The organism is Paraburkholderia sp. BCC1885 (assembly GCF_900996235.1).
In the GTDB taxonomy this organism is placed as follows: Bacteria; Pseudomonadota; Gammaproteobacteria; order Burkholderiales; family Burkholderiaceae; genus Paraburkholderia.
On sequence record NZ_CAAJGM010000206.1, the window covers coordinates 1 to 56,674 of the forward strand.

The 56,674-nt window shown below is 60.8% G+C and carries 53 protein-coding genes and 1 tRNA gene (1 of these 54 cut by a window edge); 26 read left to right on the forward strand and 28 right to left on the reverse strand.

All coding sequences use genetic code 11. The features are described from left to right. Window positions 1–94: 94 nt before the first annotated feature. Complete coding sequence (locus tag FQ755_RS37435; protein WP_186308571.1) at window positions 95–232, reverse strand: hypothetical protein; 138 nt, start codon at window positions 230–232, stop codon at window positions 95–97. A 341-nt stretch (window positions 233–573) separates the two neighbouring features. On the opposite strand from FQ755_RS37435, the gene FQ755_RS17675 reads away from it, so the two are divergent. Beyond that, window positions 574–1,713, forward strand: a complete 1,140-nt coding sequence (locus tag FQ755_RS17675) for an IS110 family transposase (protein ID WP_144156133.1) — start codon at window positions 574–576, stop codon at window positions 1,711–1,713. Window positions 1,714–2,106: 393 nt separating this feature from the next. Here FQ755_RS17675 and FQ755_RS17680 read toward each other — a convergent pair whose 3' ends face one another. From FQ755_RS17680 to FQ755_RS17700, 5 genes are all read right to left on the reverse strand, one after another. Then, complete coding sequence (locus FQ755_RS17680; RefSeq protein WP_144156134.1) at window positions 2,107–3,309, reverse strand: phage/plasmid replication protein, II/X family; 1,203 nt, start codon at window positions 3,307–3,309, stop codon at window positions 2,107–2,109. A gap of 357 nt (window positions 3,310–3,666) precedes the next feature. Continuing rightward, window positions 3,667–5,478: a DUF3631 domain-containing protein gene (locus FQ755_RS17685; protein WP_144156135.1), complete on the reverse strand. Its 1,812-nt coding sequence runs from the start codon at window positions 5,476–5,478 to the stop codon at window positions 3,667–3,669. Beyond that, complete coding sequence (locus tag FQ755_RS17690) at window positions 5,475–5,924, reverse strand: hypothetical protein (RefSeq protein WP_144156136.1); 450 nt, start codon at window positions 5,922–5,924, stop codon at window positions 5,475–5,477. Before FQ755_RS17690 ends, FQ755_RS17685 begins: the two co-directional genes overlap by 4 nt. A gap of 217 nt (window positions 5,925–6,141) precedes the next feature. Further along, window positions 6,142–7,272 (reverse strand): hypothetical protein, encoded by a 1,131-nt coding sequence (locus tag FQ755_RS17695; RefSeq protein WP_144156137.1) that lies wholly within the window; start codon window positions 7,270–7,272, stop codon window positions 6,142–6,144. Between the two features lie 15 nt (window positions 7,273–7,287). Continuing rightward, the gene (locus FQ755_RS17700; protein ID WP_144156138.1) at window positions 7,288–8,538 is read right to left on the reverse strand and encodes a tyrosine-type recombinase/integrase; all 1,251 of its coding nucleotides are present in this window, start codon (window positions 8,536–8,538) and stop codon (window positions 7,288–7,290) included. Between the two features lie 139 nt (window positions 8,539–8,677). Between FQ755_RS17700 and FQ755_RS17705 the strand changes: the two genes are divergently transcribed. From FQ755_RS17705 to FQ755_RS17715, 3 genes are all read left to right on the forward strand, one after another. Continuing rightward, window positions 8,678–9,124, forward strand: coding sequence for a helix-turn-helix domain-containing protein (locus tag FQ755_RS17705; protein WP_144156139.1), 447 nt, complete (start codon window positions 8,678–8,680; stop codon window positions 9,122–9,124). 618 nt (window positions 9,125–9,742) lie between these two features. After that, the gene (locus tag FQ755_RS17710; RefSeq protein WP_144156140.1) at window positions 9,743–11,287 is read left to right on the forward strand and encodes a PAS domain-containing methyl-accepting chemotaxis protein; all 1,545 of its coding nucleotides are present in this window, start codon (window positions 9,743–9,745) and stop codon (window positions 11,285–11,287) included. Between the two features lie 183 nt (window positions 11,288–11,470). After that, window positions 11,471–11,767, forward strand: a complete 297-nt coding sequence (locus FQ755_RS17715) for a hypothetical protein (protein ID WP_144156141.1) — start codon at window positions 11,471–11,473, stop codon at window positions 11,765–11,767. 140 nt (window positions 11,768–11,907) lie between these two features. Here FQ755_RS17715 and FQ755_RS17720 read toward each other — a convergent pair whose 3' ends face one another. Continuing rightward, the gene (locus FQ755_RS17720; RefSeq protein WP_144156142.1) at window positions 11,908–12,843 is read right to left on the reverse strand and encodes an AraC family transcriptional regulator; all 936 of its coding nucleotides are present in this window, start codon (window positions 12,841–12,843) and stop codon (window positions 11,908–11,910) included. Window positions 12,844–12,937: 94 nt separating this feature from the next. On the opposite strand from FQ755_RS17720, the gene FQ755_RS17725 reads away from it, so the two are divergent. After that, entirely contained in the window at window positions 12,938–13,816 is an 879-nt protein-coding gene (locus tag FQ755_RS17725) for an NAD(P)H-binding protein (protein ID WP_144156143.1), read from the forward strand. A 267-nt stretch (window positions 13,817–14,083) separates the two neighbouring features. On the opposite strand, the gene FQ755_RS38190 is transcribed toward FQ755_RS17725, so the two are convergent. From FQ755_RS38190 to hemL, 4 genes are all read right to left on the reverse strand, one after another. Further along, entirely contained in the window at window positions 14,084–14,275 is a 192-nt protein-coding gene (locus FQ755_RS38190) for a hypothetical protein (RefSeq protein WP_144156144.1), read from the reverse strand. A 311-nt stretch (window positions 14,276–14,586) separates the two neighbouring features. Further along, a complete protein-coding gene (locus FQ755_RS17735; RefSeq protein WP_144156145.1) occupies window positions 14,587–15,222 on the reverse strand; it encodes a riboflavin synthase in 636 nt (211 codons plus the stop codon). 16 nt (window positions 15,223–15,238) lie between these two features. After that, window positions 15,239–16,372: a bifunctional diaminohydroxyphosphoribosylaminopyrimidine deaminase/5-amino-6-(5-phosphoribosylamino)uracil reductase RibD gene (ribD, locus tag FQ755_RS17740; RefSeq protein WP_144156146.1), complete on the reverse strand. Its 1,134-nt coding sequence runs from the start codon at window positions 16,370–16,372 to the stop codon at window positions 15,239–15,241. 75 nt (window positions 16,373–16,447) lie between these two features. Continuing rightward, complete coding sequence (hemL, locus tag FQ755_RS17745) at window positions 16,448–17,740, reverse strand: glutamate-1-semialdehyde 2,1-aminomutase (RefSeq protein WP_144156147.1); 1,293 nt, start codon at window positions 17,738–17,740, stop codon at window positions 16,448–16,450. Between the two features lie 230 nt (window positions 17,741–17,970). On the opposite strand from hemL, the gene FQ755_RS17750 reads away from it, so the two are divergent. Next, window positions 17,971–18,786 (forward strand): GntR family transcriptional regulator, encoded by an 816-nt coding sequence (locus FQ755_RS17750; RefSeq protein ID WP_144156148.1) that lies wholly within the window; start codon window positions 17,971–17,973, stop codon window positions 18,784–18,786. Between the two features lie 229 nt (window positions 18,787–19,015). Further along, entirely contained in the window at window positions 19,016–20,299 is a 1,284-nt protein-coding gene (gene oxlT, locus FQ755_RS17755) for an oxalate/formate MFS antiporter (RefSeq protein WP_144156149.1), read from the forward strand. Between the two features lie 3 nt (window positions 20,300–20,302). Here oxlT and FQ755_RS17760 read toward each other — a convergent pair whose 3' ends face one another. After that, window positions 20,303–20,845: a hypothetical protein gene (locus FQ755_RS17760; protein WP_144156150.1), complete on the reverse strand. Its 543-nt coding sequence runs from the start codon at window positions 20,843–20,845 to the stop codon at window positions 20,303–20,305. A 216-nt stretch (window positions 20,846–21,061) separates the two neighbouring features. On the opposite strand from FQ755_RS17760, the gene FQ755_RS17765 reads away from it, so the two are divergent. After that, complete coding sequence (locus tag FQ755_RS17765; RefSeq protein WP_144156151.1) at window positions 21,062–22,258, forward strand: Bcr/CflA family multidrug efflux MFS transporter; 1,197 nt, start codon at window positions 21,062–21,064, stop codon at window positions 22,256–22,258. Between the two features lie 690 nt (window positions 22,259–22,948). Here the strand turns inward: FQ755_RS17765 and FQ755_RS17780 are convergent. From FQ755_RS17780 to zwf, 3 genes are all read right to left on the reverse strand, one after another. Then, window positions 22,949–24,865, reverse strand: a complete 1,917-nt coding sequence (locus FQ755_RS17780) for a bifunctional transcriptional regulator/glucokinase (protein WP_144156154.1) — start codon at window positions 24,863–24,865, stop codon at window positions 22,949–22,951. Further along, the gene (gene pgl / locus FQ755_RS17785; protein WP_144156155.1) at window positions 24,843–25,547 is read right to left on the reverse strand and encodes a 6-phosphogluconolactonase; all 705 of its coding nucleotides are present in this window, start codon (window positions 25,545–25,547) and stop codon (window positions 24,843–24,845) included. Before pgl ends, FQ755_RS17780 begins: the two co-directional genes overlap by 23 nt. 189 nt (window positions 25,548–25,736) lie before the next feature. Further along, on the reverse strand, window positions 25,737–27,197 hold the full coding sequence (gene zwf, locus FQ755_RS17790; RefSeq protein WP_144156156.1) for a glucose-6-phosphate dehydrogenase: 1,461 nt from the start codon (window positions 27,195–27,197) through the stop codon (window positions 25,737–25,739). A gap of 506 nt (window positions 27,198–27,703) precedes the next feature. Between zwf and FQ755_RS17795 the strand changes: the two genes are divergently transcribed. The 4 genes from FQ755_RS17795 (at window position 27,704) to FQ755_RS17810 (ending at window position 32,129) form a co-directional block, all read left to right on the forward strand. Further along, the gene (locus FQ755_RS17795) at window positions 27,704–28,951 is read left to right on the forward strand and encodes an ABC transporter substrate-binding protein (protein WP_144156157.1); all 1,248 of its coding nucleotides are present in this window, start codon (window positions 27,704–27,706) and stop codon (window positions 28,949–28,951) included. Between the two features lie 157 nt (window positions 28,952–29,108). Next, window positions 29,109–30,047, forward strand: a complete 939-nt coding sequence (locus FQ755_RS17800; RefSeq protein WP_144156158.1) for a carbohydrate ABC transporter permease — start codon at window positions 29,109–29,111, stop codon at window positions 30,045–30,047. Continuing rightward, complete coding sequence (locus FQ755_RS17805) at window positions 30,037–30,894, forward strand: carbohydrate ABC transporter permease (RefSeq protein ID WP_143787468.1); 858 nt, start codon at window positions 30,037–30,039, stop codon at window positions 30,892–30,894. The genes FQ755_RS17800 and FQ755_RS17805 overlap by 11 nt, the downstream gene beginning before the upstream one ends. A 116-nt stretch (window positions 30,895–31,010) precedes the next feature. Continuing rightward, window positions 31,011–32,129, forward strand: a complete 1,119-nt coding sequence (locus FQ755_RS17810; protein WP_144156159.1) for an ABC transporter ATP-binding protein — start codon at window positions 31,011–31,013, stop codon at window positions 32,127–32,129. Window positions 32,130–32,204: 75 nt separating this feature from the next. On the opposite strand, the gene FQ755_RS17815 is transcribed toward FQ755_RS17810, so the two are convergent. The 6 genes from FQ755_RS17815 to trxB all read right to left on the reverse strand — a co-directional run bounded on the left by FQ755_RS17815 (window position 32,205) and on the right by trxB (window position 40,120). Beyond that, window positions 32,205–33,383 carry a porin gene (locus tag FQ755_RS17815; protein WP_409937523.1) on the reverse strand — a complete coding sequence of 393 codons (1,179 nt, stop codon included), beginning with the start codon at window positions 33,381–33,383 and terminating at the stop codon, window positions 32,205–32,207. Between the two features lie 122 nt (window positions 33,384–33,505). After that, window positions 33,506–35,917, reverse strand: a complete 2,412-nt coding sequence (locus FQ755_RS17820) for a TIM-barrel domain-containing protein (RefSeq protein WP_144156161.1) — start codon at window positions 35,915–35,917, stop codon at window positions 33,506–33,508. A gap of 29 nt (window positions 35,918–35,946) precedes the next feature. Then, the gene (locus FQ755_RS17825) at window positions 35,947–37,230 is read right to left on the reverse strand and encodes an MFS transporter (protein WP_144156162.1); all 1,284 of its coding nucleotides are present in this window, start codon (window positions 37,228–37,230) and stop codon (window positions 35,947–35,949) included. 236 nt (window positions 37,231–37,466) lie between these two features. Continuing rightward, window positions 37,467–38,087, reverse strand: coding sequence for a trimeric intracellular cation channel family protein (locus FQ755_RS17830; protein ID WP_144156163.1), 621 nt, complete (start codon window positions 38,085–38,087; stop codon window positions 37,467–37,469). 13 nt (window positions 38,088–38,100) lie between these two features. Further along, window positions 38,101–38,859 (reverse strand): Smr/MutS family protein, encoded by a 759-nt coding sequence (locus tag FQ755_RS17835; RefSeq protein WP_144156164.1) that lies wholly within the window; start codon window positions 38,857–38,859, stop codon window positions 38,101–38,103. Between the two features lie 259 nt (window positions 38,860–39,118). Beyond that, window positions 39,119–40,120, reverse strand: a complete 1,002-nt coding sequence (gene trxB / locus FQ755_RS17840) for a thioredoxin-disulfide reductase (RefSeq protein ID WP_144156165.1) — start codon at window positions 40,118–40,120, stop codon at window positions 39,119–39,121. A 335-nt stretch (window positions 40,121–40,455) separates the two neighbouring features. Between trxB and FQ755_RS17845 the strand changes: the two genes are divergently transcribed. Continuing rightward, the gene (locus FQ755_RS17845) at window positions 40,456–42,771 is read left to right on the forward strand and encodes a DNA translocase FtsK (protein ID WP_144156166.1); all 2,316 of its coding nucleotides are present in this window, start codon (window positions 40,456–40,458) and stop codon (window positions 42,769–42,771) included. 106 nt (window positions 42,772–42,877) lie between these two features. Beyond that, the gene (gene lolA / locus FQ755_RS17850; protein WP_144156167.1) at window positions 42,878–43,597 is read left to right on the forward strand and encodes an outer membrane lipoprotein chaperone LolA; all 720 of its coding nucleotides are present in this window, start codon (window positions 42,878–42,880) and stop codon (window positions 43,595–43,597) included. 182 nt (window positions 43,598–43,779) lie between these two features. Here the strand turns inward: lolA and FQ755_RS17855 are convergent, their stop codons facing one another. From FQ755_RS17855 to cytX, 3 genes are all read right to left on the reverse strand, one after another. Then, on the reverse strand, window positions 43,780–44,304 hold the full coding sequence (locus tag FQ755_RS17855; RefSeq protein ID WP_144156168.1) for a helix-turn-helix transcriptional regulator: 525 nt from the start codon (window positions 44,302–44,304) through the stop codon (window positions 43,780–43,782). A 3-nt stretch (window positions 44,305–44,307) separates the two neighbouring features. Next, a complete protein-coding gene (locus FQ755_RS38195) occupies window positions 44,308–44,601 on the reverse strand; it encodes a hypothetical protein (protein ID WP_144156169.1) in 294 nt (97 codons plus the stop codon). Window positions 44,602–44,903: 302 nt separating this feature from the next. Then, window positions 44,904–46,220, reverse strand: a complete 1,317-nt coding sequence (gene cytX / locus FQ755_RS17865) for a putative hydroxymethylpyrimidine transporter CytX (protein WP_144156170.1) — start codon at window positions 46,218–46,220, stop codon at window positions 44,904–44,906. 183 nt (window positions 46,221–46,403) lie between these two features. On the opposite strand from cytX, the gene FQ755_RS17870 reads away from it, so the two are divergent. From FQ755_RS17870 to FQ755_RS17895, 8 genes are all read left to right on the forward strand, one after another. Next, a complete protein-coding gene (locus tag FQ755_RS17870; RefSeq protein ID WP_144156171.1) occupies window positions 46,404–47,717 on the forward strand; it encodes a replication-associated recombination protein A in 1,314 nt (437 codons plus the stop codon). A 74-nt stretch (window positions 47,718–47,791) separates the two neighbouring features. Next, the gene (gene serS / locus FQ755_RS17875) at window positions 47,792–49,084 is read left to right on the forward strand and encodes a serine--tRNA ligase (protein ID WP_144156172.1); all 1,293 of its coding nucleotides are present in this window, start codon (window positions 47,792–47,794) and stop codon (window positions 49,082–49,084) included. A 150-nt stretch (window positions 49,085–49,234) separates the two neighbouring features. Then, a tRNA-Ser gene (locus tag FQ755_RS17880) sits at window positions 49,235–49,325 on the forward strand. Between the two features lie 232 nt (window positions 49,326–49,557). Next, window positions 49,558–50,151, forward strand: coding sequence for a hypothetical protein (locus tag FQ755_RS17885; protein WP_144156173.1), 594 nt, complete (start codon window positions 49,558–49,560; stop codon window positions 50,149–50,151). Then, window positions 50,148–50,303, forward strand: a complete 156-nt coding sequence (locus FQ755_RS37440; protein WP_186308572.1) for a hypothetical protein — start codon at window positions 50,148–50,150, stop codon at window positions 50,301–50,303. Before FQ755_RS17885 ends, FQ755_RS37440 begins: the two co-directional genes overlap by 4 nt. 414 nt (window positions 50,304–50,717) lie before the next feature. Continuing rightward, entirely contained in the window at window positions 50,718–51,191 is a 474-nt protein-coding gene (locus FQ755_RS17890; protein WP_144156174.1) for an Hcp family type VI secretion system effector, read from the forward strand. Beyond that, entirely contained in the window at window positions 51,188–51,574 is a 387-nt protein-coding gene (locus FQ755_RS38685; protein WP_409937522.1) for a DUF3592 domain-containing protein, read from the forward strand. The genes FQ755_RS17890 and FQ755_RS38685 overlap by 4 nt, the downstream gene beginning before the upstream one ends. Continuing rightward, window positions 51,571–52,149 (forward strand): hypothetical protein, encoded by a 579-nt coding sequence (locus tag FQ755_RS17895; RefSeq protein WP_144156175.1) that lies wholly within the window; start codon window positions 51,571–51,573, stop codon window positions 52,147–52,149. The genes FQ755_RS38685 and FQ755_RS17895 overlap by 4 nt, the downstream gene beginning before the upstream one ends. A 104-nt stretch (window positions 52,150–52,253) precedes the next feature. On the opposite strand, the gene FQ755_RS17900 is transcribed toward FQ755_RS17895, so the two are convergent. The 3 genes from FQ755_RS17900 to FQ755_RS17910 form a co-directional block, all read right to left on the reverse strand. Then, on the reverse strand, window positions 52,254–52,481 hold the full coding sequence (locus FQ755_RS17900; RefSeq protein ID WP_144156176.1) for a hypothetical protein: 228 nt from the start codon (window positions 52,479–52,481) through the stop codon (window positions 52,254–52,256). A 383-nt stretch (window positions 52,482–52,864) separates the two neighbouring features. Then, a complete protein-coding gene (locus FQ755_RS17905; protein ID WP_144156177.1) occupies window positions 52,865–53,071 on the reverse strand; it encodes a hypothetical protein in 207 nt (68 codons plus the stop codon). Next, window positions 53,068–53,964 carry a LexA family protein gene (locus FQ755_RS17910; RefSeq protein ID WP_144156178.1) on the reverse strand — a complete coding sequence of 299 codons (897 nt, stop codon included), beginning with the start codon at window positions 53,962–53,964 and terminating at the stop codon, window positions 53,068–53,070. The genes FQ755_RS17905 and FQ755_RS17910 overlap by 4 nt, the downstream gene beginning before the upstream one ends. Before the next feature lie 34 nt (window positions 53,965–53,998). On the opposite strand from FQ755_RS17910, the gene FQ755_RS17915 reads away from it, so the two are divergent. From FQ755_RS17915 to FQ755_RS17925, 3 genes are all read left to right on the forward strand, one after another. Further along, the gene (locus FQ755_RS17915) at window positions 53,999–54,304 is read left to right on the forward strand and encodes a hypothetical protein (protein ID WP_144156179.1); all 306 of its coding nucleotides are present in this window, start codon (window positions 53,999–54,001) and stop codon (window positions 54,302–54,304) included. Between the two features lie 10 nt (window positions 54,305–54,314). Then, entirely contained in the window at window positions 54,315–54,524 is a 210-nt protein-coding gene (locus tag FQ755_RS17920) for an Arc family DNA-binding protein (RefSeq protein WP_222105749.1), read from the forward strand. Window positions 54,525–54,658: 134 nt separating this feature from the next. Beyond that, on the forward strand, window positions 54,659–55,042 hold the full coding sequence (locus FQ755_RS17925; protein ID WP_144156181.1) for a hypothetical protein: 384 nt from the start codon (window positions 54,659–54,661) through the stop codon (window positions 55,040–55,042). Between the two features lie 325 nt (window positions 55,043–55,367). Here FQ755_RS17925 and FQ755_RS17930 read toward each other — a convergent pair whose 3' ends face one another. Further along, window positions 55,368–56,066: a hypothetical protein gene (locus FQ755_RS17930; RefSeq protein ID WP_186308573.1), complete on the reverse strand. Its 699-nt coding sequence runs from the start codon at window positions 56,064–56,066 to the stop codon at window positions 55,368–55,370. Window positions 56,067–56,607: 541 nt separating this feature from the next. Here FQ755_RS17930 and FQ755_RS17935 point away from each other — a divergent pair. Further along, a protein-coding gene (locus FQ755_RS17935) for a hypothetical protein (protein ID WP_144156183.1) crosses the window boundary here: on the forward strand, window positions 56,608–56,674 show its 5' end (the start). It continues 182 nt past the right edge of the window; the window shows 67 of its 249 coding nt (coding positions 1–67); the start codon lies at window positions 56,608–56,610; its stop codon lies off the right edge, out of view.

The following is a 56,674-nucleotide window of genomic DNA, read 5'->3' on the forward strand; positions in this document are numbered from 1 at the left end:
ACTCCCGCTTGCGCGTTCGTTTGGTCGTCAAATCCAATCCCAGATTAGCTTGTCTCATGCCCAAATCGTCGCAGTCGACGGCATATTTGGCAACTCAATTCCTGCATGATTTATGCAGACCTTCCCTAAATATCAACGTACCGATTTTCGCTTTCTTTGTGTTCCAGACGGTGATGCCATGATCAACCTTGGTGACTTCTATTTCCGGTACGCCCAGTTTTACGATAGCCATATGTGGTCTCCGTTTGTGAAAACACGGGAGTATCTCACACGTAGGTGACAAGTCGCTTGGGACGGACGGCTGGGAGCCGCTACAGCGCTACGCAGTAGTCGTGGACGCCACGCGAGCCCTATATCGCGATGGTGGGCAGCCGATTGATCGCGTGCTGTGTGGGGCGCGCTGCCGCTGCGACGCCACGCCGCTACGGATCCGTGCGAGCCGATCTAGGCAGTATGACTTCGCGTGAGGTAGGGCTGGCCCACCGTGAGGAATCAAACGCGGGTTAGCATTGCTGCCAGAGCCGCACGGTGTGGGCGGTGCCACACCCGGCGATTTCCCGCGCGGAGGCCAGCATGGAACACGATAGCGCTTTGTACGTCGGCCTGGACGTCCACAAGGACTCGATCACGGTCGCCTACGCGGCCGGCTCGGGCGAGGTCGAACTGTTCGGCAAGATCGGTACGACGCAGGCCGACATCGATCGCCTGTGCAAACGCCTGCAGTCCAAAGCGCGCCAAATACGCGTCGTCTATGAGGCTGGCCCGTGCGGCTATAGTCTCTACCGTCAGCTTGTGCAGAAGGGCTTCGAGTGCATGGTGTGCGCACCGCCACTGATTCCCAGAAAGCCAGGCGAGCGCGTCAAGACCGACCGACGCGACGCCGTGAAGCTGGTCCGGCTGGTCCGTACCGGCGACCTGTCGGCAGTATATGTGCCCACCGTGGAGGATGAAGCGTTCCGCGATCTGGCACGTGCATGGGTAAGCGCCAAAGACGATATGAAGCGTGCGCGTCAATGGCTGAAGGCTTTTCTGCTCTCGCATGGCGTGCGCTATACGGGGCGGCCGGACTGGGGTCCCGCACACCGACGCTGGTTGAGCGCGTTCTCGTTCGGCAATCTTTGGCAGCAACTGGCGTTTGACGAACTTCGGCGCACGATCGAGGACCATCTCGCGCAATGTGGGCGCCTCGAAGCCGCCCTGCGTGAGGCGGTCCTCGACTGGCGCTTCTATCCGGCCGTACTGGGCTTACAGGCCATGCGCGGTGTGCAGTTCACGACCGCCGTGGGCATGCTTGCCGAGCTGGGCGATCTCTCACGCTTCGCGCACCCGCGCCAACTGATGGCCTGGCTTGGCGTTACCCCGTCAGAACATTCCTCCGGCAACAAACGGCGCCTGGGCAGCATCACCAAGACGGGTAACAGCTATGCAAGAAAGTTGTTGGTCGAGTCCGCCTGGAGCTACCGGCATCCGGCACGCGTGAGCCCCGAGATCCAGCGTCGACATGAAGGCATCCCCAAGCCCATCATCGATCGTGCCTGGGACGCGCAGGTGCGACTATGCCGGCGCTATCGCAAGCTGGCTGCGCGTGGCAAGAACGCGAACGTCACGGTGGTTGCCGTGGCCCGCGAACTGGCCGGTTTCATCTGGGATATCAGCCGGCTGGCGATGTCGCTCGCTGTACCGCGCGAGGTGCATGCGCAGTGCAACACCTGACCTTCCCCTAGCCACTGAAGAGTTTCCTGAAGGCGGCGTAGCCCGGGTACGCGAGTAATCCGCGATGGGACTACGCAACGGACAACATCCGATTTGCGACATTAGATAGCGGCAGGCTCGTTGGGCGGACCTCTGTAATGCGGTAGCCAACCCGCGAATATCAGTGTGATCCACCGTCGAGATTTACTGCTACGTCGCCCTCAGGAAATTCACGTAACATGGACTCGAGAGGCTAAAAACCGATCCCCATTGACACGCGAAGTCATATCAGTCCTATGATCGTCATTTCAAGGAGCGGCACCGGATACGTAGAGATGCCGCTACAGCCGCTACAAGAGATGCGGCAAGGGACGCGTAGCAGACCGCGTTGGGCCGCTACGCCGCTACAAAGATTCAGCCGATCCCGAAGTCCGGCATCTGCGGGGTATCCGGTAGGTCGTCCGCATGGGCCTCGTACGGATCAATGAACACATGCCCGATACCGCCAGTTATTCCCAACCGGTCACAAATGCCCCGCCATTCAGTTTTCACGTCGAACGTGTGGAACAGCGCGGGATCGCGGCGAATCGCGTCCGGCACCGGCACGAAGTTCTCCGCGCAAAGAATCTCACCCACGCGCACGGGCATCTCGAGTTCCCTTGGCGGTACGCCGCCGATGTCGATCGAATGATTTTTCTTTAGCAGCATTCGTACGCGAGCCAGCGCGCGCTGATCACCGTCGAAGTGTTGGAGCATGTCATGTCCGTGCTGCCAGAGCATGACGGCGGCTCGATGCTGGCGGGGAATCCCAGCCGCCTGCAATTCCTCGTCGTTCACATGTGCGCGCAAACTGCCCCGAAGATTGTACTTTTCGAGCACGCCCGCGAACATGCGCGCAAGCTCCGAGGGGCCAAAGTCAGCCGGTGCCGGGGGACTCCCATCGAACCGCGATTGAGCGTTGAAATACTTCTGGCGATAGACCGGTTCGATGCGCACAGTTGAACGCGCCAGTTCGAGCAGCAGATCGGCGTTTTCGGTATCGGGCAGCTTCGCCTTCTTTCGCTGCTGATCCATTTGTACATCTTTCAGATACCCTTTCAGTGATACCGACTGCGAGTTCTGGTCGAAGTAGAAGGATTCGTGGTGATACAGCGCCGTATTGATTCCGCAGCGCAGACCGGCGAGCGCGAGACCATTCACAACCGCACCCGAGGTCAGGCCGGCTGGTACGCGAAGCATGGCCGGCGTATCGATCCTCGTGACGACGATATCGCGTCCAAGTGCGAGCGCGTAAGCGTCCCACAGCGGAATGGGAATCTCGTGGGTGTCCTTCACGGCTTTCAGCATGGAAATCACCGTCATCACGAGATCGTTCGAGGCAACGATATTGTGGCCCTGGAAATACGCTGCAGCGCTACCTTCAATGCGGAGGCGATTGTGCTTCTCGACATACCTGACGTCGAACGACTGCTTCCCGGAAGGCGAGTTCATGTGGCCGGTTGACCAGCCAGGCTCCTCGTTTATGGACATGTTCTTGGGCAGCCTGGCATCGATGCCGCCAATGGTGAATCCGACAGTATCGAGCATGATGCATTCTTCGAGGTGACGAAAATTCATGGATATTCCTCAATCAATAAGGTAGGACTACAAATTTAATGGTGGAATCGTGTGGCTATCTTTAATTAACAGTCACAAACCTATGGCTACTCCATACGGTGATCATCCCGCTGCTCTAAACAGCTACCATGTCGACCGTATAACTGTTCTACATTGGCATGCAGACATACAAACTGTTTGCATAGTTACGGTATTACGGCTCGGCAGCCGTCGGCTCGGCCGGTCGGCCGGGCGTGCCGATTGATCTGTCGGCAGCATGCCAGTGGAGCGGCCTGACGGCCGCCACGCCGCTACAGAGGTAGTCTTAACTGATCGAACCTCGGGCAACGTAGCGGCGTAGCGGCTCACGGCCGTTCGTCAGTCGTCATCAGACCGCTCCGGCTTGCGAGGGAGATAGCGCCTGAAGGCATCTTCAAACTGCGCGCGCTCGTATCCCTTGAGGGACGGTACCGACATCTTCTGGCCGTGCGTCGAGCTCTCACGGATGCTTTTGCTTCTGATGCCCAGAGGCGCGAGCATATGTGCGAGGTCACTCGCCGTAATCGGCTTGCCGTGCGAATACTCTGCCCAGGGCCGCTCCGGGTCGGACGAGAGCGCTTTGAGAACATTTGCCGTCGTGATTTTCGGTCCGTGCGTGTCAAATATCAGCTTGAAGTCCGCGAGAAGCTCTTCAAGTCCAGCGACAGGCTGGTGGCCGGCGTTCGTCGAGAGTTGCTCAGCTGCCTGCCGCGCATAGGTCACCCAGTTTTCGCCGAGCAGGCGGGCAACAGCGAACAACGGCTCCCAGTTGTCGGCAGCGCGGTCGTTGCCAAGCCTGAACGGTTTACGGGGTGCGTTTCGCACGGCGGATGCATGTTGATAAGCGAGTCGCGCAAAGCAGGCACGAACGCATGCAAACATGTCATTCTCCGCGTGAGCGTGAATTTCCGCGATCGTGTCGTCGGTCTTTCGTTCGAGGCGGATCACAATCGACCGATCCGCCAGCGTGTCGGGGAGGTGACCAATACCAAAAACCGCCTTCATGAAGAAGGTATTGAAAGATACGGTGCGGCCCTTGTCCACGCGCAGGACAGATGCAGCGTCACGCGTGTGCCCGGAGTTGATGATGCCGGTCAGTTCCTTCGACCCGAAATGCGTATCGACCTCGTCAACCAGCAGTGTCAGCATACGATCCGTGAGCATCCGGTACAACGTGGCCGGCGTCAGGTTGGATGCTGCATAGGGACGAAAAACAAGGCTCTTGAGAAGCCCGAGCGCGGTCGTCTTCCCGCAGCGCCTGACGGGCGAAAGGAACGCGAGAAGAGGGGCGACACGGATATCGTTGACGAAATAGGTCGTCAGTGCCCACAGCACGATAGTGATGGCGACGTGAACGTCAACGACCAGATGGCGCATGATCATCATCACGGCATGTTGGGCCATGATGTTTGCATTCACGTTGCTGGGCCAGCGCGTGGCAGCCGGCAGGATCATGGGATCACCGTCTTCGGGAATCGAGATCTGCCGACTCTCCGCTGCCTTGAGACTGTGGCTGACTCCCTCGGCGCCGGACGCATTGAAGCAGGCAGCGAACGTGCCACCCGATTGGGCCACGGCGAGTTTCGCGTTGTTCCAGGCCGCCGCCGAAGCACAGGCCTGGCGACTGGGGCCCTCGCTGGTTCCGGCGCAGACAATGATGTCCATGTCGGGGTAGCGGGCACGAAGTCCGGCAGTGACTTCGCCGACGTTACTGGTATAGAGCGCGCAGGCAACTGGCGATCCGGTTGTACGCCAGATTGCAATTGCGCTGGGCAGATCAATGGCGACGTAAATCGCGGAGCCTTCCATTTCGCCGAACCGGACAAATCCCCCATTGAAAGAGGCGCCCGGGACGAACGTCTCCTCGATGGTACCGTCGCCAGCATCCGAAACAAGGAATACGTTCAGGAGCGTTCCGGACGCGTCCCTGACAGGAAACGCGAGCGGATCGGCGATGTGGATGCCGCTGATAACCACAGTCGAGTTGCATTCGAAGCCGATGGGCTCCGTGCAGTCCATCATCTTTGCGACAGGATGCGCGGTCGTGCAGCTCTGGAGGTTATCGTGAACCTCGCTGACCTTCTGGTGAATTTCGTCACGAATACGCGGCCATCCGTTCGCATCAGGCGGAAAGATATTGATCGTGCTCATGCCTGCACCTCCAGCGAGGCACTGATGGGAGCGCTCAGCGCGGCAACGAACGCGCGCGCGTTAAGCGTGAAGCCGTTACGCGTGGCGAGAGCTTGAGCCGCGAGCATCATGTCCAGATCGATTTCGCGATAGGCAGTAACACGACCGTCGCGGTAGGCTGCCTGCGGCAGTTCCCCGGCCGCAACCTTCTTCGAAAACGTGGAAGCGCCAATAGCAAAGCGTGGGTAGGCTTGGGCTTTGCGGACCATGGGACTGCTGATGCAAGCCGTTGCACGTTCGGCTAGGGCACGGATTTTTTCATCGAGGGCTTGTACCTCGACTTCATTGAGTACCTGATTAGAACGGCAATGCGTACCCTCGATGAGAGGGAGCATCAGGAAGCGAGCAAGAAACTGTTTTTTCACGATGATCTCCAGTAATAGCCAGTGCTGTTCAGTGGACAGCACGGAAGATTCTGGGTGGATCAACCTGATTTATTAGGAGGGTAGCGGTGGCTTTGAATGGCTACCCTTCGAGGCAAAACGAATCTCTCCGGCTTGCAAAATTTATCGTATTGTGCTCGCTGGTTTTCTTGTGGCGGGTGCGGGCCGGCTACCGGGTGGCAGCTGGCCCATCGACCGGGAGGGAGTCGGGTGTGGCGTGTGAGTGACCGCGGCGAGAATGTCAGCGGGTGCTGAATGTGGTCTCGGTATGCCCGAGCCATCTATAGAGCCCGTTCTTGAGCGCGCGGGCTAGAGGCAGGTGCTGCGTCAGTATTTCTCCCTGAAAATGTTCTGCCCAGGCTGGGTGAGCGATACCCTTAGGGTACAAGTCTATTTTTTCAACAAGGTCACCGACGGTGGGCAGCTTGCCGCTCGAATTTATTTCGTCGGCATTCGTTGCGACTTTTAGCAGGGCCATCAGCATGCTGCTACCGTCCGGCGCTCTATTCCCATTGGGAGACGGCGGAACTCGATGAGGAAAACGTTCGGGCCATGCGGTTTCGAAGAGTTTTTCGTCTCGAATTTCCTGATAGACCGCACGGAGTTTCTTCCGGCAGTCGGCGATCTGGTTGCCAATCGCTCCTAGCGTGTCGATGCAGACTACTCGCCATAGATGGGCCGTACTGTATTTCGTGGCGCCTACGGAACGTGCCCACTTGAAATGCATGCGCGAGAACGCGAAGTCGCTACCGCTATCTACCTCTTCGACTACGACATCAACGTCGTGGGTCGTTTTCATACCGTCGTCCATCCAGTATTTGCGATGTTTGTTCGCCAGAATTTCCAACACTGAAATCTGTCCGTCCGGTGGAACGCTGCAATCGATGGCGACGCAGACAGGGCGGGATGAATAACGTCTATCAGGACCAATACGCCGGACGCGTCCATAACCGAAAGGGGTTTCATCGGCAAGGAGCATGGGGAAGTTTATTCCTCCCGGGGTGACAACGAATTCGAGGGGTAAGCCATCCACAATCCTGAGTCGCCTATCCTCCTGCACTGGCCGTTTCAGTGAAAAAAACCAAGAGTCATCCTCGTTCTTTAGGCGAGGCAGCGTTTTGTGCGCGGGGTCAAGCCAAGCGGCAAGCCCGAATCTTTGCCGGCAGCTTGCATCTTGGGCGTATTCAATGTGCGCATCATCGTCGAGATGTGCATGAATTGCTTCGAGCATATCCAGATTGTTAGGTATTCCGCTAACGACCTGAAATGCTTTACGGTACTCGTCGGAAACGCGGACGAATTGCCACATGGCCTCGTCGGGGCCGGCTTTCCGTTCATCGTCAGTGAGTGCGAAGGGTATAGTCGTCGTCATAAGTGCCCCGGTTGGTTAATTTTCGACTTCTTCGGTTTGTTGCCGCGGGAGCGGCACGGTGAGTGTGCTGCCAGACGTTGCCTGATCGGGCAGCACGAAATCCGCCCACATCTGCATCATGGCGATGCGTTCGGGCATATAGTCGGCGCGGTTATAGGCCGCCCGTACGCGGTTACGCTCCACGTGTGCGAGCTGGCGTTCGATCACGTCGGCGCGCACGCCACGGTTGTTCAGCCAGGTACTCGCCGTCGCGCGGATGCCGTGCGGCGTGAATCGCCCGCCGTAGCCCATGCGTTCGAACACGACGTTTGGCGTCGCAAGGCTCATCGGTTTGTGAACACTGCTGAGGCTAGGGAACAGGTAGTCGGAGGCGAACGAAAGCGGCTTGAGCTGTTCCAGCGCCGCGAGTGCTTGCCTGCTGAGCGGCACGACATGCGCATCACGCATCTTCATTCGCGCCGCAGGGATCACCCATGCGGCGTTGTCGAGGTCGAATTCATCCCAGCGGGCCTGCACAATCTCGTTCTTGCGCACGAACGTGAGCAGCATGAGCAGAATGCAGAGCTTCGTCGCGGTCGATCCCGTATCGGCGTCAAGGTGCTCAACGAACTCACCAATCTCGTTCTCGCGAAGCGGTTCGTGGCTTACGTGATCCGGAATGTCGGCCCACCCCTGCAACACGCGGGCGGGATTGGCCTGAACCTTGAGCTTGCGGATGGCGTGGTCAAAGACCTGCACCGCGGTCTGCCTGACGCGCTCGGCCGTCTTGACGCCGCGCTCGCGGCGAACCGCTTCGAGCACATTCAGCAGCGCGCGTGCGTCGATCTGCTCAAGCGGCACGTTGCCGATGTTCGGATTCAGGTCACGCCGCAAATACAGGTTGTGTGCTTCCCGCCAGGGTTTCGAGCGCAATTCGTTCTTGCTGTCATACCAGTGTTTTGCGGTGTCCTTGAATGTATCGTCGAAGGCCGCGTTCAGAGCGAGTTTTCCAAGGCGTTTGTGTGTCGCAGGATCGATGCCGCTGGAGAGTAACTGCTTGGCCTCGCGGTGCCGCTCACGGGCTTTGGATGCAACTATTTCGGGATATTGGCCGTATACCACGGTACCTCTCTTGCCACCGATCCGATAGTCGAACCGCCATGACTTCGAAGTCGGCGTCACGTACAGGTAAAGGCCGTTTCCGTCGGGCAGCTTGAAGGGCTTGTCATCTGTTGCAGCATGGGCAATCTCGATTGTTGTTAGAGGCATTTTTCGGTCGTTCAACATGGAAGTTTTCGATGTTGAAACGATACAGATTTGCGTTGAGGTACGGTTGTGAAAATAACTTTGTCAAAAACGCGACCAGACATTAATTGAGTGACAATCTGATACCTTGAGTGACCCACCTAATGGAGATCGACAGGGCATGGTGAGCGAGAAAACGAAGGAGTTCGTGGCTCTTCGGCGCAAGGGCATGCGAATGCTTCAGCGCGGGGTATCGCAGGCAGAGGTCACGCGCACACTTGGGGTTAGTCGGCAGACTGCCTCAAGGTGGGCCGCGCTCCTCGCCGAGGATTCGGGCTCATTGCGCGAGAGGAAACGCGGTCGGCCGTCTGCACTCACTGACAAGCAGATGCGGCGACTGGGCGTGCTCGTGTGCCGTGGTCCGAAGGCGAACGGATTTGCCACTTATGCCTGGTCAGTCGGTGTGGTCGTTGAGTTGATCGAGCGCGAGTTCGATACACCATACAAGGCGGCGAACGTTCGAAGAATTTTAAAAGGGATGGGGCTTTACAAGCAGCGTCGGGTAAAAGTTGAGAAGTCTAGGAGGCTTGAAAAGTGGCCGATGCCTCCGCCTTTTCCCTATCGTTAATGATTGCGTGATCGCGCGAGCTAAAGGACGTGCGCCGAACGGAACTCGACACGAATTGAACGAGTATTGTCGACCCACGTCTGCCCTTCGGCCAGTTTCTGCGAATGTCTCCGCCACGCTCAAATGCGGCCGTTCCAGCTCGACCATGCGAGCCTGACGTAGCTGTAGTCGATCAATGAGCGGTTCCGCTCATACTCACGAGAAACGATTCCGTTTCAGGGCGTACCGATTGCAAGGTCCATCTGCACCTCTAGCTGCCCGATGACGTTCAAAGAGCCCACGTCCAGACAGGAGTGATGCCGAACACTGAGCGTTCGCGAGCCTCCGACGAAAGATGCTCAGGCAAGTCAACCTTTCACCTCCATCCATAGACGTTTCGATGAAATGGTGGATGAGGACAAGGCGCAACCTGTCTGAAGACATCTCCAGATTACGCCCCGGCTAACTCCGCTCCCGAATGAGTGTGCTCCACGCATGTTTACCCTAATGGCACTAGAGTTTTCCCACTATTTGCCGTTATCGCACGAAGACTGCCGCGACGCCAAATCGAATCTCCGACGTGTGGGCCGTTCACAAAACCAGCATCGGACATCCGATCCGCCTTCCGAGGGCCACAATATGCGTAACAACCAACCCGTCACCCAGCAGGAATTCGAGTTTCCTGACAATGCGACGCTGATGTCGACCACAGACACAAAGAGTAACGTCACGTATGCCAACGCCGCGTTCATGCAGGTCAGCGGCTTTTCCCACGAAGAAATCCAGGGGCAGCCTCACAACGTCGTGAGGCATCCGGATATGCCGAAAGAGGCGTTTGCCGACATGTGGTCGACGCTCAAAGGAGGCGAGCCATGGACCGCCCTGGTCAAGAACCGGCGCAAGAATGGCGATCACTACTGGGTCCGTGCCAACGCGACGCCGGTGGTGCGCAACGGACAGCCGGCGGGCTATATGTCAGTGCGAACCAAGGCGTCACGCGAGGAGATTGCAGCGGCGGAGGCGCTTTACCGGGATTTCCGCGAAGGCAAGGCTGGCAACCGCCGTTTCCACAAGGGGCTGATTGTCCGGACTGGACTCATGGGCTGGACCTCAGTGTTTCAGACGATGCCGGTGCGCTGGAGAATCCGTTCGGCTTTGCTCGCGCTTGCACCGGTGGTCGTTCTGGCTGCGTGGCTGATGGGACTGGGAGGTGCCGCAGCCGCGGGCTTCGCGGGAGTGAGCGCCGTGGTTTCGGTGCTCGCCTCGTTGTGGCTGGAAGCGCAGATTTCGCGCCCGCTCGAGCAGGTGCTCGAACAGGCCCTGCGTGTAGCGTCGGGTGAAAGCCAGAAGGCGGTCCACATGAATCGTGTTGACGAGATCGGTATGACCTTGCGCACGATCAGTCAGCTTGGACTGATGTTTCGCTGGCTGATCGACGACGTCAGCGGACAGGTGATCAATGTACAGACGGCAAGCAACGAGATCGCGCAGGGCAACCACGACTTGAGCGTTCGCACCGAGCAGGCCGCATCGAGTGTGCAGCAGACAGCTGCATCGATGACCCAGATGACTGCCACCGTCAAGAGCAACGCGAAGACGGCGGTCCAGGCTAATCAGCTCTCAGGTACGGCGCGCGACGCAGCCGCCGAGGGTGGGAAGGCCGTATCGGAAGTCATCGGCACGATGAATGAGATCACGGAGAGTTCGAGAAAGATCGCCGACATCATCGGCGTGATCGACGGAATCGCCTTTCAGACAAACATTCTCGCGCTCAACGCGGCCGTTGAGGCTGCGCGCGCAGGCGATCAGGGTCGCGGCTTTGCCGTTGTTGCTGGTGAGGTACGAGCGCTCGCGCAGCGTAGCGCCAACGCGGCCAAGGAGATCAAGAATCTGATCGGCGCGAGCGTCGAGAAGGTCGAGTCCGGCTCAAGATTGGTCGATGACGCAGGGAAGACGATGGACGACATCGTGGCGCAGGTGAAGCGGGTATCGGACCTGATCGCTGAGATCAGTTCGGCAACTGAAGAACAGAGTAGCGGCGTGACACAGGTCGATCAGGCTGTCGGTGAGCTCGACCACATCACGCAACAGAACGCGGCCCTGGTCGAGCAGAGTACGGCGGCTTCGGAGAGCCTGAAGCAGCAGGCGACCCGCCTGGTGGAGGCAGTGAGCGTTTTCCGCTGACCCGCCAGAGGGCGGGACGTCGCCACCAATGGTCTCATGTCTGTTCGGGAGCGGGCAGTCGTCCTTGCATTGGGCGGGACTGTCGCTTCCTGGCCGCTCCGCGCCGATGACGTGCCGCCACCTGTCACCGGTCCCGGATATGCTTGATACTATCTTCTATCTCGTTTAGAGGGAGTGGCTGCGATGAGTGATTATCCGACCGGGCCGAATAGCTCCGGCGAGCCCGACGATCGCGCCGCCGACGCGCTTGACGCGCTGCGGCAGCTTACGATCACGCTCAGCTTTGATCGTGACAACCCGGCCAGCATCGAGGCTGCGATCCGCGAACTCGATACGCGTATCGATGCGACGGTCACACCGTTTCGCGGCAACGCATTCATTGAAGAGGCTGCGCGGCAAATCAAGCGTGAATGCCGCGACCACCTCCTGCTGCACATCGCCAAGCGCGACGCGGACGATCCGGGCCGTATGCTGCACTGACACGACTGGCTCAGCCCGACCCGCTAGAGACATTCGACTTTCTCCAGTGCGGTCATTCAATTACGGTGGCGCGCCGAGCGCGATTAGGCAATTCGATGCAGCACGGCTCGCCGCCTCAACGACGTCAACTTCGAGAGCGATCAATTTTCAGGGGTAGTGAAACCGTTTGTTTCGGCACGAGCGTAACGACGTGGCGAACAGCCAGTGACGCGTTTGAACGCCGTGTTGAAGGCGCTCTCGGATTCATAGCCGACCGCGTTGGCGATCGTTCCAAGGGTTTCCCGGCCGCCCTCTAACCTGTCTTTGGCCAGCATCATGCGCCATTGAGTTAGATAGTCGATCGGCGTTTCCCCAACCCGCTCACGGAAACGTTGCGCGAAGATTGACCGCGACAACCCGGCTTGGGCTGCCAACTCGGCGAGCGTCCAGCGATGTGCCGGGTCGATGTGAATGGCCTCGATGGCTTTTCCAAGGTGCGGATCGGCGAGCGCATACAGCAGGCCTACTCGATCGTCAGCCTGTCGCGACAGATGAAGCCTGAATGCCTGGAGCAGCATCAAGTGCGCCAGATGCCGGGCCGCAAGCGCACCTCCTGGCCTTCTGCTTTTCATCTCAGCCATCATCTGCTGGATACACCAGCGCATTGCTGCTCGATCCTCGGCCTGATGCAGGTGAATGAGCGGCGGCAGCGTTCCGAGAAGCGCTCCCGCCTTGCGCGTGTCTACCTCAAAGCGGGTGCCGACAAATGCGAAATCACCGCCGCCCTGATGGACAACCATGTCGCCCGGCCGAGAGCGGCCGAGCACGTCTTGCGCCTCAGCCGGATGCAGCGTCAGGTCACTCGCGAGAACGAAGGGCCGGCCGCTGGGCAAGATGAGGCAGTCGCCTGCCGTAAGCCGCACCGCTTCGTCCATGCCATCTACCGCTAGCCAGCAGGCGCCCGTCGTCATCGCATGGCACTTGATCGTGCCGGGACGATTTCCAAACCGGATTGCCCATGCACCCCCCGCGTCAAGGCCGGCGGTAAGGTAACTCTCGGGTTTGAGGATCGAAAGGATTTCGGAAAGTGGGTCCACGACTCCCCCGGACGATGGCAAAGGAAAAAGCGACGTTTAACTATATATCGTATGCCGGGCGAACATGTAATCTTCGATTTTAATTGGAGCGACCATGATCGTTGTCACCACACCCACCGGTAATATCGGTCGTCACGTCGTTCGGCTTCTGCTCGATGCGAACCAGCCGCTGCGCCTTGTTGTGCGTGATTCAAACAAGGTGCCGCCGGCGCTACGCGATCGCGTGGAGATAGTGGAAGGATCGCACGGCGATGCTGCCGTCGTCGATCGCGCGTTCCGGGGAGCGGATGCGGTTTTCTGGCTGTGCCCGCCCACGCCCTCGGCAACGCCCGCTGCCGCGACGGTCGATTTCGCTCGTCCAGGAGCAGACGCAATACGCCGGCACCGCGTCTCGCATATCGTCGCGGTAACCACGCTCGGCCGCGACACACCGTGGCAGGACCGAGCCGGCAATGCGACAGGCTCAATTCGAATGGTCGATCTCATGCGCGAGACGGGTGCCGTTGTGTGCGGGCTCGCTTTGCCAGCATTCATGGACAATGCGTTGCGGCAGGTCGACGCCATCCGTCAAGGGAAGATGGTCGGTCCGATCGATCCGGAAAAGAAGCTGCCGCACACCGCCGCGCGCGACATCGCTGCAGCCGCTGCAGGACTATTGATCGATCGCTCGTGGGCAGGAGAGCGGGACGTTCCGGTGCTGGGTCCCGAAGAGCTGTCCTACCGCGATCTGGCGGCTATCGTGTCAGAAGTACTTGGTCGGAAGGTGTGCTACGCGCATCAATCCTACGAAGCCTATAAGGAGGCCGCGATAGCACGCGGGCTAACCGATGCTTTTGCGCAAGGCTTTGTCGACATGTTGCGGGCGAAAGAGGAAGGTATGGATAACGTGGCATCGCGTGACACTGCCATCATTGGACCGACCAGTTTTCGCCAGTGGGTCGAGCACGAGTTGAAGCCGGCCATTGTGGATTGAAGATCGGCGGTACCTTTCGCGTCGGCATTCATCCATCTTGGCCCGTTAGTCCAGCATCAACTCGAGATTCCACTCGCTAACGAAGCATTGACCGCGTCGCATAAATCATCGAGAAATGTTACTGCCAAGCCACGCGATTCACCGGCATTGCGCTAGATTGCCGACGATCTTGGGGCCGGTGTCGAGTGTCGCTTCCTGGCCGGCTTGAGTCCGACGCGTATTTCTCCGTTGCGACTGTTCCGCCTGTTCGCTGGAGGCTCGTCGCGTTTAGAGAATCCGAAGATTCCGGATTTTCCCCATGGTTGGCGACCGGCTCAGTATGTGGTCTGTGATGTACTCGGGCAGGAGTGCTCGCGGGATGTTGCCAGGAATTCCGTCTACGAGTTGTGATGGAACCTGAAAGATGAACGCGCCAGGATCGCTCTTCAGGCTGTGTTCGTAACTGACTCGGTAGTCCATATGGGTTGGGCGCGGCCGGTGGGTGACGGATAGCTGAGGTGGCGTTCGACCTGCAACTTTTCGAATGTTGAGCGGCGTCCGCGGAAACCGGTGAAAAACCCGCTAATCCTCTGCTTCGCTGTATCTCGCCGATCCCAATGCTGGCGCGGCAGACAGCCGCTTGGGTGAATCGGGGAGGCGTTTTCCCGGAGGCGTGACGGTATACTTAAGCCAGAAAACGACGGTATACCGTCAAGTATACCGTCACAATGCTGTAGATCTGGCTGGATTTGGCGAGACGACGGTAGATAGTCGTTTAGCCCAAAACCGAATTACTTCAATGGCTTATAGCCGTCTTGAGACGCACCGAGCATCCGCTCCACGTACCGTGCAATCAAATCAATCTCCAGATTAACCTTCGACCCCTCGCGCAGATGCTTCAGCGCCGTCACCTCAACCGTGTGCGGGATCAGATTGATCGAGAATTCGCAACCGTCATCGCGGTCCGTAACAGAATTCACTGTCAGACTCACGCCATTGACCGTCACCGATCCTTTGAACGCCAGAAAACGCCCGATCTCGCGCGGTGCCAGCACACGCAATTCGTGTGATTCGCCCACCGGCGCGAAATGCGTCACCGTCCCGAGTCCATCCACGTGACCCGACACGATATGACCGCCCAGCCGGTCATGGGCGCGCAGCGCCTTCTCGAGATTGACCTCGCCCGGTTCACCCAACCCGGCCGTGCAGTTCAGACTCTCGCGCGAGACATCTACCTCGAACGAATTCGAGGTCTTCGCCACCACCGTCATGCAGGCGCCCTGGATCGTGATGCTGTCGCCAAGCTGGACGTCCTCGAGGTCGAGGCCACCTGCGTTGACATTCAGACGCACGCCCGCATCCCCATCGCTGCCGAGGGGTTTGACTGTTTCGATGCGGCCGACCGCCGCGACGATTCCGGTAAACATCGTGCTGGTTCCTTGATTAATCTGCAGTAGGGTGTGGCGCCGGTTGAGGCGCGAAACGCGCCAGAATCCGCACGTCGTCGCCGATCTTGTCGACGCTGTGAAAGTTCAGGCGCACCCGGTCTTCGAGTGCCTGCGGTGCGAACAGATTGAACATGCCCATCGAGTCGTTGCCGAGCAGGCTCGGCGCCAGATAGACCAGCAGTTCGTCGACGCAGCCTTCGCGCAGCAGCGAGCCGTTCAGCTTGTAGCCGGCCTCGACATGTAGTTCGTTCACCTGACGTTCGCCGAGCACCTTCAGCATGGCCGCCAAATCCACCTTGCCGGCCGGGTTGGCCATTTGCACGATCTCCGCACCGCGATCGCGCAATGCGCTGGCGCGTTCGGTGTGACGCTCGTCCAGGTTGCCGCAGAAAATCAGCGTCGGCGCGCCGGCAAGAATTTGCGCGGTGGGTGGCACGTCGAGTTGCGCGTCGATCAAGATCCGTTGCGGTTGGCGCGGCGTATCCACGGCACGCACCGTCATGCGCGGATCGTCTCCGCGCACCGTGCCGATGCCCGTCAGGATCGCCGACGCCCGCGCACGCCATGCATGACCGTCGGCGCGCGCCGCTTCGCCGGTGATCCATTGGCTTTCGCCGGATGGCAGGCCAGTGCGGCCGTCGAGCGAGGCCGCCACTTTCATGCGCACCCACGGCCGGCCGCGCGTCATACGCGACACGAAACCAATGTTCAGTTCAGCCGCTTCGTTGGCGAGCAGGCCGCAACGCACTTCGATGCCCGCATCGCGCAGCATTTTCAGGCCGCGTCCGGACACCTGCGGATTCGGATCTTCCATTGCCGCGACCACGCGTTCCACCTGCGCCTCGATCAGCGCATTGGCGCACGGCGGCGTGCGTCCGAAGTGGCTGCACGGTTCGAGCGTGACGTAAGCGGTGGCGCCGCGCAGATCGTGGCCGCGCGAACGCGCATCCTTCAGCGCGCGCACCTCGGCATGGTCCTGGCCGGCCGGCTGGGTGAAACCTTCACCGATCACCGCGCCGTTCTTTACCAGCACGCAGCCGACGCGCGGGTTCGGATCGGTCGTGTACATGCCGCGCTTCGCGAGAGCGAGCGCGCGTTCCATATGGACGAAATCGGTTTGCGAGAACATCGGCGTCCGTTGAGTGCTGTGGCGTGTTCTGTCGTGAGTGATGTCTGGCTGTCTGCTTCAGGCGCCTCAGGCGCTTCAGGCGGCCAGTTCGGCGAAGGCGCCGCGTGCGGCGTCGATGGTCGCGTCAATGATGGCGTCGTCATGCGCAATCGAAACAAAACCTGCCTCGTAAGCCGACGGCGCGAAGTACACGCCCGCGTCGAGCATCTTGTGGAAGAAGGCGTTGAAGCGCGGCACGTCGCTCGTCGTGACTTCGGCGAAGCTCGCCGGAATCTTGTCCGCGAAATAGAGGCCGAACATGCCGCCGAGCGCGTCCGCCGCGAACGGCACGTTCGCTTCGCGTGCGGCCTGGCTGAGTCCTTGCGCGAGACGCGTGGTGCGCGCGGTGAGCATGTCGTAGAAGCCCGGCGCCTGGATCAGTTGCAGCGTCTTCAGACCGGCTGCCACGGCGATCGGGTTGCCCGACAGCGTGCCCGCCTGGTAGACGCCGCCGAGCGGCGCGAGGTGGGCCATGATGTCGCGCCGGCCGCCGAAGGCCGCCGCCGGCATGCCGCCGCCGATCACCTTGCCGAGGCACGTGAGGTCCGGCGTGATGCCGTAGACCTGCTGCGCGCCGCCGAGCGCGACACGGAAACCGCACATCACTTCGTCGAAGATCAGCACGGTGCCGTATTCGGTGCACAGGCGCCGCAGGGCGTTCAGGAACGCCGGCGTGGCGCGCACGAGATTCATGTTGCCCGCCACCGGCTCGACGATCACCGAGGCGATCTCGTTGCCGAATGCCTTGAACGCCTCTTCGAGCGCGGCGACGTTGTTGTATTCGAGGACGGTGGTGTGCTTGGCGATATCCACCGGCACACCGGCCGAGGTCGGGTTGCCGAACGTCAGCAGGCCGGAGCCCGCCTTGACCAGCAGGCTGTCCGCGTGGCCGTGATAGCAGCCTTCGAACTTGACGATGCGGCTGCGGTTGGTGAAACCGCGCGCGAGACGCAGCGCGCTCATGGTGGCTTCCGTGCCGCTCGACACCATGCGCACCTGTTCGATGGACGGCACCAGCTTGCAGATTTCCTCGGCGATCTCGACTTCGGACTCGGTCGGCGCGCCGAACGAGAAACCGTCGACGAGCACCTTCTGCACGGCTTCGAGCACCTCGGGGTGGACGTGGCCGAGGATCATTGGACCCCAGGAGCCGATGTAGTCGATATAACGCTGGCCGTCCGCATCCCAGAAGTAAGCGCCCTGCGCGCGTTCGATGAAGCGCGGCGTGCCGCCGACCGAGCGGAAGGCGCGCACGGGCGAGTTGACTCCACCGGGGATGGTGCGCTGGGCGCGTTCGAAAAGAGCTTCGTTGCGGGAATGGCTGGACATGGGCGTTGGACCTGTCTGAAAGGATGCACAGAGGCGCGCGGGGGAGACGGGCGGCTGACGGTTGCCCCGTTTCGCGGCGGCTGAATGGTTAGGCGAAATTGTACCGGAGTCGCGCCAGGTCGGCGGATGGCGGAGGCAGCGAGCGAGCTTGGCATTTGCCCACTCTGGCACATGCATTCGGACGAGGCGGCGTTTCGAGTGGCCGGGTTTATTGGTATCCTCGACGCATCATGCGTGACATCCTGATTAGCGCGCCCGCCGAGGCCGCCGACCCCTTGACTCAACCGGCCGCCCCGGCGCTTGCGTCCCCGCCCGCCCTCGGCGCTTCCCGCGCGAACTACGTGTATGCGCAGTTGCGCGACGACATCTTCGAACTGCGGCTTCTGCCTGGAGACCGGCTGACCGAAGGCGCCATTGCCGAGCGTTTCAACGTCTCGCGCACGCCGGCGCGCGAGGCCCTGCAACGCCTGCAGGGCGACGGCCTGATGCAAGGCTACGTGCGCGGCGGCTGGGAAGTCGTGCCGATCGATTTCAAACGTTTCGACGATCTGTACGAAATGCGCGAACTGATCGAAACCTTCGCGGTCCGCCGGCTGTGTCAGCGCGACGGGCCGCTGTCCGCTGAGTTGAGCGGCCTGCTCGACCAGCTCGACGCAATCTGGCTGGCGCCGCCGGGCGCGCGCCTCACCGACGGCCGCGAAGTGGCGATGCTCGACGAAGCGTTTCATCTGGCGCTCGTATCGGCCACCGATAACGACGAACTGGCCGCCGCCCTGCAGCGCGTCACCGACCGTATCCGCGTCGTGCGGCGCCTCGACCTCGTGTACGGCGATTGCATCGACGAAACCTATGCCGAGCATGCGGTCATCCTCGCGGCGATTCGTGCGGGCGACACCGATCAGGCGCTCGCCTGCATCACGCAGCACATCCACGGCAGCCAGGCCGAAGTACGCAAGCTGACCGTGCATCGCCTCCATAGCGTGCGCACCAAGGCGGAACGCGCCGCCGTGTCGGGCGCACCGCCGAAGGGCCGCGGCACCATCTAGATTCATCTTCTGCCTCGTCGGCGGCGCCGCCGGTTGCCCGGCCGGTGTCGAAGAATCGGCCCGAAAGCCCCGTCCTACAAGGATTCTCTCCAGATCGCATGCGCTCGACCATTCAACCGGCATGCTTCTCGCTAATGTCGACGAGCTTGTATACATATGGCGTCGACCGCAGTCCAAGTGAATCCGGGGTGATTCGAGCGGCTCGCGCCATTCGCAACGGAGAGTTCCAATGAATAGCCGCACGCATGCATTGAACGGCGCAGCCACGCCTGTCGCGCCGTCACTTGCACGCACCCGCTGGTTTCAGCTCGCGCTCGGCCTCGTCTGCATGATGACGATCTCGAGTCCGCAATATGTCTGGACCTTGATGACCAAGCCGCTGGCCGCCAAGCTCGGCATCGCCCTGCCGGAGTTGCAGGTCACCTTCTCGATTCTGGTGCTGTTGCAGGCTTTCTTCTCGCCGTTTCAGGGCGCGCTGATCGACCGTTTCGGCCCGCGTCTGCTGATCTCGATCGGCACGCTGCTGGCAGGCGTGAGCTGGGTGCTGGCGTCGTATGCGCAGAGCACGCCGATGCTGTATCTGACCTATGGCGGCGTCGGAGGTTTGGGGACGGGCATCGTCTATGTGGGCGTGGTCGGTTTGATGGTCCGCTGGTTTCCCGATCGACGCGGCTTCGCGGCCGGCGCCGTGGCGGCGGGTTACGGGATGGGCGCGATTGTCACGACCTTTCCGATTGCGGCGTCGCTCGCTTCGCGCGGGGTGGAGTCGACGTTGTGGCTGTTCGGCATCGTCTTTGCCGCGGTGGGTTTCATTGCTTCGCAAGGGCTGCGCGTGCCGCCGGCGGAGCTGGGCGCGAGTTTGCCGGCGGCTCACACGTCCGTCGCCGCGCGCGACTACCGTCCCGCCGAGATGCTCAAGCAGCCCCTGTTCTGGCTGATGTTCGTGATGATGACGATGATGGCCACCTCCGGCCTGATGGTCACCTCGCAGATGGCCACTTTCGCCACCGATTTCGGCGTGAGCAAGGTCATGGTGTTCGGGCTGGCGGCGCTGCCGCTCGCCTTGACGATCGACCGCTTCACGAATGGCCTGACGCGGCCGCTGTTCGGCTGGGTCTCGGATCGCCTGGGCCGCGAAAACACCATGGGATTCGCCTTCGCGCTGGAAGGCATCGCCATGACGCTGTGGCTTTTGACGCGCGATAACGCTGTGCTGTTCGTGCTGCTCTCGGGGCTCGTATTCTTTGGATGGGGAGAAATCTTTTCGCTGTTTCCCTCGACCTTGACCGACACCTTCGGCACGCGTTACGCGACGGCGAACTACGGCTGGCTTTATATCTCGTTCGGTGTCGGCTCGGTGTTCGGCGGCCCGCTCGCGGCGCTGCTGCATCAGCATACCGGCAGCTGGACGCCGGTGTTTGCCTGCGCGATCGCGCTCGATCTCGGCACGGCTGCGCTGGCCATGTTCGTGTTGAAGACGGCGCGCCGCCGTTTCCTGGCAGTGGCGCACTGAGGCTCACGCGGTGCGAGGCCCACGCCGCTTGGCTGCCGCGTGGGCCGCGACTTTGCTGGAACGCGGCGGCTCTGCCGGACCCGGCTGCGCCACGAGCTTCGGCGGTTTGCGCTTGCCGGTCAGCTCGGCCCAGCGCTTCTCGAGCGCGCCTTCGGCAACCGGCTTGATCGAGGTACCCGAGGCTTGCGCATCCCAGGTCTGCACGGAAAAGGGATGCACGCGCAAGGCGTCGCGCGTGACGACCACCTCCTCGTGCGCGTCGACGAGCCAGTCGTAGACGAAGTCGATGCAGAGCCGATAGCCGCGCTTCGAATGCGGATCGGGCACCTCGTAGGGCGCCCGTGTCACGTAGCCCGAGCCGAACACTCCACGAGGCTCCTGACTCACCCGATGGATGAACACGCGGTCGCCGGGCAGGATGCTGCGCGCGACGCCGCAGCCCCAGACGTCGGTCACCGCTTCGCCGGCGGCGACGCGTCTGGCGACATCGGGCAGTTCCGGCCAGGGCCATTTCTTGGGACTCCAGATCAGCAGGAAAGCGGTCATGACGGACTAGGGATGGATGAGTTGGACTGGCCGTTGGGTATTCAGATGTGAGCTTAACCGATCGGCGTGCAGGCGCCCTGGCCTGCCGGCGCGGCGCCCGGTTGATTAACCATCGCGTACAATTGTGGGCTGTCGACGCGGCCGGCTGTGGCCGCAGTCACACTGTTCGCCCATGGTCCGACGCGTAGGTTGGCGGTCCGCTTCCCCTGGATTCCCATGTCTCAAACCACCCGACGCCGGCCCGATGGCCGGCTGATCCTGTTGCTCGGTGCTCTCGCTGCGTGCGGACCGATCTCCATCGACATGTATCTGCCAAGCCTGCCATCGATTGCGCAGGCATTCCTGGTCAGCACGAGCGCCGCGCAGACGACGCTCACGAGTTTCATGCTCGGCTTCTCGGTGGGGATGCTGCTCTATGGACCGCTCTCCGATTCGTATGGACGTCGCCCGGTCCTGCTGGGCGGCATCGTCATGTACGCGCTCGCCAGCATTGCATGCGGCTTTTCGTTTTCGATCGGCTCGCTAGTGACGTTCCGCTTCGTGCAGGCGCTGGGCGCGGGCGCCGCCTCGGTTCTCGCGCGGGCGATTGCGCGCGACGCCCACGAGCCGGCCGATGCGGCGCGCGTGTTGTCGATGCTGGCGATCGTGACGTCGATAGGGCCGCTACTGGCGCCGCTGATTGGCGGCCAGTTATTGCTGCTGGGCGGCTGGCGCGTGGTGTTCGTCGCGCTGACGCTGTTCGGCACGGTGTGCGCGGTGACGGCTTTCCTGAAGGTGCCGGAGACATGGCCGCGCGAGAAGCGCAAGCATTCGGCGCTGCTGCAATCGTTCGCGGCTTACGGGAAGTTGCTACGCGACCCGGTGGCATGGGGTCTCATGTTGTGCGGGGGGATGGCGTTTGCGTCGATGTTTGCGTACATCACGGCAACGCCGTTCGTGTACATCGAATACTTCCACGTTTCCGCGCAGCATTACGGGTTTCTGTTTGGGCTGAATATCATCGGAATCATGTTCGGCAATTTCATGAACACGCGGCTGATCGGGCGACTTGGGTCGTTGCGGATCATTTCGTTTACGTCGGCGGTCAGTTGCGTGGCGTCGCTGTTTGTTTCTTTGGTCTGTTTGACCGGATGGGGCGGCCTGTGGTCGATTGTGGCCGGGTTGTTTTTTGTGGTTGGGGTGGTGGGGTTGTTGTCGGCTAACTGCACGACGGATCTGATGCACCGGTATCCGCAGAATGCAGGGGCAGCCGCGGCGGTTTTTGGGGCGGTTCAGTTGGCGCTAGGCGCGGCTTCCAGTCTGGTGGTGGGGCTCTGGCGAGGGGTTTCGCCTACGGGTATGGGGGTGACTATCGGTGTTGCTGGGGTGCTTTGTTATTGTGGGCGGGGGATGGTCGTGCGGTGGCATAAATAGTGGTTTGGGTTTTTTTGCCTGTGCGGCGCTTGGGTGGTTGGTCTTGCTGTTTTGGCCTTTCCTTGCTGTGTTAGTGGTTTGCTTGCGATGCCCCTGTGCGGGGCGGCACTTACTTTCTTTGCCGCCGCAAAGAAAGTAAGCAAAGAAAGCGGGCTGCAACCGCTAGCCTGTAGTGAGCCATCCCGGTCTACAACCGGGAACGGCCCAACACGAGATGTGCTCTCGCATTTCCTTCGTTAGTGACACAGGGCTCATCCGTTCCAGCGTTGCGCTTCGCGCTCCGCCTGGCGGCATAACTTCCTTCTGCATAGGTCATTGCCTGTAAATGATTAGGAATCCAAATATATTCGCTACTTCGCGAACCTCAAGAATTTCAAGCACTCCACGCGCTTACCCTCAGTGAACCCTTCCGCCGCGCACGCAGTGCGCTGGCGGGATGAATGAGTCCTGTGTCACTACGGTGAGTGGTGCGAGAGACGCCCTCGTCTCGGACCACTCCGGGATCGGTCGAGTGGTGGACACCTACAGGCTAGCGGTTGCAGCCCGCTTTCTTTGCTTACTTTCTTTGCGGCGGCAAAGAAAGTAAGTGCCGCCCCGCGCAGGGGCAACACCAATAGACCACTAACACAGCAAGGAAAGGCCAAAACAGCAAAAAAAACCACCCAAGCGTCGCGAAGACAAAAAAAACAATCAATCCCGCGCCGAAGAAGCGGCCCCATGACTTAGCCAGTCAAGCACCGCGGTAGCATCATCATCCGCTCCGCTCCGGGCCTTGGCGACAGCCTCGGTGACATCTTCATTCGGCACAGCGCGCCGGATCGCCACGCCCACGGCGAGAATGTCGATCATCACCAGATGCAGAATCCGAGAAATCATGGAAAGCTGCGACTCGCGAATCTCAATGTGATCGGTCTCCAGCGCGACAGTAGCCCGCTTGGCCAACGGCGTATTGCTCGACGTAATGGCAATCACCTGCGCCCCGGCCTGCATCGCTACATCCAGCACGCGCAGCAGTTCAGGCGCGCGTCCTGACTTCGACACCGCCACGATCACGTCGCCCTTGCCCAGCAGCGCCGCCGACGCCGCCTGCATGTACAGATCGCCATAAGCGATGGTCGGGATTCCGAAGCGGAAGAACTTGTAGTGCGCATCCTGCGCGACGATGTTCGAATTGCCCAGCCCGTAGAACTCGATGCGTCGTGCGCCGTTCAACAGATCGATCGCCCGCTCGACATGTTCGAAGTTCAAATGCTCGCGCAACTGCAGAATCGCCGAGATGGTGTTGTCGAGCACCTTCGCGCCGAAGTCCGTCGCCGTGTCGCCCAAATGGACCTGGCTGTGGCTGACCGGAATCGTGCCGGTCAGGCCGGTCGCGAGTTTCAGCTTGAAATCGGATAGACCCTGGCAACCCAGCGAGCGGCAAAAGCGGATCACCGTGGGCTGGCTCACGTCGGCCTTGCGCGCGATGTCGACGATCGGGTCGTTGATGATCGAGCGCGGATGGTTCAGCGCCAGGTCGGCGACGCGGCGCTCGGCCGGCGTCAGCGCGTCGCGCATCTGGCGGATGCGTTCGAATACCGCCGACGAACTGCCGCCCGCGCGATTCGACAACTGCTCCGCGAGGATCGCCGAGACGCCCAAAAACGCGGGATATTCCGCCGTGATCACATAAGTGGGCACGTTCTGCAGATATGCCTCGAAGCGGCCCTTTGCCTCGAAGCGCTTGCGAAACGACGAGCGCGCGAAGAATTCGCCCAGCCGCGGCACCACGCCGCCGCCAATATAGATGCCGCCGAGCGCGCCCAGCGTCACCGCAATGTTGCCCGCAAACGTGCCGAGAATGCCGCAGAAGACATCCACCGATTCGGCCGCCAGCGGCTCGCCTTCGAACGCGCGCTTGACCACCTCGGAGGTGTCGAAATTCGCGGCGACACGTTTCTTGTCGCGCGCTGCCAGCGCCCGGTAGATCACTTCGATGCCGGGACCCGCCGCCACGCGTTCGAACGACACGTGCGACCATTTCTTGCGTGCGTACTGCAGCACCAGATCTTCGCGTTCGTCCGCCGGCGCGAAGGTCGCGTGGCCGCCTTCACTGCCCAGCGCGATCCAGCGGTCGTCGGCCGGAATCAGGCCGGAGACGCCCATGCCGGTGCCCGGCCCGAGCAGGCCAATCACGCTGTGCGGCCGGCGCGTGCCGCCGCCCACCTGCACGCGTTGCGCATCTGTCAGGCCCGGCAAGGCCATGGCCAGCGCCGTAAAGTCGTTGACGACCAGCAGCGTGTCGAAGCCCAGCACGCGGCGCGTGGCTTCGATCGAGAAGGTCCAGTCGTGGTTGGTCATGCTGACCTGGTCGCCGTCGACCGGATTGGCAATCGCAATTGCCGCGTGATTCACACGGCCAATTTTGGTGTCTTTCAGGTACTTCCTGATGACGTCGGCCACGCCCGGATAGTCGGCGCAGGGATATACCTGTACCTGACCGATCTCGCCTGGCCCCGTCTCCAGTGCAAAACGCGCATTGGTGCCGCCGATGTCGGCTAACAGCCGCGGTCCGTCGGCGTGCTGGCCCGCGCCCGGGACAGCGTTACTTTTCACACCAGTAGACATCGAGTCTCACTCCCTTGTCGTTTGCCAACTGTGAGATGGCATTTTTTTGTGGCGCAGCGGCGGCCGCATTCAGCACGTCCAGCTTGCGCGGTCCTGCAATCAACAGAAACAGGCGGCCCATCTGCTTTAACGCAGACATGGACCAGCTCACGCGTGCATGCGGCGCGCTGCCGGGATGCACGGAGACGAAATGGTCGGGCGTGGTGATGGAGAAGTCCCACTCCGGCGAGTCGGCGAAAATCGACGCCGTGTGGCCGTCCTCGCCCATGCCGAGCACGGCTACGTCCGGCAGCACGCGGCGCGGGTCGGCGTTGAGCGCGGCGACGTGCGCCTCGAGCGACTGGCTGGTGTCCACCAGCGGCCAGAACGCTGCGTTTTGCGCCGCGTTCTGTAGCAGCGTTTCATGCGCAAAACGCGAATTGCTGTCGCTGTCCGTTTCCGGAACCCAGCGGTCGTCGACCAGCGTCACGGCAATGCGCGCCCAGTCGAACGGTTGCGTGGACAATACCTGCAGGAATGGCCGCGGACTGCTGCCGCCGGACACGGCAAGCGTTGCCTGGCCCGCGCCTTTGGAAGCCGCGGTTGCCTGAGTGGCGAGGGACGCATGTAATGCGTCGCCCACCGCTTTTGCCAGAGCAGCCGATTGAGCGGCCTGGTCGTCGAAAGCGTGAAGCTCGATCACTTCTCCTCCGTACTGCTTTTTGTAGGGTCTGCGGAATTTGCCTTGATGCGGCGCAACGGTTGTCCGGCGGATGCTGTCCGCCGCTGCCGTTGCCACCGCCATCAGGGCGCCACCCCGATCAGTGATGCCTGTGGTCTTGCACGCGGCGCACGCGACGGGCTGGTCTAGCCACGCCGCGTATGCTGCATGTCAGTTTTCTTCTTCAAGCCAATAGGTGCCGTGCTGCGCCAACATCGCGCTCGACGCCGCCGGTCCCCACGTGCCCGCTGCATAGGGCTTGGGCGGCCGGTTCGCGCTCGCCCATTCGTTGAGGATCGGCTCGACCCAGCGCCACGCCGCTTCCTGCTCGTCGCGCCGCACGAACAGCGCGAGCCGGCCGTTGATCACGTCGAGCAGAAGGCGCTGATACGCCTCCATCTGCCCTTCGCGGAAGAACTGGTCGAACGCGAGGTCGAGATGGACGCTTGCAAGGTTCATGCCCTCGCCAGGCTGCTTGGCGAGGCAATACAGGCGAATCGTTTCATTCGGTTGCAGGCGGATTACCAGCCGGTTGGCGCCGGGGCGCAGGGCGGTGGGTCCGAGCGCCGAGTGCGGCACCGCGCGGAAGTTGACCACGATCTCCGCGACGCGGTCCGCGAGACGCTTGCCGGTGCGCAGGAAAAACGGCACGCCGGCCCAACGCCAGTTGTCGATTTCCACCTTCAGCGCGACGAAAGTCTCGGTATTGGTGTTGGTCTTGACGCCCGGTTCGGCGGCATACGCCGGCACCGAGGCGCCGCGGATCACGCCCGAATGATACTGGCCGCGCACGGCGATCTTGCTGATGTCGCGCGGATCGATGGGCTTTAGCGCGCGCAGCACGCGCAGCTTTTCGTCGCGCACGGAATCCGAGTCCATCGAATGAGGCGGTTCCATCGCCACGATCGAGAGCAACTGCAGCAAATGGTTCTGCACCATGTCGCGCAGCGCGCCGGTGTTGTCGTAGAAGTCGCCGCGCGCCTCCACGCCGAGTTCTTCGGCAATCGTGATCTGGATGCTCTCCACCCACTCGCGGCGCCACAGCGGTTCGAACAGCGCATTGCCGAAGCGCAGCGCGAGCAGGTTCTGCACCGGCTCTTTGCCGAGGTAGTGGTCGATGCGGTAGATCTGTTCTTCGGCGAAGATTTCGCCTACGGCGTCGTTGATCGCGTTGGACGACTTCAGGTCGTAGCCGAGCGGCTTTTCCAGCACGATGCGCGAATTCGTATTCAGCCCGACCGCGGCAAGCGCGCGGCAGATCGGCACGAACAGCGACGGGCCGGTGGCGAGGTAAAACACGCGGATACCCGGCAGGCCGTCGATGGCGTCGCGCAGCAGCGCGAAGTCTTCGGCCTTGCCGAGGTCGAGCTTCACATACTGGATGCGCTCGAGGAAACCGGCCCAGGCGTCTTCATCGAGGCCGCCTTTGGAGACGTATGGCTTGACATGCTGGTTGACCCATTCGATGTACCCTGCGCGATCTTCGACATGCCGCGTCACTCCAACGATCTTGCCGCCTTCCGCCAGCATGCCCGCACGGTGCGCTTCATACAGTGCGGGCAGGATCTTGCGCATGGACAGATCGCCGGTCCCGCCGAAGAGAACGAAGGTGAAACTTGAATCGGTAAACATGTGTCTCCGTCGATGTCCAGGAAGCCGCGCCAGGCGACCGTAGTCCGATAAAATTTTTTTTGACACTGAATTGTAGTTTAACTACAATCCAAATCAAGAGGTAGCGCTAAATCGATGAAAAAAGCGTGCGTGCTTAGGCAGGATGCGCGTTTTCCCGAATCGGCCCGCGTCCCCTGCATGTTAATGGACATTGCGTTTTTGCACGTGTTGGCTGCCTCCGGGGCGGCAACCGCAGCGTGAATGTCAGGGTTAACCTGCGAGGAACCTCGAGTCTGCCGCGCGCGACGCGGGCAGGCAAAAATCAAAAGAGGAGACAGTCAAGTTGCATCCCGAACCACTCATCTTCTGAGCTTCCCGCGGCCGAACGTCGGCTCGCCGGCACATGCACGCGCATGCGCCTGACCGAAGCTCGATCGCCCAGTGTTTTGCCTGTTTGAACCAACCACAGCACCCTGGAGAGTCAGGGGCCATTCGTTTTTTGTTCAGGTGTCTGGAGGAGATAAGCAATGAAATTTCGCGCGATCATGGGCGCTTTGTGCGCCGCAGGTCTGATGTGTGGTGTATCCGCAGCGCAAGCTGCCGAGTCGATCGAAGTGCTGCACTGGTGGACCTCGGGCGGCGAATCGAAAGCCGTCGGCGTGTTGAAAGACGACATGCAGAAGCAGGGTTACACCTGGAAGGACTTCGCGGTTGCTGGCGGCGCTGGTGCAGCGGCCATGACGGCACTGAAGACGCAGGTGATCTCGGGCAACGCGCCGAGCGCCGCACAGATCAAGGGTCCGCTGATCCAGGAATGGGCGGAGCAGGGCGTGCTGGTGCCGATCGACTCCGCTACCGGCGACTGGAAGAAGAACCTGCCGCCGCAGATCGACAAGATCATGCATGCAGACGGTCACTACGTGGCGGCGCCGTTCTCGGTGCACCGCGTGAACTGGATCTGGATCAACAAGTCGGCACTCGACAAGGTCGGCGCGAAGCCGCCTACCACGTGGCCGGAATTCTTCGCCGTGGCTGACAAGCTGAAGGCTGCCGGCATCCAGCCGGTCGCTGCCGGCGGTCAACCGTGGCAAGACCTGACGCTGTGGGAAGACGTGGTGCTGTCGCAAGGCAACGACTTCTACAAGAAGGCGATTGTCGACCTCGACCAGAAGACCCTGACCTCGCAGCAGATGGTCGGCGTGTTCGACACGGTCCGCAAGATCGAGTCGTACATGGACACGGGCCGCACGGGCCGTGACTGGAACCTGGCCACGGCCATGGTCATCAACGGCAAGGCCGGCATGCAGTTCATGGGCGACTGGGCGAAGGGCGAGTTCGCGAACGCGAACAAGCAGCCGGGTACGGACTATATCTGCGCACCGGTGCCGGGCACGGCCAAGGGCTACACGTTCAACGTCGACTCGTTCGTGTTCTTCGCACAGAAGGGCGCGAAGGATGCAACGGCTGGTCAGCTCGCACTGGCCAAGACGATCATGAGCCCGGACTTCCAGGAGCAGTTCAGCCTGAACAAGGGTTCGATTCCGGTTCGCCTCGGCGTGAACATGGACAAGTTCGACGCATGCGGCAAGCAGTCGTACGCGGATGAACAAACGGCGATCAAGGCCGGCGGTTATGTTCCGTCGCTGGCACACGGTATGGCTCAGCCGGATGCAACGGCTGGTGCGATCACCGACGTCGTGACCAAGTTCATGAACTCGGACCAGGATTCGAAGAGCGCGGTCGAAGCGCTCGCGAAGGCTGCGAAGACGAAGTAAGCAAGGTAGTATGACGCCCGGTTGCGGCTCCACGCGCAACCGGGCGTTTGCTTCAGGCAGCTTCAGGCATGAAGGTGTACCCAGAGTCACAGCCTTTGCCAGTCCAGTGTCGCGCTTGCCGCGCTGATGCCGGCGGCACAGTTTCAGGAGTCGAGTAGTGACTGCTTCTCTTAGCGGAAACGGGAAATCCACCACCGTGGCCCGCCGCACGTCGCCCATGGCGGCGCTCGCCGACCGCTGGATTCCGAAGCTGGTGCTTTCTCCCAGCATCGTGATCAGCCTGGTCTTCGTTTATGGCTTTATTGCCATTACCGGCTATCTGTCGTTGTCGAATTCGCGACTGATGCCGCGCTATGAATTCGTCGGTTTCGACCGTTATCGCGAGCTGTTCGATAACGATGTCTGGTGGACCTCGGCCGCCAATCTCGGCTGGTTCGGCATTCCGTTCATCGCAATCTGCGTGGCGCTCGGGCTGTTCCTGGCCATTCTGCTGGATCAGCGCATCCGCAACGAAGGTGCTTTGCGGGCCGTGTTCCTGTATCCGATGGCGCTGTCGTTCATCGTGACCGGCACCGCATGGCAATGGATTCTCAACCCCAATCTCGGCATGCAGAAGGTGCTGCAGGACTGGGGCTGGACGAACTTCCAGTTCGACTGGCTCGACAATCCGGACCGCGCGATTTTCTGTATCGTGATCGCGGCCGTCTGGCAATCCACGGGCTTCGTCATGGCGCTGTTCCTCGCCGGCCTGCGTGGCGTGGATGCGGAAATTTTCAAGGCGGCACAGGTGGATGGCGCGACGTTGCCCACCATCTACCGCAAGATCGTGATTCCGAGCATGCGTCCGGTGTTTTTCTCGGTGCTGCTGATTCTCTGCCACATCACGATCAAGACCTTCGACCTCGTCGTTGCATTGACGGCGGGTGGCCCGGGTACGTCATCGTCGCTGCCGGCGATGTTCATGTACACGTTTTCGTTTAACCGCGGGCAACTGGGCGTCGGCGCTGCGTCGTCGATGATGATGCTCGCAACCGTCGTGGCCGTGCTCGTGCCGCTGATGTATATGGAATCGAGGAGCACGCGTAATGCAGCCTAAGATGACGATCAGCCGTGCCGTCATTTATGCGGCGCTGATTTTGTTTGCGTTGTACTTCCTGTTTCCGCTGTATGTGATGCTGTCCACGTCGTTCAAGGACATCGACCAACTGCGTACCGGCAACCTGCTGACGCCGCCGTCGCACCCCACTTTCGCGCCGTGGATCAAGGCATGGAGCCAGGCGTGTACGGGTGTGCGTTGCGACGGCATGGAGCCGTTCTTCATGAACTCGGTGCGCATGGTGATTCCGGCCGTGCTCATCTCGTCGATTATCGGCGCGTTTAACGGCTATGTGCTGACGCACTGGCGCTTCCGTGGCGCGGACATCCTGTTCACCATGCTGCTGGTGGGCTGCTTCATCCCGTTCCAGGCCATCCTGTTGCCGATGGCGCGTTTCGAAGGCTTCATGGGCCTGTCGAATACGGTGGGCGGGCTGGTGCTGGTGCACGTGGTGTACGGCATTGCGTTCACCACGATGTTCTTCCGCAACTTCTACGTCAGCATTCCGGCGGAGCTGGTGAAGGCGGCGCGGATCGACGGTGCGGGCTTCTTCCTCATCTTCTCGAAGATTCTGCTGCCGGTTTCGCTGCCGATTTTCATGGTGTGCCTGATCTGGCAATTCACGCAGATCTGGAATGACTTCCTGTTCGGTATCGTGTTTTCGGGCGTCGATTCGATGCCGATCACGGTGGCGCTGAACAATCTCGTGAATACGTCGACCGGTGTGAAGGAATACAACGTCGACATGGCAGGCGCGATCATCGCGGCGCTGCCTACGTTGCTCGTCTACATCATCGCCGGCCGATATTTCGTGCGCGGCCTGACGGCAGGCGCAGTGAAGGGCTAACCCAAAACGATTGCCGCAGCGCGCCACGTGGCGGCTGCGGTGCGAACCGGCATCCGGTCTGCGCCGCCTGAGTGCGATGCACCTGAAGCTGTACCAGAGACAAGAGGATTCACAGCATGGCAAGCCTTTCCATCCGTGACGTGTACAAGACCTACCCGAACGGGGTGCCGGTCCTGAAGGGTGTCAACATCGACATCGAAGACGGCCAGTTCCTGATTCTGGTGGGCGGCTCGGGCTGCGGTAAGTCGACGCTGCTCAACATGATCGCCGGTCTCGAGACCGTGACGAAGGGCGAAATTCAGATCGACGGCAAGACGGTGAACAACCTGTCGCCGAAGGATCGCGATATCGCGATGGTGTTCCAGTCATACGCGCTGTATCCGTCCATGACGGTGCGCGACAACATTTCGTTCGGCCTCGGTATCCGCAAGGTGCCGAAGCCGGAGCAGGCGCAGATTGTCGAGCGCGTTTCGAGCATGCTGCAGATCCAGCATCTTCTGGACCGCAAGCCGGGGCAATTGTCCGGTGGCCAGCGGCAGCGTGTGGCGATGGGGCGTGCGCTGGCGCGCGATCCGGTGATGTTCCTGTTCGACGAGCCGTTGTCGAACCTGGATGCGAAGCTGCGCATCGAAATGCGCTCCGAGATCAAGCTGCTGCATCAACGCCTGGGCACCACCATCGTTTATGTGACGCACGATCAGATCGAGGCGATGACGCTGGGCGACCGGATTGCGGTGATGAAGGATGGCGTGGTGCAGCAGTTCGGCGCGCCGCAGGATATTTATGATTCGCCTTCGAACCTGTTCGTGGCCGGCTTTATTGGCGCGCCGCCGATGAACTTCATTCAGGGCAAGCTGGTCGAGCAGGGCTCGGGCGTCGGCGTCGAGGTCGATACCGGCATCAAGCGATCTGTGCTGAATCTGCCTTTCACCTCGGCGAAGGTGAAGGCGCATGTGGGCAAGGAAGTTATCCTGGGTCTGCGTCCCGAACGTATCACTGACGCACGCAGCGCACACAACGTTGAAGATGCGCAACTGCAGCCGATCGAAGTGAAAGTCGATGTGATCGAGCCGACCGGGCCGGACACTTTGGTGTTTGCTCAGTTGAACGGCAAGCGCGTGGTCAGCCGCGTGCACCCCGCTTCGAATCCGCAGCCGCTGACTAATATGACGCTGCTGTTCGATGTGTCGAAGGCGGTGTTGTTTGATCCGGCTAATGAAGAGCGGATTGCTTAAGGGTTAGTTGCGGCAGGTTAGACGAAGATGAGAAGGCCCCATGCGTCGGAAGACGTGTGGGGCTTTTTGCTGTGCTCAGAAAAAATGCCGCAACCCCACGCTGCCCACGAACTGCGATCCGCCTGAAGACGGCGTCGTATTCTGCCCATCGCCCACTACCGCGACGGCATCGACAATCGAGGTCCCGTTAGCCGCAATGGCCTTTCCGCTCGCGTGCTGATAACCCTCAAGGAAGTAAATGGCGGTTCTCTTCGTCATTGAGTAACTCTGCTCAAGCGAGAACTGGTTGTAGCGCGCCGAATCCGCGATGCCGTTCGACTCGCTTGCCCGGGTGTAGCTGTACCCAGCCGCCACGTTGATGGCGGGCGTCACCTGATACGTCGAAATCACGCCATACGTATTGAAGACCGCGGTGTCCCGAAACGTCGACCCCGCGCCTGGCCGGTACAGCACGTTCGAATAGTTCGCGCCCACCATGAAATTGCCGGACTTGTACTGAGCCGCAGCCGCAATCATCTGGTTGGTGTGCGCGGTGGCGTAGGCCACGTTGACCGGCGAGTTGTCCGCGACTGTGGCCAGTGCATTGCTGGTCGCCAGATCGGCGAGCCGAACGTAGCCAACCGCGGCCCGGAAATTAGCGACGGCATATGTCAGCGCCGCGCTTAGCGTGTTGCCATGCGTGAAGTTGCCGGCCACGCCACCCAAACCGTACTGCGCGCTGGCCTGCAAGCCGCTGAGAACCGGTGACGTGTAGGTCAGCGAATTGTTGAATCGTAGTGTCGTGTCAAGCGCGTCGAGATCGCCAGGATGCGCGCCCGTGGCACCCGTCAGGTAACCGGTCGGACCCAGGGCGCCGACAAAATTGAAGTAAGGCGTGTACTGACGACCAATCGTCAACGTGCCGAATTGCTGATCGCTCAAACCGACATACGCCTGGCGGTTGAATTCCACGCCGGCCGAACTTTGGGCGCCCGTCAGCGAGTTAAAGCCTGATTCCAGCCGGAAGATGGTTTTCAGGCCACCGCCGAGATCCTCCGAGCCGAGCAAGCCAAATTTGCTCGCGTTCAGTTCGCCCTGGCTCAGATAGAAGTTGTGCTTGCCCTTTTGATTGCTGGTGTAGTTGATCGCGTTATCCACATCTCCATACAAGGTCACCGCGCTTTGAGCGTGGGCTGTCATCGGAGCCGAAGCCGACGCTGCTACCGCGATAAAAATACCGGAGACGATTGCCCGGCTGGCCTTGACTCGTTTCATCCACATCTTGTTGCCTCCTGCTAAGTAATGCTAATTATTTGATAAAGCGGTTTGTTTCCCTTTGAGCTGCCCAGGTACTCACGCGCTAGCCGGGCGGATTCGGCGGATTCCGCCCGGCGGCGTCACGCATCCAGATCGAGCGTGACACGTTGCCACGCCCCTTCCGGCTGGACGTTTGAGATGCGTCCTTGAGCGGCCGTAACGTTTCGCGTTTCGGCCGACGGCAGCAACAGGTCGATCGACGCTGCGCGCCACCTCACATCGCCTTCGAATTCCACTGAGAGCGTGATGGTTTCCGCCGTGCTATGAGCCGCGACATGCCAATGCCCATGCTCGCCGTTGCGCCATGCTTCGGATACGCCGTCGTCTTCCACGCAGCGACCCTGTGCCGAGCCATTGCCGTGAACCGGCGCGATCATAAAGCCGCGCTGGTCCGCGCGCTGGTCGAAAGTCTGGACGGCCAGATTGAGAGGGATTGCGTGTCCTTCGCGAATCAGCATGAAGGGCTGATCCAGCGGCGCCGGCAGTCGAACGGTTTGACCGCCATCGAAACTTTCGCCGCTCCAATAGCTTGTCCAGCGCGAGCCGGCGGGTAGATAAACGGCGCGCTCGGTCTGCCCGGCTTCCACAACTGGCGCGACCAGCAATGCGGAGCCGAGCATCATGTCGTCGTTTTCCTGGTAGCAGTTCGCGTCTTGCGGGAAATCGGCGAAAGTGGGCCGCAGGACGGGCTCGTATCGACTGCTCGACAGCCAAAGCAGATCGTACAAATACGGCATCAGGCGATAGCGCAGCTTGATCAGGTCGGATATATCCCGCGTGACCTCGGGATGCATCCACGGTTCGTTGACCGTGCCGTCGTCATTCCATGAATGGATGCTAAAGCGCGGCATGAAAACGCCGAACTGTACCCAGCGGGCTAGCATCTCAGCCGAAGGCGCGGGTCCTGAGAATCCGCCGATGTCATGGCCGATATTCGACACCCCTGACAATGCCAGCCCGAGCCCCATCTTCAGGTTGTAACGCAGCGTGTCCCACGAGGTGTAGTTGTCACCCGACCAGGTCTGGACGTACCGCTGCATGCCGGCGCCGCCCGAACGCGACACCAGAAACGGCCGCTGTTCCGGCGCGTGCTCGCGCTGCGCATCGCGCGACGCGCGGATCATCAGCATGGTCTGCAAAACTTTGGCTTCATGGGCGGGGAACGTGTTGCCAAAACCATGCGCAACCGCGTCGGGCGTCCAGATTTCGAATTCGTTGTTGTCATTCCAGGTCGCCGCGATGCCGTACCTGAGCAATGTCTGCTTGACCTTGTCTTTCCACCACGCCGTGGTCGCGGGGTTGGTGAAGTCCAGATACGCGCCCACTTCGTCCCAGAACTGCACCCACGCCGGCTCGCCGTTACTTGCGCGAATCAATAACCCCGCGTTGGACACGCTCTCGAACTCCGGGTGATCGCGCAGCAAACACGGCTTGATGTTGGCGCAAAGCCTGACGCCGTTGTCGAGATAGTTTTGGACGAAGCCGTGGACGTCGGGGAATTTGTCCTTGTTCCAGTTGAACACATAGCGTTTTGGGCCGATCGACGTATAACCTGAAGACAGGTGAAACGAATCGCACAGAATGTCGTGCTCGCGGCATCGGTGGATGAATTCGCCCATGCGGCGATGGGCGTCCGGCGCGTCGGTATAGCTCATCGTCGACCCCGAGTACCCTAAGCCCCACTTTGGCATCCACGCCGGGCGGCCTGTCAACCATGTGAAGCGCCTCACCGCGTCGAGCGGCGAATCGGGCGAAGCGATGAAGTAATAGTCGAGATCGCCGTGTTGCGCGACGAAGTAACGGTAGGGACCGTGATAGTTGTCCAGCTCGCGCCCCATGTCGAAACTGCAATCGGACACGGTGTCGTAGAACAGGCCATAGCCGGTCGTCGTCTCTTTCTGCCAGGTGATGTAAAACGGAATGTGCTTGTAAAGCGGATCGGTTTGGATGGCGTTGTAACCCATCGCGTCGATATTGCGCATTTCATAGCGCTGATGCGCGCGGTTCAGGGCGCCCGCACGCTCGCCGAGACCGAAGTACATTTCTCCAGCGTCGCGTCGCACGTAGTGATAGACGCGCGGGTCCCAGTAACCGAAGTTGTACGCCTGCGTGGCGCGATCCGCGAGGACGGCTCGCCACTCGCCTTGTGTTTTGACGAACCGCGAAAGCATGCCGCCGAGGAGCGTCACTTCAAGACGGATCTTTCGGGTTTCAATAGTTAGGACTACATCATTAATCTTTAGATCGAATTCCGGCTTCGAGTAGCCGCTCAGGTCGCGCCGCTCGCGGCCTTCGAGCGGTACATCGGCCTCGCCGGGGGCGATCGACCATGTGCGCGGCGTTTGTAACTGTCCGTTCGGAAGAACGAGCACGCGCACGACGTCGTCTTCCAATACGAAGAGCTCAAGCGTCGCGCCGGAACCGCTGGTGAGACGCAGATGATTGTCCGCATTCGCGACCAGCGCGAAGCGGGGGCTATGCAACAGGGACATACCGCTTTCCTTTTATTCGAACGGGCTGCTTACGCTAATTTGGTGGCTAAAGTCGCATGGGCGAGTTTCAGGTGGCCTCGCACCAGCAGGACCAGCAAGGCCGCGCCGACCAGATCGAAACATCCGAGCAGCGCAAAGAGTGGTCCGTAGCCGACGATATCGGCGAGGGCGCCGACCAGCAAAGAGAAACCCAGGCCGCCAATCCACGCTGCCATTCCTGCAAACCCGGCCACGGTGCCGACGTCGCTCGAATCGAAAAAGTCGGCGCTCAATGTGTTGACGAGGCCAGAAATCATCTGATGCGCAAACCCGCCGACGCAGAACAGCACGATTGCCATATACGGAGAGGCGACGAGGCCGATGCAGGCCGGCGCGATCATCATGAAGGCGCCGAGCACGACGCCGCAGACGCGTGACCAGATGAGCGGCACGCGAAAGTGCCTGGTCAGGAATGGCGACAGATAGCCGCCGAGCACGCCGCCCAGATCAGCGGCGAGAAAGGGCAGCCACGCATAGATGGCGATCTGTTTGAGGTCCATGTGGCGCGCGGTGGACAGGTACAGCGGAATCCAGAAGCTGAAGGTCTGCCAGGCCGGTTCGGCGAAGAACCGCGGCAGCGCGATCGCCCAGAACGTGCGGGTTCCGAGCAACTCGCGCAAGGAGCGCCGCGGACGCGCCGCAGTGGCTGAGAGACATTGCCCGGAAACGATCTTTTTGCGCTCGGCGGAGGACAGATTCTTGTGCTTCCGGGGCGAACGATAAAAGGCATACCACAGGACTGCCCAGAAGAAGCCAAGCGCGCTCGTCGCCACGAACGCCGTTCGCCAGCCGTAGTGCAGCGACACGAGGATTACCAGAGGCGGCGCCGCCAGCGCACCGAGCGAGGTGCCCGCATTGAAGTAACCCACCGCCACGGACTTTTCCTTATCCGGAAACCATTCGGCGACGGCCTTCATGCCCGCGGGAATCGCGGCTGCTTCGGTCAGTCCCATCAGCCCGCGCAGTCCGGCAAGCGAAAACCAGCTACCGATGCCGCCATGCAGACATCCGACCACAGACCACAGCACGGCGAACAGGGCGAAGCCGATGCGCAACCCGATCAGGTCGATGATCAGGCCGCATACCGGCTGCATGAGCGTGTAGCCAATCTGGAACGCACCGACTACATAGGAGTACTGCTGAGTGCTCATGTGCAATTGAGTCTTCAACTCGGGAGCCAATACCCCGAGCGAATTGCGCGAAATGTAGTTGATGATGGTTCCAAGGCACACGAGCGCGATGATCCACCAGCGCAGTCCTTTGATTGCTTTCAATGTCTCCTCCGGATGGCGCCTATTTGCTGCGCTCAGGGCCGGCAGCAAATTTATAGGCAGTCATCCTATGACTCGGAAGAGATAAAAGCAAACAGAATTGCCTCCGAGTTTACCCGCGATATTTTCGAGATAATCCTTATGAAATAAGGATTGGAGCCGGATGAGAATGGGCGGGATGGTGGTACGTGAAAAGAGGAAAATTTCTTGTCATCGTACAACTTGGGGGCTAACGAACGTCAATGTGGCAGGCGCACATCGAACTTAAACGTGGCCAGTCTCGCCAGAAGAATGAACCCGGTAGCAATCAGCACGCTATAGACGCTATCGAAGCTGAAGTAATCGAGCAGCAGATACAGCCAGCACCCAACGAACGCGCAGGTGGCATACGGCCGCGAGTCCTTCAGAATCAGCGGGACCTCATTACACAGGACGTCGCGGATCACGCCGCCGAACACGCCGGCCAGAACCCCGATCATCACCGACGTAAACCGCAGCATCTGCGCATCGAGCGCCATCGAGGTCCCGGAGATGCTGAAGAGCCCCAGCCCCACCGCATCCGCGACCAGCAAAACCCGCTCCGACAATAGCTTCGACGTCATCTTCAACAGCGTCGGCGCGAACAGCGACATCGTAAAGATGACGATCACATAACCCTGATGCTCGACCCAATAAAACGGCCGCCTCTCCAGCAGCACATCACGCAAGGTGCCGCCACCGAAAGCAGTCGCCATTGCCACGAGGAAGGTCCCGACTGCGTCGAGCCGTCGCGTCCTCGCCTCGATAAAACCGGAGATCGCGTAGGCGAAAATCGCCAGCCCTTCCATGATGGTCAGCGCAAGGGTGAGTCGCGGATGCATCAACCAGGCTCCGTCACGATTTGGGATGAACGACTTGCGCGCCCGGCTGCAGCAACACGAGCACGGCGCCCGCGCCGCCGTCGTGGGCTCTCGCCTGGCAGAACGCAATGACCTCTGCTTTCTGCACGAGCCACGCGCGAACCTTGCCCTTCAGCACGGGCTCCTTGCCGACCGACCCCAGCCCTTTGCCGTGAATCACGCGCAGGCAACGATAGCCGCGCTTGACCGACTCGCGGATAAATTCGGCGAGCGCCTCGCGCGCTTCTTCGCGCCGCATGCCGTGCAGATCCAGTTGAGCCTGCACGATCCACGCGCCGCGCCGTAACTTGCGCACCACCTCCTGACTTATGCCAGGCCGGCAATACGAAAGCGTCTCGTCGGTTTCGAGCAAGACCTCCGGGTCGAACTCGTCCGAAATCGCTTCATGCAATACGGCTTCTTCATCGAGCCGGGTCTGCACGGGGACCGGCGAGGGCGGCGTGCGCGCCGGCGGCATCCTTGGCGGCGCCGCGAGTGGCGCCACCGCGCCAATCTCACGCCGGAACAGATCCGCATCCGCCGATGCCTCGCGCTGAGCCTGCGCCGCCACGGCGCGTTCGCGCTCGCGACGTTCGGCGTCGCCCTTCAGCGCGGCACGCAAGGCGCCTAGGCCGGCAAGGCCGGCCGCCGGTTCGATCAGCGGTTTGGATGGCGTGGCCGGCGCCGGCGGCGGCTTCGCAGCCGCTGCACGGGGGCGTTTGGGTTCGCTCGGATGAGGCAGGTTCTTTGCCATAGCGGTGACACGTTGGAAAGTAGAACGCGGTGGCATGAGGCCATCGTCGGCCTTGCAATGCATTGACGGCAGGCCAAAACCGGCGAGCAGCCGGCAGTGACGGTTGGCGCGCAAAGCAAAAGGGCCGCCGGCTTGCCAGCCGCGGCCCTTCAGATGCTGCGTGCGGTAACCGGCAGGCTCGGGCCTCAGGCCCGAGCGCCATTTTACCTGTCCCGCTTCACCAGGCCGCCTTGGTGGCCGGCTCGCTCCGGTTGCCTGCTTAACGCTCGGCTTCGGCGCTCATCGCGTGCTCGCCGGCCATTTCATCAATGGTTTCGAGGTAGCGCTGGGCATCCAGCGCAGCCATACAACCCGTGCCGGCGCTGGTAATGGCTTGACGGTACACGTGATCCTGCACGTCGCCCGCGGCGAACACACCCGGGATGCTCGTGCCGGTTGCGTTGCCCGTCAGGCCGCCATTGGTGATGATGTAGCCGTTCTTCATCTCCAGTTGGCCTTCGAAGATATCCGTGTTCGGCTTGTGGCCGATCGCCACGAACAGGCCTTGCAGCGCGAGGTCCGTCGTTTCGCCGCTCTTCGTATCCTTGATGCGCAGACCTGTCACGCCGGACTGGTCGCCGGTCACTTCGTCGAGCACGTGGTTCCACTTGATGTCGACGATGCCTTCCTTCTGCTTGGCCAGCAGGCGGTCGATCAGGATCGGCTCGGCGCGGAACTTGTCGCGGCGATGGATCACCGTCACCTTCCTGGCGATACCGGAGAGGTAGAGGGCTTCTTCGACTGCGGTGTTGCCGCCACCGATCACCGCCACATGTTGCTGCTTGTAGAAGAAACCGTCGCAGGTTGCGCAGGCCGACACGCCCTTGCCCATGAACGCCTCTTCCGACGGCAGGCCGAGGTACTGCGCCGACGCGCCAGTTGCGATGATCAGCGAGTCGCAGGTGTACTCGCCCGAATCGCCAATCAGGCGGATGGGCTTCTCGTTGAGCTTGGCCGTATGGATGTGGTCGAAAATGATTTCGGTGTTGAAGCGCTCAGCGTGCTCCTGGAAACGCGCCATCAGTTCCGGGCCTTGCACGCCGTTCGCATCGGCCGGCCAGTTTTCGACGTCCGTCGTGGTCATCAGCTGGCCGCCCTGGGCGAGACCCGTGACAAGCACCGGATTCAGGTTGGCGCGCGCCGCGTAGACGGCGGCCGTGTAGCCTGCGGGACCTGAACCGAGAATGAGGACTTTGGCGTGTTTCGTGGTGGATGCGGGCATGATCGGAATCCGTAAAAAGCGCCCGGCTCGCCCATGCGAGGCCGTGCGGCTACAGCTGTTCTTGCACTGGGCTGTAGATGGGTATTAGTCCGCCATTATAAAGGCCGGCCGGCAGGCCTGCTTCATGAAGCTTCCTCATCGCCGCGATAGCCTGCGGCAGCAGTTTGGCCCGAAAACCACGCCGGCCGGACCCAGTTACCGTCATTTACAGCCTTGCGCGCGACACTACGTTTACAATAGCCCGGATCGATCGACCCGGCGGCCGCGACCGGGCGCCCAGCACCGTCTGGGGCCGCGAATTGGGCCGCTGATTGGCCACACCCGCAACAGGATCAATGGCAAAAGCTCCTTATTCCGCGAGCGCGCAGGCATTGCCGCACCGCATGTCGCGCCTCTTCACCGAAATCCGCTGGATCCTGCAGGTCGCGCTCGGCGTCTTTCTGCTGATGGCGCTCGTCAGCTACAGTCGGCACGACCCGAGCTGGACCCACGCCGCCCAGGTGGACCGCATTGCCAACTGGGCCGGCCGGGTCGGCGCCTGGACCTCCGACATCCTGCTGCTGCTATTCGGCCTGTCCGCCTACTGGTGGGTGGTGCTGCTCGGCCGCAGCATCTCGGCCAATTACCGCCGCATCACCCGCCACGAGACGGAGCCCGAGGACAAGCCGCGTGACGTAACCTGGCTCGCCGAGATTTTCGCTTTCGTGCTCGTGTTGCTGGCCAGCGACGGTATCGAGGCGCTGCGCATGTGGTCGCTCAAGGTTCAGTTGCCGCGCGCCCCGGGTGGCGTGATCGGCGAGGCGGTGGCGCGCGGCGTTTCGCACGCGCTCGGCTTCACGGGCGGCACGCTGGCGCTGCTGGTGGCATTGGCTATCGGGTTGTCGCTGTATTTCCGCTTTTCCTGGCTTTCCGTGGCTGAACGGGTCGGCGAATCGATCATTTCCGCCGTTACCTTTGCCCGTCTGCGCCGCGAAGCCGGCCGCGACCGCAAACTCGGCGAGGCCGCCGCCGTCAAGCGTGAAGGCAAGGTGGAGCAGGGCCGCGTGCGTATCGAAGAGCACGAACCGGTCATGATCGTGCCGCCGGTGGTCACGCCGGCCAAGTCCGAGCGCGTCGAGAAAGAACGCCAGGTGCCGCTTTTCACGGATCTGCCGGGCGATTCCACCTTGCCGCCCATCTCGCTGCTCGACGCCGCGCCCGCCGCGCAAGAGACCATTTCGCCCGACACGCTCGAATTTACCTCGCGGCTGATCGAGAAGAAGCTGAAGGATTTCGGCGTCGAAGTGAGCGTGGTCGCGGCTTATCCGGGTCCGGTCGTGACGCGCTACGAAATCGAGCCGGCCACTGGCGTGAAGGGTAGCCAGATTGTCGGGCTGGCCAAGGATCTGGCGCGTTCGTTGTCGCTGGTGTCGATTCGCGTCGTGGAAACCATTCCGGGCAAGAATTTCATGGCGCTGGAGTTGCCGAACCAGCGCCGCCAGACCGTCAGCCTCTCCGAGATTCTCGGCTCGGCCGTCTATGCCGACGCCGCCTCGCCGCTCACCATGGGCCTCGGCAAGGACATCGGCGGCAAACCGGTGTGCGCCGATCTCGCCAAGATGCCGCACCTGCTGGTGGCCGGCACGACCGGCTCGGGCAAATCCGTGGGCATCAACGCGATGATCCTGTCGCTGCTCTACAAGGCGAGCGCCGAACAGGTCCGCATGATCCTGATCGACCCGAAGATGCTCGAAATGAGCGTCTACGAGGGCATCCCGCATCTGCTGTGTCCGGTCGTCACCGATATGCGCCAGGCCGGCCACGCGCTGAACTGGGCGGTCGCCGAAATGGAGCGCCGCTACAAACTGATGAGCAAGCTTGGCGTGCGTAATCTCGCCGGCTACAACAACAAGATCGACGAAGCCGCCAAGCGCGAAGAAAAGCTGCCGAACCCGTTCAGCCTGACGCCGGAGGAACCGGAGCCGCTATCGCGTCTGCCGAACATCGTAATCGTGATCGACGAACTGGCCGACCTGATGATGGTGGTCGGCAAGAAGGTCGAAGAACTGATTGCGCGGATCGCGCAAAAGGCGCGGGCGGCGGGCATTCACCTGATTCTCGCCACGCAGCGGCCGTCGGTCGATGTCATCACCGGCCTGATCAAGGCCAACGTGCCCACGCGGATGGCTTTCCAGGTGTCCTCGAAGATCGACTCACGCACGATTCTCGACCAGCAGGGCGCGGAATCGCTGCTCGGCATGGGCGACATGCTCTATTTGCCGCCTGGCAGCGGCTTGCCGGTGCGGGTGCATGGCGCGTTCGTGTCGGACGAGGAAGTGCATCGCGTCGTCGAGAAACTCAGGGAGCAGGGCGAACCGAATTACATCGAGGGCATCCTCGAAGGCGGCGTCACCGGCGACGGCGACGAAGGTTCTGCTGGCGCTGAGGGAACCGGAGCGGGCGGCGGCGAGTCGGACCCTCTATACGATCAGGCGGTGGAAGTCGTCATCAAGAACCGCCGTGCGTCGATTTCACTGGTGCAGCGGCATTTGCGCATCGGCTACAACCGCGCCGCGCGTCTGCTCGAGCAAATGGAGCAGTCTGGGCTCGTGTCGGCGATGTCGTCGAACGGCAATCGCGAGATTCTCGCGCCGGCGCGCGAAACCGATTAGGCGGTCTGCGCTGCACGTCCCTTTGCTACTCGCGCTGACAGGCGACGGACGCCGACCGGCGTCCGTCGCCCCTGTCCCGAGTCCGATTCAATCCACGGAGAATGATATGCAGCAATACGCCGGGCACAGTGCCCATTCTGGCCGCTTCGGTCATCTGATTCGAATGCTGGCGCACGGGATGGGCAGCGTCGCGATCGGCGCGTCGTTGCTGGTCGCGCAACAGGCGTTTGCCAGCGGCACTGAACAGCTCAAGGCGTTCGTCGCCCAGGTGCATTCGGCGCGCGGCGACTTCGTGCAGCAGGAAGTGCGGGCGCCGAGCAAGGCGGCGCAAGCCGCCAGCGACGCCGCCCAGGTCATGCCGAAAAACACCACGTCGAGCGGGACGTTTGTCTTTGCGCGTCCGGGCAAGTTCATCTGGTCGTACCAGAAGCCGTATGAACAGGTGCTGCAGGCCGACGGCGACAAGCTCTATGTGTTCGACAAGGACCTGAACCAGGTGACGGTGCGCGCGCTCGGCGGCGCGTTGGGCGCGAGCCCGGCGGCGATCCTGTTCGGCAGCAACGATCTGGACAAAAACTTCACGCTCCACGACGCGGGTGTGAAGGGCGGCATCGACTGGCTTGAGCTGATTCCGAAGGCGAAAGACACGCAGTTCCAAAGCGTGGGGATCGGCTTTAAGGACGGTAATCTGCAAGCCATGGAGTTGCACGATGTGTTCGGCAACGTGACTTTGCTGACGTTCTCGAACATTCAGAAGAACCCGTCGCTGCCGGCCGATGCATTCAAGTTCACGCTGCCGAAGGGCGCGGACGTGATTAACGGCTGAGCGAGCGCATAGCGGCCGCTTCTTTCTTGCCGGCTACGGCTACGGCTACGGCTACGGCTACGGCTACGGCTACGGCTACGGCTACGGCTACGGCTACGGCGTTCTGCCTGGCGTGAATACCGCGCGGCGGGACGCCGAACGCTGAGACGGAGGACTGAAGGGCTGAAGGAGCAAAGGGAGGCCTACGCAATGAGGTCTTCGAGCTGGCTACTGACCTGCGGCTCCAGTTCACGCGCCTCTTTCGCGAGGTTGACCTGCTTGGCCGATTTCGCCACTTCGAGCACGTGCGTCTTGATGTCGTAGCCGCCGCGCGTGTTCAACCATGCGAGAACGTCCCACAGATGCCACACAGACGGATTGCCTTCGTGGACCGGAATGGGGAAGTCGGCGGCGTGGCTCAGCATTAGCTTGCGCATGTTCTGGCGCGACACACCCGCGACGTCGGCCACGTCGGTGAGGCCCACGAAGTCTGGCGCTGCCTCGACCAGGCGCGCGGACGGCACCGCGCTTTTCACCTCTTCGAGTGCACTCATCAACGCGCCAAATGCGCTGGAGTCTTCGCGGACGAAGACGAGCGCGATGCGCCCCGGCTGCCCGATGCCGACGGTCGCGTCGTCGCACCCGGCTTCAGCGAGGCGCTCCACGATCTCGTCGAGGTCGCAGTCGTCTGCTGCGAGCTGGTATTTCAGCGTGAATTCGTATTCCATGTGTTACTCCTGCGTTTCGGCCTGATTGCGAGTGCCTTGCGGCGCGTGCTTGTGCCGATGTGTCGTGCAATTGTCGATCACTCTTCTGAGCAGCCGAGCGTGATTCCCAGCGTTCTTGGGCGTGCTCCAGACACTGGTGATGCAGAACTCTCCGCACCGACATTCCGAGTCGTTGTACGGACAGTACATTTTTCCCCACGCGTGCCCTTTGCCGCCGCTTTTGACGCGCCAGCCGAGTGCTTCGGCATAGGCCAGTGCGTCTTCTACTTCCTTCTTTGAATGCGTCCCTCGACTCATCAATGGCCTCATCTTAAGTTCGTGGATCAAAGTTGTCAAGTGACAACCTGTTTCTCTGAGGACACGCACGAAATGCAGCAGCGATTCGGTTTCGGAAGTGAGGGAAAGTGAGTGAATCTGTCTCGCAAGCGTGCATGCCAGACAGCAACTACATCATGCGGGGAGGCTTTACGCACCCTGGCCGGAAGCCATAGGACGAACGGAATGATGGAGGACGCATGCCATGCGGAAAGGCGAGCGCGCGCCCGGAAATGCAGTCGGAGACGGCCCGCGTTGCACGGGCCGTCGAGGCGAGTGTCGGGTTACGCGTAGGCGGTCTTGCGCGCCGACACCAGGACGAAATAGCAGACGGCGCCGATCGCCAGCGCCGGCAGCGTCGCGCCCAGGTTCGGCAACCATTGGTTGATCACCTGATATGCGACGATTCCAACCGCCCACGAGATAAAGGCGCTCAGATGCCAGCCGCCGGTGAAGCCGTAGCGGCCTTGCAGATCGGCGAGGGCTGCGGCGTCGATGCGGCGCTTGCGCAGGATGAAGTGATCCACCAGCACCACGCCGAACAGCGGCGCGAACACCGAGCCGATCAGCAGCAGGAAGTTCTGATACTTCGCCATCGGCACGAGCAGGGCGATCGCCGTGCATAGCGCGCCGAACGCCGCCGACAGCATTGGCACCGTGGCTCGCGTCCAGAACGTGCCGGTCGAGACCGCGGCGGAATGGATGTCGGCGAAGGCGTTGTCGACTTCATCGATCAGGATCAGCAGCAGCGCGAAGCCGCCGCCCGCCTGCGCGAGCGCGCCGGTCAGGAGTGCATCGCCGCCGCCCGCGGCCAGCCCGTAGATCGCGCCGAGCGCATAGAACCAGATGTTGGCGATGCCATAGCCCAGCAGCGTGCCGCGGAACGACTCGCCGGCGCGGCGGCCGAAGCGCGTGTAATCCGCGATCAGCGGCAACCACGATAACGGCATGGCGACCACCAGATCGATCGCGCCGCCGAACGACATGTCGCCGGTGCCTGGACGGCGCATGAGTGCAGCCAGCTCGTGCCGTGCCAATAGATTCCACGTCAGCCACGCCGCGCCGGCCAGCAGCAGCCAGATGCCCCAGGTCCGCAGAAAGCGGCGCACGAACGAGAGCGGGCCGCTGATTGCGAGCAGTGTCGCCAGCAGGCCGAAGACGAGGGTCCAGATGAGCGGAATCGACAGGCCGAAGGCCTGCCTGGCGAGCGCGTCGGCGGAATCGCGCATCACGATCACTTCGAACGAGCCCCAGCCGACCAGTTGCACGGCGTTGAGGACCGCGGGCACCGAAGCGCCGCGCACCCCGAGCGTGGGCCGCAACGACGACATCGCCGCGAGCCCCGTATCCGTGCCGATTACCCCAGCCAGCGCCAGCAGCACGACGCCGATCACGCTGCCGATGCCAATCGCCGCCAGCGCATGCGGCAGCGACAGCCCCGGCACCAGCAAGGCGCCCGCCTGGGCGACCAGCAGGCCAATGCCGAGCGAGAACCACAGCGCGAAGGCGTCGCCGGTGCGGAACGCGCGCCGCGCGTCGGGCACCGGCGTGAGCGGTGCGTAGGTGGAACCGGCGTTGCCGGCGAGTGGATCTTGTGCCATCTGGTGTTGTCCCTGTTAGTCGTCTTCACGCGCTCCGGGCTCGCCGCGGCGTGGTCACTGTCATAATGCAGGACCGGGCCGCAGACTGCGCGCCGGCGCTATCGCTGGCCAGGCGCGTCGTGTGCTGGGTCTGCGTCATGTGCCGAGCCAAGCCCGGAAAGCCGAGATTATCCACAAAACGCCATGTTTGAAGAAACCCGTGCCAATGTCCCGCTCGCTGAGCGGCTGCGTCCCCGCACTATCGACGAGGTGATCGGGCAGAAGCATCTGCTCGGTCCGAACAAGCCGTTGCGGGTCGCGTTCGAGTCGGGCGAGGCCCATTCGATGATCCTTTGGGGGCCGCCCGGCGTCGGCAAGACTACGCTCGCGCGCCTGATGGCCGACGCTTTTCACGCCGAATTCATCGCCCTTTCAGCGGTGCTCTCAGGCGTCAAGGATATCCGCGAAGCCGTCGAGACTGCGCAGGTGCATCGCGCGCACGGGCATCAGACGCTGGTGTTCGTCGATGAAGTGCATCGTTTCAACAAGAGCCAGCAGGACGCGTTCCTTCCGCACGTCGAGTCGGGGCTGTTCGTGTTTGTAGGGGCGACAACGGAAAATCCGTCGTTCGAGGTGAACAGCGCGTTGCTCTCGCGGGCCGCGGTCTACGTGCTGAAGAGTCTGGACGACGACGAGCAGGGCGAGCTGCTCGAACGCGCGCAACAGGAGCTCGGCGGCCTGACGTTCACCGACGAAGCCCGCGACGCGCTGATCGGCTCGGCCGACGGCGACGGCCGCAAGTTGCTCAACAATCTCGAAATCGTCGCGCGGGCCGCCGCGCAGCAGAAGACCCGCGAGATCGACGGCACGCTGCTGGGCAGCGCGCTGGCCGAAAACCTGCGCCGCTTCGACAAGGGCGGCGACGCGTTCTACGACCAGATCAGCGCGCTGCACAAGTCCGTGCGGGGCAGCAATCCGGATGGCGCGCTCTACTGGTTCTGCCGGATGCTCGACGGCGGCGCCGATGCGCGCTATCTGGCGCGCCGCATCGTGCGGATGGCCTGGGAAGACATTGGTCTCGCCGACCCGCGCGCCGCCCGCATCGCCCTCGACGCCGCCGAAACCTATGAGCGGCTCGGCACGCCCGAAGGCGAGCTCGCGCTGGCGCAGGCCATCATTTATCTGGCGGTGGCGCCGAAGTCGAACGCCGGCTACATGGCGTACAACGAGGCGCGGCGCTTCGTCAGCAAGGACCAGTCGCGCGGCGTACCGGTGCATCTGCGCAACGCGCCCACCAAGCTGATGAAGGAACTCGGCTACGGCCACGAGTACCGTTACGCGCACGACGAACCGGACGCTTACGCGGCCGGCGAGACCTATTTGCCGGACGGCATGCGCGAGCCGCATTGGTACGAGCCGACGCCGCGCGGCCTCGAAGGCAGGATCGGCGAGAAGCTCGCGCGTCTGTCCGAACTCGACGCGCAATGGCGCAGCGAAAACAAGCCGAAAAAGAACTGAGCCGCGGATGCACCGGCAGTCCGCGCCGGTGCGCTAAAATCCCAGATTCAACCAACGAATCCCCGCCCCATCCCATGCTCGACATCCAGCTGCTGCGCAAAGACCTCGACGGCGTCGCCAGACGCCTCGCCGACCGCGGCTATACCCTCGACGTGGCGGCTTTCACCGCCCTCGAAGCGGAACGCCGTGCCGTTCAAACCCGCACCGAAGAGCTGCAGGCCCGCCGCAACAGCCTGTCCAAGCAGATCGGCGCCATGAAAGGGCGGGGCGAGGACACTTCGGCGGTGATGGCCGAAGTGGGCGGCCTCGGCGACGAGATGAAGGCGTCGGGCGTGCAGCTCGAAGACATCCAGAACCGTCTGTCCGATCTGATGCTCGGCATGCCGAACCTGCCGCACGAAAGTGTGCCGGCCGGCAAGAGCGAGGCGGACAACGTCGAAGTGCGCCGCTGGGGCACGCCGCGCCAGTTCGACTTCGACGTGAAGGATCACGTGGATGTCGGCACGCCGCTCGGCCTCGATTTCGAAACGGGCGCGAAGCTCTCCGGCGCACGCTTCACGATGCTGCGCGGGCAGATCGCGCGGCTGCATCGCGCGCTCGCCCAGTTCATGATCGACACGCACACGCAGCAGCACGGCTACACGGAAATCTACACGCCCTACATCGTCAATCCGGAGATTCTGTACGGCACCAGCCAGTTGCCGAAGTTCGCCGACGACATGTTCCGCGTCGAGAAGGGCGGCGCCGAGAATACGGTGACGCAATACCTGATTTCCACGTCGGAAATTTCGCTAACCAACACGGTGCGCGAGAGCATCGTCGAAGCGGACGCGCTGCCGATCAAGCTGACCGCGCATTCGCCGTGCTTCCGTTCGGAAGCGGGTTCGTATGGACGCGATACGCGCGGGATGATCCGCCAGCATCAGTTCGACAAGGTCGAGATGGTGCAGATCGTCGCGCCGGAAACGTCGTATGACGTGCTCGATCAGATGGTCGGCCATGCCGAGGCGATTCTGCAGAAGCTCGAGTTGCCGTACCGCGTGATCACGCTGTGCACTGGCGACATGGGCTTCTCGGCGACCAAGACCTATGACCTCGAAGTCTGGCTACCGGCGCAGAACACTTATCGCGAAATCTCGAGTTGCTCGAATACCGAAACGTTCCAGGCGCGCCGGATGCAAGCCCGCTACCGCAACGCGCAGGGCAAGCCGGAACTCGTCCACACGCTCAATGGTTCGGGGTTGGCCGTGGGCCGTACACTCGTCGCTGTGCTGGAGAACTTCCAGAACGCGGATGGCTCGGTGACGGTGCCTGAAGTGCTGCGTCCGTACATGGGCGGCGTGGCCCGCCTCGAAGCGGGATTCTGAACGGAGCCTTGCCTGCAACGCAGGAGATGTGAATTTTCCGGCTCCGAAATTTGTTCGGAGGAGGGCTTGTAAAATTCAAAAAATCTTCTATAATCTTCGCTTCTCCGGTCGCCGACCAATGCCGGAGAGGTGGTAACAAGGCAGTATCCCGGAGAGGTGGCAGAGTGGTCGAATGTACCTGACTCGAAATCAGGCGTACGGTTTCCCCGTACCGTGGGTTCGAATCCCACCCTCTCCGCCAAAGAATTGAGAAAAACCCCGTAAAGTCAAAGGCTTGCGGGGTTTTTGTTTTTCTGGCCCATCAATCAGCCCATCATCGGGCGCAAACTGGCGTTCGTTCTGTGTTTGGCGGCGCTTCGCGTTTCGTGTTTTGCTACCGCAACACTCCGTTAGAATCCGGTTATGTCCGGTATGCGCGAGTTTGTCTATGGCGGCAAGATCGTCGGTCCGACCGGAAGGCTTCGGGAGGCAATGTGAACGACCCGTATGCGTACAAGGAAATCAATCCACTGTGGAGTCTGGTCGATCCTGTTAGCGTCGAGGACGCTGCTGCGCTGATCGCCGGCTTTGACCCGCACTCCATTGATGAGTCCCGCCAGTTCTTCAGGAACCCCGAAACCAACCTGACCGATAGTGACGGCATCACGTGGGTGCATACGGCGCAAACTGCCCTTGAAAATGCGGTCATGGCCAAGCTGCTGAAAGCGACGATACGTCGCTCGGCCTGGGAACGGGGTTGGGACGAAGAGCCGGGAGACGGTGAAGCGTATGCACAGAAAGTCAGGGTCAGGGACGATGACGCCGCCGAGGCGTGGGACGTTGCCGAGCCCCATGCGATCAGGGCGCGTACTCTTATTTATCGCGTCTCGCCTAATTGGGCTCTGACAACCGTCGCTATTGCCGACGTTCGTGACTGGCTTGCGTCACGTGGGGTAACAACGGGATTCTTCTTTCCCGGTGCGACGGATGCGCCGGACTCAACCCCAAACACCCACGCTACGCGCCGAAGCTCGCCGCAGCCGTCAATGCGTGGCTGGCAGTCACGCAGGCCAGCGGCAAGAGCGTGAAGGACGCGATCAGGAAATGGCTTCGCGAGCACGCGGCAGAGTTCGACCTGACCAACGAGGACGGCAACCCGAACGAGACCGGCATCGATGAAGTTGCCAAGGTCGCCAACTGGCAACCGTCGGGCGGCGCGCCGAAGACTCCCAGCCAGTAACCTACCCACCCCCTGAAGCCCTGCCAGTATTGGGTTTCCACGTGGGGTGCGCCCAAACCCACCCACCCCTTCGGCACAAACCTACCCACCCCTTTGGCCTTTAGCAGGGGTGGGTTTTCTGAACCCGCCCAGCTATTCACGGCCCGGTTGCGCCAATTTAATACCGACATGCCGCGCCACTCCGGCGCGCGCCTTTCGTTTAGAAGGTGAAGCATGGCGGATATCTCAAAAACATGGATGTTCGGTAATCTGCTAGGTTTACTCCGCCATGATTGAATCGGCTCTGAACGGTGTTGACGCAACAAGCCGGGTTTGGTATTGCCAGTCACAACGACCCGAAAATTAAACTTTCTTCACAAATGCGCTCGGAAATACGACGTACGCTGGAAGCACATACACATAACTGGAAACAGAATGGCCGATATTTTTATCAAGATTGACGGAATCGCAGGCGAATCGCAGGACGCCACCCACGCGGACGAAATCGAAGTTAATAGCTGGCGTTGGAATATGTCCCAACAGTCATCCATGATGTCAGGATCGGGCGGCGGCGCGGGCAAGGCCACCATTAAAGACCTTGAATTCATCCATCAGATAGACCGTGCGAGCCCGAATCTCATGCGCTACTGCCTGACCGGTCGCCACATTCCCAAGGTCGTTCTATCGACGCGCAAAGCGGGAGGCGTACCGCTCGACTTCCTGAAAATCACGATGGGCGATGTCGTTATCACGGGAGTCGAGCCGATCGTAACTGGCGGAAATTATTACGAGCATGTCACGCTGTCCTTTGCTCGGGTAAAGAACGAGTACACGCTACAGAGTCCGATTGGTGGAAGCGCGGGCACCGTCACAGCTAGCTTCGACATAAAAGAGAACCTTGAACGGTGAAACGTCCAAACTATCTCGCGCTCGCGATAGGGGGTTGCGCCTCTGTCGCAGCCGCAATTTTAATATATTCGGCCGTCGATTTCCACCTGTCGTCGAGCGTGACGACAGGCACGGTAGTTCGTTCGAATGGTGGCGGACATCATCCGCGAATCGCCTTCGATGCGCCCAATGGGCAGCATTATGAGCGGCCTACTGGCACGCTTCGATCATTCGAGATCGGTCAATCCGTATTGATTCGATATAGGCCAAGTGATCCAGGTGGCTCCGCTGTGATTGATAGCGCGCTTGATCTATGGGCTCCTTCAGCCTTCATATTGATCTTGGCGATTGGTTTTCTAGACGCGGGGCTAAGAGGCGAGCGACTTAGGAAGGGGCTTCGATGATAGTTTTAAGAAAAAGCAAATGGAATTTCGACACTAGCGCTGGGGCCGGAATCGGCTTCGGCGCATTCAATTCCGAAGGTGGAATGTTCGCCCTTGACGCGCCAACTGGGCAAACACATGAGTACACCTACAGCGGCTTCGGAATGGGTATTTCTCGCGGACTTTCTTCATTGCTGCGCGTTCCACGATTTGCACTGCCGAAGGTTATTGTTAACAAGGGTGAATTAAGTGGATCGGGGTCTACTACCGATTTTACGAGTACCGGATGGCTTTATTTAACAGATTCTTTTAAGGGCGCAGATATCGTTAATCCGAAAAACCTTGAGGGCGGGACAATTTACCTTGAGGGTGCGGCAGGTTATCTGTTTGGCGGGACAGGTTCATTTATGCTTTTAGGTATAAATGTTGACCTTCTTCTCTTCGGCATAACAAAGCCAGATTTAATTGGCATGGCAATTCGGAGCGCGCCAGCGGCTTTAATAATGACAGGAGTAAATGAGGGGTTGCAGGATGCGACCGGATTTGCATTTATGCTCGGACAAATAAAGTACAAAGGGCTTTACGCGGACGATTAGGCGAGGCCCGTGAGCGCAATGCCGACACTTATCCGAGCGAAAGGGGGCTGTGTATGCCGTGGAGCCAATCGAAGTACCACTTGAAACCGGGTGACAACGTACGCTTATGCCCAGACTGCAATATGACGGGATGATGCGGTGAGGTCGATGCCATCGTCGGCCGCCACAAGCAGCGATGCCCGCGATGGGCACCTCTCGCCGGACAGAAAGCGTTCGTAGGTTCGCGCCGCCGCTGCACATCCACCGGCCAGCGACCAGAGTTCACTGCGACGCCGCTCGAGTTGCAGGATTCGTTGCCGCACGTCGATCATTGTTTTCTTGTTTTCAGGCATTGTCAGTACCTCGATCAGGAGGTGTTAAACAGCGTGATAGATGGCATATCTAGATAACAGTACGCCTGCCGTGATAGAGAGATCGCCAGAAGCACGCCCTAGTGTCACGGCAGCCGTGACAGAGCACGCGGCCCTTATCACGCCTCCCGTGACACTAGGGCCTCCTGATCCCCGCCAGCCGTGTTTTTTATCAGGACCAATCGGCGGTACGCTCCCCGAGGGAAAGCTCTGGCGTCGATGTGCATGCCGTCGATCTTATCGAGCGCCAGCCATGTGACGCCGTACCAAGACGCCCGGCTCGGTCGCGCGCCCTTGCGCGTCTCGGCGATCAATTGCGCGGTAAGCAATTCCGCCTTGGCGTTTGCCAAGGTTTCGCGGGACCGTCACCCTCGTCGGCTCATCAAATCCCAAGTGCAGACCAGCCGTCCGTTGTTGTCGCCTTTGAACTGGAACGCGAAGTCCCATAGAAGCGACCGTGCATAGTGCGACAGGCCCAGGAATGCATCCGACTCGTACACGGCATTCGGGATGGCCTGGAAGCCGCCAGAACCGCGTTTCGCGGCGGCTCCCTTGTACCGGGAGCGGCTCATGCATGTTCGCGTTCATGCGCTGAGGCTTCGATCTCTCCGCCGACGCCGCCAGCAGTACGGCCAATCGACGCGAGCGCGGCAATTTTGAAGTCGCTATTTTCACCCGTGCCTGTGTCCAGGATGGCACCCTTCGGCAGCTCACGACGACCCAACAATCCTGAACTACCGTAGGGCAGCGCGAGGGGAAGTGGCACAATCGCCCAACCGGGCTCGTCTGGGCGCACGCTGCGCTCAGCGATCAAAAGACGAGCGTCAAGGAGCGTAGCCTCGGGTGGCCAATAGGCTGTGCCCTCCGGTGCGTACACAACGAATTGCGTCTGATCGTGCCTAACAAGCCAAGCCGAAATGCTCGGCATGGCATCGTTCCACGCCGCTTGGTCCTTCGCACACAAATGTCCGTGTTCCACAGCGAAGGGGAGCGCCTCTGAAATCCGCTGATATCCGGACTGGTCGATTTGATTGATGACGGCCAGCGCATCTTCGAGAGATACCATTTGGGAATGGCCGTTGCCATCGCCGAGGTTGATGTACGTCGGCGAATCATTGAGTCCGATGTCATCACCAAGCCATGTGAGCGGACCAGTCATATCCATGCCATAGGGGCGGTGCAATTCGGAAACAACACCGACCACTTCTGCTTCGACCGCCCTCAGAGTATCTGGCCATGCCGGATTCAGATACCGAAAGAGGCGTTCGCCATCCGAGATAACCATTTGCATGAGCGACATAGCGTCACCATGCTCAACAATCACGAAATCGCCATCTTCTGCTTCCCGATTCGCGTTGACAACGACCTTATCGCCGAGGATAAAGCTGTCGTGAGGATGCGCCGGATCGAACATGCTGTTGTTAGTGATGCGCAACGACTGCTTCGAGAAATCGATCTTAGCCATTCTTTATCTCCAGTTCGGTTGCATTGCAGGCCATATGGACAAGCGCACGATCGAGCCGGCCTGCCAGCTCGTGCGCGATGCTGAGGCCGATATCGGCGAGTCCCGAGATCGTTGTGATGTTGTGCGGTTCGTCAGCCAGCCGATCGATTGCGCTGAGCAGGCTTTCGAGTCGATAGAAGGCATCGAGAGCTGCATTGACGCTTTGATGGCCGACGCGCAGAGTTGGCCGATCTTGAACTGGGTGGTCTTCATGGCTGGCTCCTTTGGGGTTGGCACTGTTTCGAGTGCATGGCCCAGTATGAACCACCGTGGTCCATTATTATTTGGCTATGACCCGTGAAGATCCCCAGATGAAACTACGCCTGCCGGTCGAATTGAAAGACGTGCTCACCGAAGCAGCTCTTGAGAACAATCGCTCGCTAAATGCGGAGGTCGTTAAACGCCTCGAGGAAAGCGTGGCAGGCGCGACCGGCCCGATAGACGAGCACACGTTCGACCTGTTCGCCGAGAAGGTGGGGCAGGTGCTGGATGAGCGGGAAAAGAAGCGCGGCAAGCGCTAACCAGCATGCGCCACGCCACAAGAGCGTCCGCTATCGATTTCTTTACATCTGTTGTCAGGCCAACGGCAGAGGAATATCTAAGCGATCACCTGAACGTGCGGAGAGGTAGGCTTGCTGCAATCGTCCTGTACCACATGGCCGATCATATCGCGCTCGAAGGTTACATCGGGGGAGATCGCAAAGTGATGGATGGGCTCGTCGATCAGGTCCGCGCCGAATTGATCAGCGCCTGTCCTGACTTCGCCCTGATACGCGATATCGCCGACGCGTCGAAGCACGCCAAACTGTCAACCGCGAAAAAGGCACCCCGCCAAGTATCGAAGGCGGGACAGATCCGGCGCATTGGGGGTGCCTACATGGGTGCGGCTTATGCCACGGCGCCTTACAACACGGGAACAGTGATTACGGTGACCTTCGATTCCGGCCAATCGCGCCCGCTCTCCGGTATCGTCCGCTCCGTATTGGTGTGGGAAGCGAAGCTCTGCCCCGTCGGTCCTCATCGCCCAACCAGCCAATGAACATCACCAAAGCTTTGAACATGGCGAGTGCCGCCATCGGCGTCGCAGGTACAGCTGATGTACAAAGGGACGTTCGGGCTTGTTGTCCCTGGTTTCTATTTCATGGACGCGCCGGGAACGACGCCATTAAAAAGGCCAACGACCGTCGACATTTGCTCCAGAGACTGGGGCTCGCGTTGTTGACGATCAGTTTTCTTCTGCAAGGAGTTGCGCAGTTCATACCCGAATAGCGGGAGAATTTGGCGGGTCGATGGCGGGTATATCCAGGCCGGGTGCTTAGGGCCTTGAACTGATTAGTGCCGCGGCGGAAGCAAGGTCCGCACGGCTATTTGATCTCGCCTACGAGGCGTGGCCATCGGATCTGATGGAAGTTATCGAACGTCACAACGTCTTTTGGTATGGCCTCGATGAATGAGAGGCCGTAGTCGCGCGAGACACGTCGCCCGACAGATCGTTTCGCGAGCTTTACAACGCGATTGATGGCCTTAAGAACACGCCGCGGCTCTTCTGTGTTCCCCGCAATTTCTTCGATATAAGCGCGAGCAACGGAAATGGCCAGCTTTGCTTGCATGACTCCTTGTTCGTCCTGCTTTGACGCGAGTGTAGCAAGGTTGCTGACTTTGCTGGCAAGAACGTCGAGAGGATGCATTACGCAGAACTCGATATCGTCGTACTCGATTTCTGACGCGTGCTCTCTTACATCGGCTGCCTCTACGCCCACGAGGCGCCAGATAACGTCGACATTGGCAAACCCATCATCGACAGGTATCTTAACCATGCCTACCAACGCTGTAATGCTGCGCTTATCTGGGAATTCAGGCACGCCGCCGGTGGTTCTTGCAATTGACTTGACGTCTTCGCGCGTGCCAAGCAAATCGGCGTCGTCTGTTATAGCGCCGACGCCATCAGCGAACGAAGAATTGATGCCATAGTGAAGAAGCCAAAAGGCCAAAGCTTGGCCGCCAACCAAAACTGAGTCCGCAGTGGCACCATCGAGTATTCTTCTCAGGAGTTCCCCTGTCACAGGGACTTCGCGGCCAATCAAAAGCTTTTCGTCCGATGTCGAACGACGGCGTTCCGAGCTATTGCAGCGGGGATCAGAAACATCGATTCTTGCGATCTGGCACCGCTTCTGACCAGCTGACGCGACCGCTCTTGGCGCTCGCTTTTTGCGGCACGCAAGATATCATCACTGGACACCGAGGACGCGCGGGTGGTCATTGCCGTTTCCGCACAGGCGTGCGGACCAATTCATAAGGGAATGCAGAAAGTATAAGTCAAAAGCCTTTGATCTGCACCGATTTGTCGCCACGGGGTCAATCTAACGCATGTGTTAGTCCGTCTGGACTGATGGAGTCCGAAAATGGACTTAGGAATCACGCAAGTCCATATTTTAGCCTTGCAGGCGGCAAGATCTCCGCTATGCAGCCATCAACCGTGCGGTCGCCAGCCTTACAAGACGATCCCACGCGCCTTCACCCCCAGTAGCGGCGGTCTATTCTGCCCATTCCTTGGCTTTGTCGGAAATGTTTGCCTATGATGAATCCAGAAAACGGGGACACATCATGACGAATAAATTGGAGTTCAATCTAGAATCGGCGATCCCGCCAAATGCAATCACCGCGACGATCA

Coding starts and splice junctions, on each gene's coding strand:
- ribD (WP_144156146.1), bottom strand. CDS start 16,372: ATGTTCTCGCAAACCGATTTCGTCCATATGGAACGCGCGCTCGCTCTC.
- FQ755_RS17915 (WP_144156179.1), top strand. CDS start 53,999: ATGGACAAGCGCACGATCGAGCCGGCCTGCCAGCTCGTGCGCGATGCT.
- FQ755_RS17925 (WP_144156181.1), top strand. CDS start 54,659: ATGGCCGATCATATCGCGCTCGAAGGTTACATCGGGGGAGATCGCAAA.
- FQ755_RS17675 (WP_144156133.1), top strand. CDS start 574: ATGGAACACGATAGCGCTTTGTACGTCGGCCTGGACGTCCACAAGGAC.
- FQ755_RS17820 (WP_144156161.1), bottom strand. CDS start 35,917: ATGTCCCTGTTGCATAGCCCCCGCTTCGCGCTGGTCGCGAATGCGGAC.
- FQ755_RS17710 (WP_144156140.1), top strand. CDS start 9,743: ATGCGTAACAACCAACCCGTCACCCAGCAGGAATTCGAGTTTCCTGAC.
- FQ755_RS37435 (WP_186308571.1), bottom strand. CDS start 232: ATGGCTATCGTAAAACTGGGCGTACCGGAAATAGAAGTCACCAAGGTT.
- FQ755_RS17845 (WP_144156166.1), top strand. CDS start 40,456: ATGGCAAAAGCTCCTTATTCCGCGAGCGCGCAGGCATTGCCGCACCGC.
- FQ755_RS17890 (WP_144156174.1), top strand. CDS start 50,718: ATGGCCGATATTTTTATCAAGATTGACGGAATCGCAGGCGAATCGCAG.
- lolA (WP_144156167.1), top strand. CDS start 42,878: ATGCAGCAATACGCCGGGCACAGTGCCCATTCTGGCCGCTTCGGTCAT.
- FQ755_RS17685 (WP_144156135.1), bottom strand. CDS start 5,478: ATGAGCACGATCAATATCTTTCCGCCTGATGCGAACGGATGGCCGCGT.
- FQ755_RS17715 (WP_144156141.1), top strand. CDS start 11,471: ATGAGTGATTATCCGACCGGGCCGAATAGCTCCGGCGAGCCCGACGAT.
- FQ755_RS17750 (WP_144156148.1), top strand. CDS start 17,971: ATGCGTGACATCCTGATTAGCGCGCCCGCCGAGGCCGCCGACCCCTTG.
- oxlT (WP_144156149.1), top strand. CDS start 19,016: ATGAATAGCCGCACGCATGCATTGAACGGCGCAGCCACGCCTGTCGCG.
- hemL (WP_144156147.1), bottom strand. CDS start 17,740: ATGTCCAGCCATTCCCGCAACGAAGCTCTTTTCGAACGCGCCCAGCGC.
- FQ755_RS17680 (WP_144156134.1), bottom strand. CDS start 3,309: ATGAATTTTCGTCACCTCGAAGAATGCATCATGCTCGATACTGTCGGA.
- FQ755_RS17815 (WP_409937523.1), bottom strand. CDS start 33,383: ATGAAACGAGTCAAGGCCAGCCGGGCAATCGTCTCCGGTATTTTTATC.
- FQ755_RS17810 (WP_144156159.1), top strand. CDS start 31,011: ATGGCAAGCCTTTCCATCCGTGACGTGTACAAGACCTACCCGAACGGG.
- trxB (WP_144156165.1), bottom strand. CDS start 40,120: ATGCCCGCATCCACCACGAAACACGCCAAAGTCCTCATTCTCGGTTCA.
- FQ755_RS17900 (WP_144156176.1), bottom strand. CDS start 52,481: ATGCCTGAAAACAAGAAAACAATGATCGACGTGCGGCAACGAATCCTG.
- FQ755_RS17910 (WP_144156178.1), bottom strand. CDS start 53,964: ATGGCTAAGATCGATTTCTCGAAGCAGTCGTTGCGCATCACTAACAAC.
- FQ755_RS17795 (WP_144156157.1), top strand. CDS start 27,704: ATGAAATTTCGCGCGATCATGGGCGCTTTGTGCGCCGCAGGTCTGATG.
- FQ755_RS17830 (WP_144156163.1), bottom strand. CDS start 38,087: ATGCATCCGCGACTCACCCTTGCGCTGACCATCATGGAAGGGCTGGCG.
- FQ755_RS17835 (WP_144156164.1), bottom strand. CDS start 38,859: ATGGCAAAGAACCTGCCTCATCCGAGCGAACCCAAACGCCCCCGTGCA.
- FQ755_RS17725 (WP_144156143.1), top strand. CDS start 12,938: ATGATCGTTGTCACCACACCCACCGGTAATATCGGTCGTCACGTCGTT.
- cytX (WP_144156170.1), bottom strand. CDS start 46,220: ATGGCACAAGATCCACTCGCCGGCAACGCCGGTTCCACCTACGCACCG.
- FQ755_RS17695 (WP_144156137.1), bottom strand. CDS start 7,272: ATGACGACGACTATACCCTTCGCACTCACTGACGATGAACGGAAAGCC.
- FQ755_RS17855 (WP_144156168.1), bottom strand. CDS start 44,304: ATGGAATACGAATTCACGCTGAAATACCAGCTCGCAGCAGACGACTGC.
- FQ755_RS17705 (WP_144156139.1), top strand. CDS start 8,678: ATGGTGAGCGAGAAAACGAAGGAGTTCGTGGCTCTTCGGCGCAAGGGC.
- FQ755_RS38190 (WP_144156144.1), bottom strand. CDS start 14,275: ATGGACTACCGAGTCAGTTACGAACACAGCCTGAAGAGCGATCCTGGC.
- FQ755_RS17895 (WP_144156175.1), top strand. CDS start 51,571: ATGATAGTTTTAAGAAAAAGCAAATGGAATTTCGACACTAGCGCTGGG.
- FQ755_RS17920 (WP_222105749.1), top strand. CDS start 54,315: ATGAAACTACGCCTGCCGGTCGAATTGAAAGACGTGCTCACCGAAGCA.
- FQ755_RS17780 (WP_144156154.1), bottom strand. CDS start 24,865: ATGTCTACTGGTGTGAAAAGTAACGCTGTCCCGGGCGCGGGCCAGCAC.
- FQ755_RS17905 (WP_144156177.1), bottom strand. CDS start 53,071: ATGAGCCGCTCCCGGTACAAGGGAGCCGCCGCGAAACGCGGTTCTGGC.
- zwf (WP_144156156.1), bottom strand. CDS start 27,197: ATGTTTACCGATTCAAGTTTCACCTTCGTTCTCTTCGGCGGGACCGGC.
- FQ755_RS17805 (WP_143787468.1), top strand. CDS start 30,037: ATGCAGCCTAAGATGACGATCAGCCGTGCCGTCATTTATGCGGCGCTG.
- FQ755_RS17870 (WP_144156171.1), top strand. CDS start 46,404: ATGTTTGAAGAAACCCGTGCCAATGTCCCGCTCGCTGAGCGGCTGCGT.
- FQ755_RS38195 (WP_144156169.1), bottom strand. CDS start 44,601: ATGAGTCGAGGGACGCATTCAAAGAAGGAAGTAGAAGACGCACTGGCC.
- FQ755_RS17760 (WP_144156150.1), bottom strand. CDS start 20,845: ATGACCGCTTTCCTGCTGATCTGGAGTCCCAAGAAATGGCCCTGGCCG.
- FQ755_RS17765 (WP_144156151.1), top strand. CDS start 21,062: ATGTCTCAAACCACCCGACGCCGGCCCGATGGCCGGCTGATCCTGTTG.
- FQ755_RS17700 (WP_144156138.1), bottom strand. CDS start 8,538: ATGTTGAACGACCGAAAAATGCCTCTAACAACAATCGAGATTGCCCAT.
- FQ755_RS17735 (WP_144156145.1), bottom strand. CDS start 15,222: ATGTTTACCGGAATCGTCGCGGCGGTCGGCCGCATCGAAACAGTCAAA.
- serS (WP_144156172.1), top strand. CDS start 47,792: ATGCTCGACATCCAGCTGCTGCGCAAAGACCTCGACGGCGTCGCCAGA.